This window comes from Rhodococcus sp. NPDC056960, from assembly GCF_042674125.1.
Taxonomy (GTDB): Bacteria; Actinomycetota; Actinomycetes; order Mycobacteriales; family Mycobacteriaceae; genus Rhodococcus_F.
The window spans coordinates 1-57671 of sequence record NZ_JBHURF010000006.1; the positions used below are offsets into that span (position 1 = coordinate 1).

Here is a 57671-nt window from a genome sequence, read left to right on the forward strand (position 1 = left end):
GCCTGGTGGCGGTCACGATCTCTATGTCGAGATCCGGATTCTGCGTGCGCAACTCTTCCAGGTTGGGAGCCAGGATGAACGCCCCGAATCCGTCCCGCCATGCGGGCACGGCTCGCCGAGCTATCCGACCGTTGCAGCGGCAGCGCTCTCGGCCGGCGCGCTCGTCCGGATGAGCCGATCGAACGCACTCAGGGCTGCCGTCGCTCCGGCGCCGGCGGCGATCACGATCTGCTTGTACGGGACGGTGGTGCAGTCACCGGCGGCGAACACGCCGGGTACCGACGTCTGACCGCGGTCGTCGATGACGATCTCGCCGCGAGCGGACAACTCGACCGTCCCGTCCAGCCACTCCGTGTTGGGGAGCAGACCGATCTGGACGAAGACACCCGCGAGGTCGAGCGTGTGCGCGGTGTCGGTCGAGCGGTCCTGGTAGGCCAGACCGGTGACCTTGTTGCCGTCTCCGAGGACCTCGGTCGTGAGGGTGTTCAGCAGGATGTCCGCGTTCGGGAGGCTGCGCAGCTTGCGCTGCAGCACCTCGTCGGCCCGGAGCACCGAGTCGAACTCGATGAGCGTGACGTGGTCGACGATTCCCGCGAGATCGATGGCCGCCTCGACGCCGGAGTTGCCGCCGCCGATCACGGCGACGCGCTTGCCCTTGAACAGCGGACCGTCACAGTGCGGGCAGTAGGTCACACCCTTGTTCCGGTACGCGTCCTCGCCGGGCACGTTCATCGAGCGCCACCGTGCACCCGTGGACAGGATCACGGTACGCGCGAGAAGGGAAGCGCCGCTGCCCAGTTCGATCTCGACGAGACCGTTCTCGGTGGCAGCCGGCACGAGCTTCGCGGCCCGCTGGGTGTTCATGATGTCGACGCCGTACTGGCGGACGTGATTCTCGAGCGCGGACCCGAACTGGGGGCCCTCGGTGTACGGGACGGAGATGAAGTTCTCGATCGCCATGGTATCGAGCACCTGCCCGCCGAAGCGTTCCGCGGCGATGCCGGTGCGAATTCCCTTGCGCGCGGCGTAGACCGCGGCCGCGGCACCGGACGGGCCGCCTCCGACCACGAGCACGTCGAAGGGATCCTTCTCGCCGATCGCGGCGGCCGCACGCTCGGCGGCGCCGACGTCGAGCTTGCCGATGATCTCCTCGAGGCTCATCCGGCCGGAACCGAAGAGCTCGCCGTTCAGGAAGACCGTCGGCACGGCCATGATCTGGCGGCCGTCGACCTCGTCCTGGAACAGGGCGCCGTCGATCGCGACGTGGCTGATGCGCGGATTGAGCACGCACATCAGATTCAGGGCCTGCACGACGTCCGGGCAGTTCTGGCACGACAGCGAGAAGTAGGTCTCGAAGTGGAAGTCACCGTCGAGGTCGCGGACCTGCTCGAGCAGCTCGGCGGACTCCTTCGACGGGTGACCGCCGACCTGGAGCAAAGCCAGTGCGAGCGACGTGAATTCGTGACCGAGCGGGATGCCGGCGAAGCGGACCGCGATGTCGGTGCCGCTGCGGCGGACGGCGAACGACGGGCGTCGCGCGTCGTCGTCTCGGCGTTCGTAGGTGACCTTGTCCGACATCGCCGCGATCTCGGTGAGCAGTTCGGCGAGTTCGGCCGACTTGGGTCCGTCATCGAGCGAGGACACGAGCTCGATCGGCAAGGTCAGCCTTTCGAGCAGGGACTTCAGTTGGCCGGCGAGCGAGGCTTCAAGCATGCGGATCTACTCCATCGATCGGGAGGACAGGGGATCGGGAACCGGAGTACCTGGGCAGGTCCGGAAAGTGTTGGTGCGACACCGATTGCCCCCACGGGAGCTGAGCACCGGGAACCGAGGGCACGGGCCCAGAAGACCTGGGCCCGTGCCGACGGAACGACTGGGCTGCGTCAGATCTTGCCGACGAGATCCAGCGACGGAGCGAGGGTCTCTTCGCCCTCTTCCCACTTGGCCGGGCAGACCTCGCCCGGGTGCGACCGGACGTACTGGGCGGCCTTGACCTTGCGCACCAGCTCGGCGGCGTTGCGCCCGATGCCTTCCGCGGTGACCTCGGTGAACTGGATGACACCGTCGGGGTCGACGAGGAAGGTGCCGCGGTCGGCCAATCCCTCGTTCTCGCGGAGGATCTCGAAGTTCCGGCTGATCTCCTGGGTCGGGTCACCGATCATCGCGTACTTGATCTTGCCGATGGTGTCGGACGATCCGTGCCACGCCTTGTGCGTGAAGTGGGTGTCGGTCGACACCGAGAAGACCTCGACGCCGAGACGCTGCAGCTCCTCGTAGTGGTCGGCGAGGTCGCCGAGTTCCGTCGGGCAGACGAAGGTGAAGTCGGCCGGGTAGAAGAAGAAGATCGCCCACTTGCCCGCAACGTCGTCCGCGGACACGGTGGTGAACGCGCCGTCCTTGAACGCATTCGCGGCGAAGGGCTTGATCTGCTGGTTGACCAGGGCCATTGAAAGAAAACCTCTATTCGGTGGAGACGGGAAGGCGATACCGACGAGGCTATCCAGCTGTCTGGAATAGGTCCAATCTATGAGACCTATTCCATAGATTGGATGGAGCTATCAATGTTCCCGGCCGATACGCCGCGGCGCAGGTCAGCGCCGTACTTTCCCTGCGCCGCCCGAGGCCGCCGCCCGGCGTGCGGTGTGACCACCGTGACACTCCCAGACCCGGGAGTTGACGCGGCCGTCAGCCCGCGGCCTCACCCCGGCCGCGGGGCTACCCGGAACCGGAATCACGCAGTCCTATCGTGGTGTGGTGAGCGATGACAGCTGGGCCGGTTTGGCCGACCTCTTCGCGGATGAGGCGTATGCCTCGGTGAAGGGCCGCGTGCGCACATACGTGTTGCACCGGCAATTGCTCGAGCACTTACCGGCACCACCCGCCACGGTGCTGGATATCGGCGGCGGTGCGGGCCATCAATCGTTTCCGCTGGCCCACGCCGGCTACGACGTGACCCTGCTGGACCCGTCGCCGGCGATGCTGGACAAGGCGCAACAGCGACTCCAGCGGCTACCCGAGGAGACCCGGCGCCGGGTGACGCTCGTCCGGGCCGACGGCGAGAACGCCGTCACGGCAGTCGACGGTCGACGGTTCGACGCCGTGTTGTGCCACGGGGTGCTCGGGTACCTCGAGCAGCCGGAACCGCTGGTCGACCAGATGTGCCGATGCGCCGCCCCGGGTGGCGTCGTCTCGATCATGACGGGCAACGCCAGGACGCTGGCGGTGCGCCCGGCGCTGGAACGGCGGTGGGAAGACGCCCTCGCGGCGTTCGACGCCACCGGCGAGATCGGGGTGCTGGGCGTAGCGACTCGCGCCGACACCGTCGAGCACCTGAGCGCTCTCCTGCAGAACGGGGGTGTGACGCCACTGCAGTGGTACGGGGTCTGGCTGTTCACCGACTGGCTCGACTTCAGCGGAACCGAACTCGACCCGGCCGATGAACAGCAGGTCGCGACGATCGCCGCCGTCGAACTCGAGGCCGGCAGACGAGACCCCTACCGCCAGCTCAGCCGCCCCTTCCATCTCGTGGGACGCAAAGAGGCGGCCCCACAACACATCTAGCCGAGGTGGGCCGACAGCAACCATGCGGGCAGCATCGTCCTGCCCTTGTCGTCCTGCTGCCAGTTCGCGGCCTGCTCCGGGCCGAGCAGGGCATGGATGAATGCCGGGCGAATGTCGTCGACGGACCAGAACTCGGCCACGGCCTCGCGTAGCTCGTCTTCGGTCACCGGATTCGGTCCCTCCCCCTCCGGGAAGGCGCCCTTCGCGAACACCAGGATGTAGTAGGACGCGCCGGGAGCGGCCGCCCGGGCGACGGCGCGCAGGTAGTCGCGCCGCCGGTCCACGGGAAGCGAATGGAACAGGGTGCTGTCGACGATGGTGGCGAATCGGCCGTCGAATCCCGTGAACGAACAGATGTCCGCCACCTGATACGTGGCCGTCGTCAACCCGCGATCGGCCGCGGCCGCCTCGGCCGCCGCGATGGCCGTCGGCGACAAGTCCAGACCGACCACCGTGTACCCCTGAGCCGCCAGGTGCAGCGACGTCTCGGCGTGCCCGCACCCCGCATCCAGCACGTCGCTGCGAAACTTGCCCTCCGCTATCAGCTCGGCAATCTCGGGCTGCGGCTCACCGATGTTCCACGGCACCTGTCCCGAAAAATCCTCCGCCTTGCCTCGGTAGATGTCATCCCACGGCGCAACCTGATCGTCATCGGTCATGACATCGACGGTACGCCCGCGCCGCCGCCTCGGCTGTGATGAGCCTCCGGATTCGACTCGCCGAGTTCGATTCGGACAGTCGAATCCGGATTCCGTCACCTCACGAGCGGCGGCCGGTGAGTATGGAACCTGGTGGCATTCTGGAAGGCGATGGCCGCATTCAACAAGACGGTGTCCATCCAGTATCCCGCTGTCATCTGCAGCCCGATCGGCATACCGTCCGAGCGGAATCCACACGGAATCGAAATCCCCGGAATCCCGGCGAACGGCTGGACGAAATTGGTGCGTGACACGTCCATCATTTCGGAGTGCTCGAGCTTGCCGAGACGAGGCGTTGCGATCGGCACGGTCGGGCTCACGAATACGTCGACTTCGTCGAAGAATTCCTCGAGGTTGCGAACGAACAGCTGCCGGTACATTGCAGCCTCGGCGAATTGGGTCGCGGTGACCGAACGGCCGTGTTCGAGTGACATCACAACTTCGGGGTCGAGATCCTCGACCGGTCGGTCGAGATAGTCGCCGTAGAGCGCGAAGAAGTTCGCCGTCACCATCGGATAGAAGTGAGTTCGGCATTGTTCGGCACCCGGCACGTGCACCTCTCGGATGTGTGCACCGAGGTCACTGAGGGTACCGATGGCCGTGTTGACTGCCGCCAGGATCTCACTGTCCACATCGTCCATGAAGTAGTTCTTCGGGACGCCGATCCGGAGACCCTCGAGTCCTACACGACCGTGACCGAGGGTGTGGTCACGACGTCGCCGGACCGACGTCACATCGGCCGGGTCGTACGCGTCCATGGCGTGGAACAACCGGGCAGCGTCGACGGCCGTCCGTGCGAGCGGCCCCCCGACGGTGAAGGTCGCCACGCGGGTCGATGCGGTACGTCGGTTGGAGAGGCGGCCCGCCGACGGTCGCAGGCCGACGAGCCCGTTCAGGCTCGCCGGGATCCGGATCGATCCGCCGGAATCGCTCCCGATCGATGCCGTTGCCATCCCCGCAGCAACGCCGGCGGCAGAACCCCCGCTCGATCCGCCCGCGATGCGGTCCAGACCCCACGGATTCCGGCACGAACCGTGGTGAATGTTCTGGTTCGTCACCGACTGGCAGTACTCCGACTGGTTCGCCTTCGCCACGACGACAGCGCCCGCCTCCTTCACTCGGTCGATGACGAAACAGTCTTCGGATGCGCTGTGGGCGTATGCAAACGATGTTCCGTTGGTCGTCGGCGTACCCGCCACATCGAAGTTGTCCTTGACCGTGAGAGTCATTCCGTACAGCGGACCGGGCCAGAAGCCGTTCTCGACCTGCTCGTCGAGTCGACGTGCCTCGGCAATCGACTCTTCCTGACGAATTGTGATCAGCGAGGTGATCTCCGGCTCGTACTTCTCCATGTGGTCGAGGTTGGACCGGACCGCGGCTTCTGCGGATGTGTTTGCTGTGGTGATCATTCCAGCTCCATCGTCGTGGGTCGTGGCCGCCCGGATCCGCGGCAGTATCTGCGGCCGGAAACGGTGGCGTGCTCGTACTCTGGCGGGAGTAGAAACTCGGTGGCGAATATGTCAGGAAAGCGTGCGGGCAGGCGCCGTCATGTCCGGAAACCGGCCGTAGCGGGTACCGATCCAGCCGTCAGCATGCGCAGGATAGTGACTCGTCAGGCCCTGGTCGGCGGCACCATGGGCACCACGGGGCCTGTCGCACGGCCTTGATCGTCGAGGATGTGACCGACGTGCTTGCTGATCTGCATGACCACGGACCGGTCCGCCACTCGCGCCCCTGGCAAGAGCTTTTCGAAGAGCAGCTCGAACCGGTGGACGTCATTCAGCGTGCGCAACCAGACGGACAGGATCAGGTTGTATTCGCTGGCTACGAGTACGGCTAACCGCACTTCCTCGATACGTCCCAGAGACGTCCTGAGCCGCTCCACGAGAGTGGCGGGAACCTGCATGAAGTACCAGGCGTAGACAGGCCACTCCGAGTAGGTGCGGGCGATATCGGTACGCAGCCCGAGGGAACCGTCACGCCGCATCGTCGCGATTGCGTCGACCACCCGCTGGTTGCTGACGCCCGCCAACTCCGCGATCGCGGTGGTCGATGCTCGGCCGTCGATGCTCAGTTCGTGGTGGATCACTCGTTTGAGCTCCGGAGCGACGGTTCTTGCAGCGCGTGGACGCGGAGGGCGCGACCTCGGCACCTGGTCGACCTGTGCGGGTGCCAAGGTCCGGAGCCTCCAGTTCCCCGCTTCGAAGAGAACTTCGGTGATGAGGTGCGTCCGGGCTCGTCGAATATCCGGGTACTCACCGAGCCGGTGGAGCAGGAATCGGGAGGCTTCGCCCGAGTTCTGGGCGATCACGGTCAGCAGAAGGTCGCGACCTCCCGCAGTGAGATCGATGCTGGACACCAACGGGTCTTCGGCGAGTATCTGTGCGGTGAGCGCTGCTCTTCCCGGTCGGCATTCCACTTCGACCAGCGCGATGTGACCCGAAAGTGCTGCCGCATAACCGGTGATCCAGATGAGGCCCGCCTCATGGAGCCGACGGAACCGTCGCGACAAGGCCACGGGATCGACTCCCAGAATTCCGGCGAGGGATTTCCACGTTGCCCGAGGCTCGATCTGCAGTGCGTGCATCAGGGCAAAATCGACGTCATCCGGCTCGTAATCCTGCATAGTGTGTCCTTCGATTCCGCAGACATGAACCTTACATGCCCGAAATGAGGGGCTCCGGCGACTGCGACGTCACAGTCCGACGGAGTCGCGCACATCCGTTTCAGAGGTGTCGACGTCGCGACGGCGGTGATCTGTATTCAGGAACAACGCCAGTACCGCGATGGCTACACAGATTGCGGCACACGTGGCCCAGACGGCGTGGTAGGAACCCAGCGACGAGACGGTCTTGTCGACGCCACCGACATCGACCGTGGTCAGCATCGACGACATCACCAAGGCGAAGATCGCCCCGGCGATCGAACCGGCTCCGGTGCGGGAGGTGTTGTAAATCCCTGATGCAATTCCGACGGAATCCGATGGAGCACGATCGACGATGACGGCCGGCACGAGTCCGACGAGGATTCCGATGCCGAAACCCTGAAGGAACAGGTACACGGCAAAGACTGGAGCGCTCGCGGGGACGACGATCATCAGTGTGTAGGCGCAGGCGGTCAAGACCGCGCCCAGCGCGATGGCATGATGCCGGGCGCTCGCACGTGCAGTCCGGTCGCTGAGCGTGGAACCGAGAAATGCGCCTGCGGCGTTGACGGCCAGCAGCGTGCCGGCAAAGGAAGCGCTGACACCGAGACCGAACCCGTAGACGTCCGGGTCGGATCGCATGAACAGCGCAGTCGGCGCCTGGGATCCGAAAATCTGTGCTCCGATCAGAGCGGCGATCACCACGGGCAGCACGAGGCGTCCCCGAGCCATGACCGCGAAGTCGACGAGCGGATCGGTGACGCGACGCTCGACCAGAACCCAGACGACGAGTACAACCGTTCCTCCCACGATCAGCATCACGATCAGGGGGTCGGACCAGCCGAGACTGTTGCCGTTCGACACGCCACTGAGGAGTGCCAGCAAACCGGACGCCAACAGAATCGCGCCCTTCCAGTCGACCGTCGCTCGACTCCGCGCAACGGTCTCGCGGACGAGGAAGCGTGCGGTCGGAACGCACACGAGCATCATGACGGCCGGAACGAGAAGAACGAGAGTGAGGTTCTCGAGGGTCGTCATCATCGCTCCGGATACCAGACCTCCGACAAGAACTCCCGCAGTGAGGGAGCCGACCAGGTAGGCAATATTCCGGCCGGCTGTCTCTTGATCGCGATCACGCACGATGGCGAATTCGAGAGGAAGGAACGCGATCAACGGCGCCTGGAGCACGCGGCCTGCCAGGAGCAATCCGAACGTCGGAGCCAACGCGACAAACAGCGAGCCGACAGCGACCAAGGCTGCTGCGACTACCAGCATCCGACGGTGCCCGTAGATGTCGCCGAGTTTGGCAATGATCGGGACAAAAGCTACCGACGTCAACAGGAATATCACATTGACCCAGTTCAGAGCGGCCGCCGAAACATCGTGCGCCTCTCCGATACTAGCGAGAAGAGGCGGATACCAGCCCTGGAGCAGCCCACTGCCGAACTCCATGACGATGAGAAAGCCGACGACGGCGAAGGCTCCAGAATCAGCCTTCTCCGGGTCGCGCGAAAGACCTGCGCGCATCTGGTACTCCTTCACAGAATGGACAACGGGGACCGAACGATGGTCACCGCCACTGCTGTCACTTGGGCGAGGCGTCCGGAAACGCGGCCAAATGACAGCGTTCGCGCGGGAACAGCTGCGCAAGCGTTCGAATTCGCCGACTATCCGCGCTGCAGCTGCCACCACGGGCTCCGGGGACGGATCACGGCCAAGCAACCGACCTTGCACCTACAGCTATTTTTGATTCATACTTTCTCATAACATGGTGGAATGACGTCAGGAGTATAGATCGTGACCATGAAGTTGCTCAGTCCACTGCGCGTCGGCAAAGTCGATGCAGCCAACCGAGTTTTCATGGCACCGTGCACCCGGCTCCGCGCCGACCTCGACCAAGTCCCGACGCCGATAATGGCGGAGTACTACGCGCAACGCGCGAGCGCGGGAGTCATCATCACCGAAGGCATCAATCCGTCCCCACTCGGACGGGGGGAACTCAACCAGCCGGCGATGTACTCGGACGCGCACGAACGTGGATGGGAACCCATAGCCGATGCCGTGCACCGGGCCGGCGGCCGAATCTTTGCCCAGCTCATGCACGTCGGGCGCATTTCGTTTCCGGAACTGCTTCCGGGAGCGGTCACCCCGGTGGCGCCTTCTGCCGTACAGCCCGATCCCGGGTTCCGGGGATACTCGATCAGGTGCCCACGCCACGACCGGCCCTTCCCGACTCCAGATGCGCTGGACGGCACCGGAGTAGCTCGAGAAATCGGATGCTTCGTGGACGCCACGACGCGAGCAATTCGAGCAGGATTCGACGGAGTCGAGATCCACGCCGCCGGCGGATACCTGCCCATGCAATTCCTCTCGTCGGGTACCAATCTGCGCACGGACTCCTACGGAGGCTCGATCGAAAACCGGTCGCGGTTCCTGCTGGAGTGCATCGAAGGAGCCGCCGAACGAGTGGGCGCCGAACGCATCGCGGTGAAACTATCACCCGGCTTCTACTTCAACGACGTCCACGACGAGGACAGCACCGCCCTCTACACCTATGTCTCCCAACGACTGAGTGCCATGGGGTTGGCCTTCATCGAGGTATCGGACTACCGGGGCCGGCACTCCGAGGACGGCATCGATCCGATCAACCTGATTCGCCGCAACTACGACGGCGTCGTCGTGGCCAACGGCGGCTTCGACCAGCACTCCGCCGAGGAACTACTCCAGTCGGGGGCCGCAGACGCGGTGAGCTTCGGAGGAACCTTCATCGCGAACCCCGACCTTCCGAAGCGCTTCGAGACCGGTGCGCCCCTGAACGCACCGGTCCGGTCCACCTACTACACCAGCCCCACCGGACATTTCGACGTGGGATACACCGACTACCCGGCCATGTCCGCCCAGCCGTCGACCCCGACCGTACTTGCCCCTACCGACCGGTGAACCGTGGAGCACGCCGCTCGACGAACGACCGCGGTCCCTCGAGCGCGTCCTCGGTACCGAAGACACGCCCGGCGAGCTCGGCCTCGATACCGAATGGCGATTCCATCGCGGCCCCCTTGACGACGATCTCCTTCGTCGCTCGTGTCGCCAACGGTCCGGCCGCGCAGATGAGCTCAGCGATCCGCAACGCCTCGTCCACCAGATCGGCGGCCGGAACGACACGATTCACCAGTCCCACCTCGCGCGCCCGGTGGGCGTCGAGGGGAGCCCCCGTGAGGAGCATCTCCATGGCGACGGCCCACGGCACCTGGCGCGCGAGCCGCGACACGGTGCCGCCCGCTCCGACCAGCGCGAGCCGTGTCTCGGGGGTCGCGAACGTCGCGTGCTCGGCGGCGAGGCGAATGTCCGTCCCCAGCAACAGTTCCATGCCGCCCGCGATGCAGGCACCGTTGACCGCGGCGATGATCGGCGTGTAGACGTCGGAGAATATTCGTTTGCTCGGATCGGGGATCACCGCGCCCAGATTGCCGCCGGTCAGCGTGGGAATGAACTCCTCGAGGTCGGCGCCCGCACAGAACGCGCGATCTCCGGTACCCGTCAGGACGGCGACGCGGATGCGGTCATCGGCGTCGATCTCCGAGAACACGTCTCCGAGCCGTTCGAACATCTCGGCGCTGATGGCATTACCCACCCGTGGCCGGTTGAGGCGTACGACGCAGATCCCGTCGGACTGCTCCACCACGATCGAGTCGGGGACACCGTCCACAACGCTCACACTCATCTCACTCCGATCCTTCCGGCGTCGTCCCGGACCTCGGGGGACGTCGGCCGCTGCCGGATCATCGCGGCCCCTTCCATGGACAGCACGCGTGTGTGGCCTCGATCGAGCAGTCCCTGCCAGGTGACGACGGCGCGTCCGTCGGCGCGCATGCGCACCGTGCGGATCACCATGCTGCCGGTCAGCGTGTCCCCCGCGTACGCGGGGGCGTGCAGTCTCATCTCGTCGAAGCCGAGGCCCGCGACCATCGCCGTGCGATGGAGCACGGCCTCGAATTCGAGGACCTGAAGGATGGCCAGCACGTGCAACCCGCTGGCCACCAGACCACCGAACTCGGACTTCGCCGCCGCATCGCGGTCCAGATGGAACGGGAACGGATCCCATTTGCGTGCGAACTCGACGATCTCCTCTTCGCTGACGAATCGGCATCCCAGCGGGATCCGCTGCCCGGCTTCGAAGTCGTCTGCATAGACCGTGGCGTGCTCCGCGACAGTCGGTCGCGCAATCTGTCGTCCTGACCCCTGCATCGACTCAGCGTTCTGCCGTCTCGTACATCTCGTCGATGATCGCGGCGTACTTGCTCACGATCGAGGCCCGTTTGAGCTTCATGGTCGGCGTGAGCTCGTCCCGGCCCGGCACCCAGTCGCCCTCGAGGACGCGGTAATTCTTGATCTGCTCGGGGCGGGACAATCCCGAATTCGCACGTGCCACCGCATCGTCCAGCTCGGCCTTGACGATCGGGTGGTCCAGGAGTTCGGACGCATCGTCCGCCTCGACGCCGTGTGCCCGGGCGAACCGAAGCACCTCGTTCGCGTCGAGCACCACGAGCGCGACGTTGTAGGGGCGACGGTCACCTATCACCACGACGTGGTTGACGAGACCGGTGGCCCGCGCGAGCGCACTCTGGATCAGCGTCGGCGACATGTTCTTGCCGGCGGCGTTGATGATGATGTCCTTCTTGCGGTCGACGATGCGCAGGTAACCGTCGCCGTCGACCCGTGCGACATCCCCCGTGTGCAGCCAACCGTCCCGGTCGATCGCCTCCGCGGTGCGTTCGGGCATGCCGCGGTAGCCACGCATCACGTTGGGACCCTTGAGAAAGAGCTCGCCGTCCTGCGCGAGGCGGACGGTCACCCCGTCCAGCGCCGGGCCGACCGTGCCGAACCGGACCCGCGACGGCGGGTTGGCCGCGCAGACCGCCGACGACTCGGTCATGCCGAAAGCCTCCCCCATCGGCACACCGAGGGCGTGGAAGTATTCGACCATCTCGGAGTCGACCGGCGCGCCGCCAACGATCGACGCCGAGATACGGTCGAGCCCGACCTGTCGTCGGAGATTCCGTAGTAGTTCCGCTTCGTCCGGCGTGAAGTCGAAGTCGGGGCGTTCGAGGCCGGCCTCGAACGCTTTCTGCTCCGCGCGGACCCGCGCGATCCCCAACTCGATGACGCGCCTGATCTCTCTCCTGCGCTCCTCCTCCGCCACACTTGCCACCGCATTGTCGATGTCGGTGCGCAGTTTCTCCCAGACTCGCGGCGTCGATGCGAAGAAACTAGGACGCACGTCCTTGAGGTCGGCGAAAATCCGGGCCGGGTCGGCGCAGATACTGACGCTGAATCCCAGCATCATCGCGACGTAGTGGTCCATCATTCTCGCCATCGCGTGCGCCATCGGCAGGAACGACAGCTGGTTGGCTCCCTGTGGGATCTCCATCCGTTCGACGAAGGTCCGCATGGCGAACGTGATATTCGCGTGGGTCAGCTCGACGCCCTTCGGGTCGCCCGTCGTGCCGGCCGTGTACACCAGGGTCGCGACGTCGTCGGGCGAGACGGCTGCCGCGGCCGCTTCCAGATCGAAATCGGCGTCGGCCTCGCCCGCCAGGGTGTCCCAGTCGGTCAGGTCGTGCGGCTCCGAGGACATGACGACGACCCTGTCGACGATGGCGCCCAGTTCGGCCGCACGCTCGGCGAACGCCGCCTCCGTGAACACCGCCCGGGTACCGGAGTTGTTCAGAACGAAGCGCATGGCCTCGAGCGAGGCACTGTTGTAGAGCGAGAAGCTGGTGATTCCCAGATGGAGGGCGGCCGAGTCGACGAAGTGGAATTCTCGCCTCGAAGTGAAGAGCAGCGCGATGGTGTCGCCGCGGCGCAACCCCAGACCCGCCAGCACCGCCGCAGCCGTTCGCACCTGTTCCGCATACTGCGCCCAGCTCATAGCGGGGATTTCGTCGGTCGCGTGGAACGCGACCTCGTCAGGGCGCTGTCGAAGCGTGAGCTGAAATGCCTCGGGCAGTGTACCCGCGTAGAGGGCCTTCTGCCTGTCCGCCGGCATGGTCATGGCTGGTCCTTTCGGCAATCCCCGAAATCGGTTGGCTCGACATGAGATAGGCGCGGATTGTCAGACCTCGGTAGCGCGCTCACCCAGGTGCTGCTCGAGTACCTCGGCCACGTCCTCGGCTGTCCACGTATCCCGGCCGACACCGCGCTCGGGGAAGCTGGGCAGGTTCATCACCTTGAGATCGCGCTTCTCGAGGCGCAGCACTCGACCGGTGAATGCGACGCGGTCGCTCATCAGGTAGACCGCCAGCGGTGCGATCTCGTCGGGCGACGGAAGTGTCGAGTAGTCGATACCCGCAATGGGATTGGCCTCCAGCATCGGGGTTCGTGCGCTCGGCGCGATCGCATTGACCTTGATCCCGTGGCCCTGCAGATCCACGGCCCATCCGTACGTGAGGGACGACACCGCGCCCTTCGTCGCCGCGTACGCGCTCGTGCCGGATCGGCCGAGATGCGCGGTCGAGGTGACGTTGACGATCCTGCCGCCGCCCGACCCGACCATGGCTCGCGCGGCGTGGAGCCCGACGAAAGCCGAGCCCAGTAGATTCGTCTCGACCAGCGCGCGGTAATCGGCTTCGGTGTCCGCGAGCACGTCGCCCATGTGCATGATGGCGGCGTTGTTGACCAGCGCGTCGATGGCGCCGAAGCACTCGACGCACTGCCCGACGATCGCCGCTGCCTCGTCCCAGTTCGCGATCGACCCGACGTACGGCTCGGCCCTGCCGCCCGACGCGCGGATCTCGGCGACGACGCCGTGCGCCCGGTCCCGGTCGATGTCGTTGACCACCACGGCCGCGCCCGCGGCAGCCGCCGCGAGGGCATAGCTCCGACCGAGCCCCCCTCCCGCACCGGTGATCACGACTGCCTGATTATTCAGTATTCCCACGTGTGAGAGCTCCTTCTGGTCAGATGGTGACAGGCTGCGCCGCGCGCTGGTCCGTGCTGCCGATCGGGGCACCCCACGACGCGGTCAGCTCTCGCCAGTCGCCGTACTCTGCTGGACTCGACGGCGTGCCGGGCGGTGTCTTACTGAACCGCGGCGCCGGCGCCGGTTGCGCCACACCGTCAACCGAGAGGATCGTCGACCGCGCCTTGATGTGCTCATGCTCCGCGGCCTCCGAGAGGCCCAGAACAGGTGTGCAGCAGGCGTTCGTGTCTTGAAACAGCTCCGTCCACTCTCGACGGGTCCGGGTCAGGAAGAGCGCCGACAGTTCACCGGCGAGGGCGTTCCAGTTCACCGGGTCGAGGCGCTCCGCCTCGCTCATGCTCTCGATACCGGCCACGGCGGCGAACTCGTCGTAGAAGGGCTGTTCGAGGGCCCCGAGCGCCATGTACTTGCCGTCGGCCGTCTGGTACGTGCGGTAGAACGGTGCTCCGCCGTCGAGTATGTTGCTTCCACGTTCGGCGCGCCATCGCCCGGCATTGCTCAGGCTGAAGTAGAGCGTGGACAGGACGGTCGCCCCGTCCACCATCGCCGCGTCGACGACCTGCCCCACGCCCGATCGGGATGCCTCCCACACGGCCGCGAGCAGTCCCATTGCCAGGAGCATGCCGCCACCGCCGTAGTCGCCCACGTAATTCAGCGGCGGGAGCGGGGCCGAACCCGACTCCCCGATCAGGTCGAGGGCTCCCGTCAACCCGATGTAGTTGATGTCGTGTCCCGCGGTCTGGGCGAGCGGTCCGTCCTGCCCCCATCCCGTCATCCGTCCGTACACGAGCTTCGGATTGCGCTCCCGCATCTCTTCCGGACCGAGGCCGAGTCGCTCCGCGGTTCCCGGGCGGAAGCCCTCGATCACGACGTCGGCCTGCTCGATGACCGCGATCAGGTCGGTTCGGGCCGCCGGGTCCTTGAGGTCGAGTTCCCACACGGTCCTGTTCCGCTCGATCAAGTCGAGCGGCGGCGGGTCGACGGGCCCCGCCTTCGCCTTCCGCGGGCGCTGCACCCGGAGGACCTCCGCGCCCAGGTCGGCCAAGAGCATCGCGCAGAAGGGCGCCGGGCCGATCCCTGCGAGCTCGACCACTCGCAGGCCCGCCAGTGGGCCTCGTGGGCGTACTCCGCTGTTGTCCATCTTCAAGTCACTCCAGTCTTCGACAGATAGGAATAGGGGGCGGCCTTGCGCGCCGAAAGCAGTTGGAAGCTCGAATTCTCCGCGTCTGCCCTTTCCGAGGGGCTCGCGAAATGTCGTTCGGCAGAATGGCCGAACCCCCTCGACGAAACGCGTAAGGGATTCGGGGTTAATTTTGAGAGTACGTTGCTCATATCCCTCGGTCAAGCAATTTCTGTGATCTGATTCACCGGAACCGCGCCTGGGCACGGACGTCACATTCGCCCGGAAACACCGTTGTCAGTAGGACTTCGGGAGCCCCAGCGAGTGTTCGGCGACGAAGTTCAGGACCATCTCCCGCGACACGGGAGCAACCTGGATCAGACGCGCCAGCCACCACATGTCGGTCAATCCGTACTCGAGCGCGAAGCCGTTTCCGCCGTGCACCTGAATGGCACTGTCGAGGCAGTGAACTCCGGCCTCGCCGGCGAGGTACTTCGCCATGTTCGCGGTCTCCCCCGCCGACAATCCGGCGTCGTAGAGCCTGGCAGCCTTCTCCATCATCAAGCGGGCCGACTCCAACTCGACCTTTGCCGCGGCGAGCGGGTGCGCGACGCCCTGATGTTTGCCGATCGGCACACCCCACACCTCACGCTCGTTGACGTACCGGGTTGCCTTGTCCAGCGCGTAGCGACCGATCCCCACACAGAACGCGGCACCGAGCACCCGCTCGGGATTGAGACCGTCGAACACGGCGCGGAAACCCCGGTGCAACTCACCGACCAGCCGGTCGGCCTCGAGCGTCACGTCGTCGAAGAACAACGTCCACTGCTTGTCCGGCGCCTCCAGTGCGGTCGGAACCAGCTGCCGGGTGAGCCCGGGCGCATCGCTGTCGACGATGAAGAGCGACAGTTGCCCCTTGCCGGTCTTCTCGTCGGTCCCGGTCCTGGCCACGACCAGAATGGCATCGGCACCCTCGACGCCGGAGATGAACGTCTTCGTGCCCGACAGCACGTATTTGCCGTCGACGACGCGGGCCGAGGTCGATACCCCCTGCGAGTTCGATCCCGCCTCCGACTCGGTGAGCGCAAACGAGAACTTGAGTTTCCCGGTGGCGAGGCCCCGCAGCCACCTTTCCTTCTGCTCGTCCGTGCCGTGCTTGGCGAGGATGCTGCCACCGATCGACTGCGAGTAGACGAGCAACTGGAGCGGGCATCCCGCCGCGGCCAACTCCTCGGCGACGATCGCCAGCTGCCAGAGCCCTCCGCCACCACCCCCGTACTCTTCCGGCAGGCTGACCCCCAGGAATCCGAGTGCGGCGAGCTCGTTCCAGAGTTCGTCGACCGGCAGTCCCTGGCGTGTCTTCTCCATGAAGTAGTCATGGTCGAATTTCTTGGCCAGATCGGCGACGACCTGACGGAGCGCGGTCTCATCCTCCGACGGGACCAGGCTCATTACGGGCATAGCGTTCGCCACTTGTTCTCCCTTCTTCGCACCAGTGCGAAACGGTCGCGGATTTCCGGCCCGGCCGGACCGAGCGCATTCCCGAGACCAAGAACGTTCGTTTACCGGCCGACGGTAGCACCGGTTCCGGACCGGCACCAGATCCACACGAATCCAGCCCAGTCGTGGCACCTTCATGCGGTAAGTTGCCGCCCGAAGAGAGTTGAGGTGCAGCTCCGCGAGACCATCGAAGGTTCCCAAACCTTTTGAGAACGTTCGTTTACTCGCAATCGTCGATCGTGTTACTTTGGTGATCCACCGCGGGACTCCGTGGTGCGAACTTTCACCACCGGGAGACGAGAGATATGGGCTACCCACTTCCCAAGGGCAATTCGTTGCGGGGGCCGTTTCAGCCGATGCGTTTCGAGGCGACGGTCGAGGAGTGCATTGTGACGTCGGGGGAGATTCCGCGGGAGTTGTCGGGTGGTTTCTATCGGTCGGGTCCGACGTGGCGTCGTCCGTCGAAGCAGGGTACGACCCCGTTGATCAGTATGGACGGGATGGTGCAGGGTCTGGTTTTGGACAATGGTCGGGCGGATTTTCGGAATCGGTGGATTCGGACGCCGAAGTTCGTGGCGGAGGAGCGGGCGGGGCGGGGGTTGTTCGAGTGGACCGACGGGGGGTTCGGGGATTGGCGTGATCACGCGTACGGCGATGTCGTGCGTGACGAGTTCACGGCGGGGGTTCCGCAGGGGACGAACAACATCAATATTTTCCCGTTCGCGGGGGAGGTGTTGGCGTCGGGTGAGCAGGGTGGGCCGCCGATCGCGTTGGATCCGATCACCCTGCAGACGCGGGGGGTGGTGCCGTGGTCGAGTAAGTTGTCGGCGGGTTTGCACGCGAAGTCGTCGTTCGGGGATGCCTCGTTCACGGCGCATCCGAAGTGGGATCACGACACCGGGACGTTGTATGGGTGGAATTGGCGGGACGAGGCGCCGTTCGTGACGATCCATATCGTGCATCCGGATGGGGTGGTGGAGTCGCGGGATCTCGAGGATGCCCCGTATAACACGGTGGCGCATGATATTTGGTTGACGCCGGAGTGGATTGTGATGCCGTTTCAGCCGTTCACGGCGGATCGGAAGCAGATCACCGAGCGCAAGTTGGGGATCTGGGGGTGGGATGCGTCGTTGCCGATCGTGATCGCGTTGATTCCGCGGCATGATCTGCAGGGGCAGGTGCGGTGGATCACCACGGATCTGCCGGCGGAGTATGTGATGCACACCTTGTCGGCGAATGTCGAGGGTGATCTGTTGATGTTGGATGCGCCGATCTTCAACCGGCCGCCGTTTCCGTTCGCGGAGGATTTCGCGGAGGGGGAGGATGTGGCGTTGTTCTTCTCGGTGTCGCGGAGTTTTCTGGGTCGGTGGACGATCGATCTGAAGACCGGGGCGGCGAAGACGGAGCAGCTCTCGGATCGGCCGTCGGAGTTGCCGAAGGTCGACGAGCGGTTCTACGGCAAGGGGTACACGTTCGGTTTCCAGGTCGGTGGGGTGGTCAAGCGTAACGGGATGTCGATGAACAGCCTGGTCGTGACGAATGTGAAGACGATGGCGGAGCAGGTGTATCAGATTCGGTCGACGGAGGCGGCGGCGGTGTTGGAGGCGACGTTCGCGCCGCGGACCCCGACCTCACCGGAGGGGGATGGGTTCATCATCGTGCCGGTGTCGTGGTGGGCGGAGCGGCGGGGTGAGTATCTGATCTTCGATACCTACGACATCACCGCCGGCCCGGTCGCGCGGATCGAGATTCCGTTCCTGATGGGCTGGACCCCGCACGGACACTGGATGGACTTCCGCTGACCGAAGCGGTTGACCCGTCCGTCCCGGCCGCCGGTGATGCACTCGTTGCATCCGGCGGCCGGACCTCTGCCTGCCACCACCGAGTTCCTCAAGCACCCTTCACAGCGTCGACAGCGCGATCGCCGGCCAACGCCGTCAGTGATGCTCTGGCCATGTGATGAAGCATGCCGGCGATATCCGACGGACGCTTGGCCCCTTCCCTGCGGGAGGTATCCGACGAGATCAGGCCGTGCACCGCACGCACCGCCGCCGCGAGTTCTTCCCTCGCATGGCCGGGATAGTTCGCGTCGAGAGCTCGAATCCAGCGGTCGATGTACATCTTCTGACGCCTCATGATGTTCGCTCGGTAGACCTGCGACAGCGTCGCCTGCTCACGGTTCCAGATCGTGGTGAGCTCCGGATTTCCGATCGAGAACTCGACATGCGCGGCGATCAGGCGTTCCAGTTCGTCTTCCGGAGAGTCGATCGGTTCCCCGATCCGGATCAGCAGCGCGTCGAGGAGACGGTCGAAGAGCGCGGCAAGCACCTCGTCCTTACTGGAGAAGTGGCGGTAGACGGCCGAACCGGTGATGCCGGCAGCCGCGGCGATGGCATCGACGCCCACTCCGTCGAAACTCCGCCCGGAGAACAGTCGGGTCGCCGCACTGAGGATCTGATCTTCTCTGGACATACCTGGATTCTAGGCGCCTTAGTGGTGGAAACGAATTCCCACTTGCAGACGACGCGCAACCCCTCTTCCTGCAAAATTGCTACCGAGGCGCGGCCGAATGATCAAAACGATCGTTTCCATTCAGCAGGTTACCGGGGACGACCCCCGACAGATATCCTGAGTGAACGCCGTCGAGAGGTGTGTGCACCGTGTATCTCCAGTGGTCGTGCCGTCGGAGCCCCGCACGCGAGAACTACCGCGTGACGAACCGAGTGTGACGTCCGATGGGCCAAAACGATCCGCTCGATACCCAGCGACACCGGGCCGGCTCCGTCACCGAAGAGCTGAACGCCACCGGATTTACCGGCGCAGAGGAAATCGGGCGCGGCGGCTTCGGTGTCGTCTACCGCTGCACCCAGGCGAACCTCGATCGCACGGTGGCGGTGAAGGTGCTCACCACCGAGATCGACGAGGAGAACAGAGCCCGATTCTTCCGGGAACAACGGGCGATGGGCAGGCTGACAGGGCACCCCAATATCGTCAACATTCTGCAGGTCGGGGCCACTGACAGCGGTCTCCCCTACATCGTGATGCCGTATCACCCGCAGGATTCCCTCGACGCACAGATCCGCCGTCGCGGGCCGTTGCCGTTGACCGAGGCACTGCACCTGGGGGTCAAGATCGCCGGCGCCGTGGAGACGGCGCACCGGCTCGGAATCCTGCACCGGGACATCAAACCCGCGAACATCCTGCTCACCGATTACGGCGAACCCGCGCTGACCGACTTCGGCATCGCGCACATCACCGGCGGCTTCCACACCGCCACCGGGACAGTGGCCGGGTCGCCGGCCTACACCGCGCCGGAGGTGCTCCGAGGCGATCCACCGAGCCCGGCCGCCGACGTCTACGGCCTCGGCGCCACCCTGTTCAGCGCCCTCACCGGTCACGCCGCGTTCGAACGTCGCACCGGAGAACAGGTGGTCGCGCAGTTCCTGCGGATCACCACGCAGCCGGTCCCCGACCTGCGCGAGCACGGGATCCCCGAGGACGTGTCCGCGGCGATCGGACGCGCGATGTCGGGCGCGCCGGACGAGCGGCCGGCCACCGCCGAAGACTTCGGAGAGGAACTGCGGCAGATTCAGCGTCGCCACGACTTCGCTGTCGACGAGATGGCGCTGCACGCGAACCCGGCGGCGAACGAAACCGGTCGGCAGGCGGTGCAGGGCAGTCGACACCGTGCCACGGCGCCCAGCCCACGAGGCGTGACCGGGAACCTACCCCTGGACCTGACGAGTTTCGTGGGCCGCCGGCACGAACTCACCGAGGCGAAAAACCTGCTCGCCGGGTCCCGGCTCGTGACATTGACCGGGATCGGCGGGGTCGGAAAGACGCGGCTGGCGATGCGGGTCGCGGCGACCGTGCAACGCGAATACGCCGACGGTGCGCGCCTGATCGAATTGGCCGAGCTGCGAGAAGAGTCGCTGCTGGTCGACGCGGTGGCCGCCGCCGTGGGCATGCGGGACCATTCGGCGCGGCCGCTGCGCGAGGTCCTCGTGGAACATCTGGCGGCGCGGGAACTGCTGCTGGTGCTCGACAACTGCGAGCACCTGGTGGACGCCGTAGCGGAGCTGACCGACACCCTGTTGCGAGTGTGCCCGGCACTGCGGATTCTGGCCACCAGCCGCGAACCCCTCGGCATCGGCGGGGAGACGGTGCTGCGGGTCCCACCGCTGGCCGTGCCGGATCCCGGCCGGCAGCCCTCGGTGCGGGGTCTACCCAAATACGATGCGGTGACCCTGTTCGCCGACCGCGCCGCCGCCGCCGTCCCCGGGTTCGCGCTCACCGAGGACAACGCGGCGGCGGTGGCGGGGATCTGCCACCGCCTCGACGGGCTGCCGCTGCCCATCGAACTGGCCGCCGCCCGGCTGCGAGCGATGTCGCCCGAGCAGATTTTGCAGCGACTGACCGTGCGCTACACACTCCTGACCCACGGCAGCCGCAACGCCCCGACGCGGCAACAGACCCTGCGGTTGTCCGTGGACTGGAGTTTCGAACTGTGCACCACCCGTGAGCAACTGGTGTGGGGACGGTTGGCGGTCTTCGCCGGTAGCTTCGAACTCGATGCCGCAGAGCAGGTCTGTGGCGCCGGACTCGGCCCGGACGAACTGCTCGACACGCTGACGTCGCTGGCCGACAAGTCGATCCTGACCCGGGAGGAACACGAGTCGGTGGTGCGGTTCCGGATGCTCGAGACCCTCCGTGAATACGGCTACGAGAAATTGGAGCAGACCGGCGAGGACCTCGCACTGCGTCGCCGCCACCGGGATTGGTACGAGGCGCTGGCACTCGACGCCGAGGCCGAATGGATCAGCGCCCGACAACTGGACTGGATCAGCCGCCTGAAGCGGGAACAACCGAATCTCCGGGAGGCCCTCGAATTCAGCGTGTCCGACAGCCCCAACGCGGGACTTCGCATTTCCGCTGCGCTCCTGTTGTTCTGGGCGTCGCAGGGTCTCTACAACGAGGGACGGCGCTGGCTCGATCGCCTGCTGACCCAGCAGGACGGTCACCCGACCCTCGAACGGATCAAGGCCCTGTATGCCGGCATCGTCCTCGCCGAAGTGCAGGGCGACCTCGAGTCCGCAGTCGCGTCGATGGAGGAGGGACGCGCGGTTGCCGCGCAGACCAGCGACCCCTTGATGCTCGCTCTCATCGCCTACTCCGACGGCACCCTCGCCCTGTATCGCGGTGATCTCGCCCACGCGTGCCCCCTCCTCGAGGACGCCCTCGCGGAGTTCGACAGGCAAGCGGACCGCACCCTGCGGACGAGTGCGCTGTACACGCTCGCACTCGCATACGGGCTGCGCGGTGAGGCGGAGCGCGCGACCGAGTGCAATGAGCGGTTGCTCGCGACCACCGAGGCGTGTGGCGAGTCGATGTTTCGATCGTATTCGCAGTGGTCCATGGCAGTCGTCAAGTGGCGCAAGGGTGATGCCGACGGTGCCGCGCGGCTGCTCGAGCACGCGCTGCAGATCACACGGCGGGTGCACAGCCCCCGCATCACCGCGTCCTGCCTCGAAGCTCTGGCGTGGATCGCCGGCGAACGCCGCGACTGGACGCGTGCGGCGGTTCTGATGGGCGCAGCCGACGAATTGGGGCGGTCGGTGGACAGCGTCGCCGTCATGTATCCGGACATGCTCGTCTACCACGACACGTGCGAGCAGCAAACGCGGCGGGCGCTCGGCGAAAGAGCATTCACCGCAGCCCGTGGGAGCGGACAGCACCTGGATTTCGATGCGGCGGTCGCATACGCCCTCGACGAGCAACCGCCGGCCTCCCCCACCCCCGCCGGTTCGCCGGTGAGACTCACCAAACGGGAACGACAGGTCGCCGGCCTCGTCGCCGAGGGCCTCACCAACCAGGCGATCGCCAACCGTCTCGTGATCTCGCCCCGCACCGCCCAGGGCCACGTCGAGCACATCCTGTCGAAACTGGGCTTCACGTCCCGCAGTCAGATCGCCGCGTGGGTGGTGGAATCGCACGACAAGGACGACCGCCCCGTCCCCCCACCGTGACCTCCTAGCGGCAGTCGTGGATCAGGACAGGTCGGTGATGACCAGGCGAGCTGCAGAAGAATCCGCGAGCGCCTCGTAGCCCTCGTTGATTTCGTGCAGTGAGATCTCCTTGGACACCAGATCGTCGAGATTCATCCGTCCCTGCAGGTACAGCGAGGCGTACAGCGGAATGTCTCGCTTCAGGTTCGACGACCCCATCCAGACACCGTGGACGTGGATCTGCCTGGTCAACATCGTCACGCTGTCGATCTCGCGGCGGGCGTCGTTGGCACCCAGGCCGACGAGGTACAAACCGCCACCTTTGGCCAGCATCTCCAGCGCCTGCCGGGTGACGGAACTCATTCCGACGAAGTCGAACACGTGGTCGGCGCCGTGCCCGGTGATCCTGAGAACTTCGGCCACCGGATCGGTAGTGGACGAGTTGACGGTGTGGGTCGCGCCGAACGCGCGTGCGCGTTCCAGCTTGGCGTCCTGCACGTCGACGACGATGATCGTTGCGGCCCCGGCGATCCTCGCGCCGCTCACCCCGTTCATGCCGACGCCACCGGCGCCGATGATGACAACCGTCTCTCCGATCTGCACGTCGGCGGTGTTGAGCACGGCGCCGGCTCCGGTCAAGACACCGCATCCCAGCAGGGCGGCTGGGGCGAACGGCATCTCCTCGGGCACGACCGCGAGCTGGTTTTCGTGAACCAGCGCCTGCTGCGCGAATCCGCCGAGGCCGTTCATCTGGCCGATCGGCTTCGCCTCGGTGCCGAGGCGCGGCGGTTCGCCTGCTCCCCGCAGCGTCGCGTCGGTACGCAGGCAGCGATAGGTCTTGCCAGACAGGCAGTTGACGCACGAGGCACAGAACTGCAGAAGGCTGGCGACCACGTGGTCGCCGACCCGGATGTCGGTGACGTCGGGGCCGACGGCGCTGACCACGCCGGCCAGTTCGTGTCCGAGCACGATGGGAAACTCGTAGCCGAGACCCATGGTCGCGATGCTGTGATCCGAATGGCACAGTCCGGACGCCTTGACCTCGACCAGTACTTCGCGGCCGATCGGCGCAGCGATCTCGATGTCGCGCACCGTGAACCCTCGGCCGAGTTCCTCGACGATGGATGCTTTCATGTCCTCTTCCTCAGTTCATCGGGTCGTGCAGATCTCGATCAAGGGCCGTGACGACAGGGCGGCTCGCAGCAAGCACGATCGTGATCGGCTCGAAGGGTTCGCCGGGTGGGTTACGGACGGCGTCGACCATCGTTCACCACTGCGATGTTTCTCGTTCTGCGGCTGGGAACTTCAGTTCGAACTTCGGGATGCGGCGCCGAAGTTCGGTGAACGCGATCTTCAGTTCCAGCCGGGCCAAGTTCACGCCGAGGCAGCGGTGCGGACCCATCCCGAAGGCAAGGTGAGGCCGTGCGTCGCGGTCGAATCGCACCTCGTCCGGGTCGGGATAGTACTTCGGGTCACGGTTCGCCGCAGCCACGGGAAAATGCACCCGCTCGCCCCTGCGGATCGTGATCCCGCCGACGTCGACCGAGTCGTCGATGATGGTCCGGGTCGGCACGGGAGGCGCCTTCCAGCGCAGCAACTCCTCGATGGCGGGCTCCGGATTTTCGGTATCTGCGGACATGTCGTCCCACTGCTCGGGGTGCCGCGCCAAGTAGGTCATCGACTGGGCCGACACGCTCGTGCAGGTCGTCGAGCGTCAGTTCTACGGTCATGAGAGGCTTCAGGTCGGGGACGACTTCGGATTCGGGTTGAAGAGGTTTCAGCCGAGAGCGCTTCACGCTACCCGAGAACGGGTTTCAGGATTGCGCGCGGACGAGCTCGCTCTCGCTTCCGCCCTCTTCCTCCGCACCGGGCGGTGTCGGTGATTGCTGAATCTGGCGCCACGGCACGAACACGGCGAGAGCCGCACCGAAGAATGCAGCCACGGTGGGCAGGAGGAACGCGAGTGTCACGCCCGTACTCGTCGAGAAGACTTCACCGTCGGCCACCAACGCCGCGTTCGAGTTCAGTACGGCGTACGCGACGGCGGGCAGTGCGGCGGCACCGGTCAGGGTGAAGACGTTCACGAGGCCGGCGATCGACGCTTGCTGCTCGGCGGGTACCGCGGCGACGATCAGATTCGGCACCGAGGCCAGAATGATGCCTTGACCGTAGCCCGCGATGAAGCTGAACAGGAGAAGCAGAGCGAATTGCTGGTGGGACAGCGTGATCAGAAGGGCACCGAGACCAGCGATCATCAGACCTGCTCCCATCAAACGGCGGGCAGGGATGCCGCTCACCAGCTTCGCGACGGTGATGCCACCGACCATGTTGGCGAAGCCGTAGACGGCGAGCACCGGGGCGAACCCGAACCCGTCGAGTCCCAGGCCGTACCCCAGGCCCAGCACCGCCGGGGTCATGCATACCATCGGCAGAAGCACGAAGAGGGCTTGTGCGCAGGCATACCCGCAGCTCGCGGTCACGGCGGTCAAGGTCACTGCGCGCTTGCGGAACAGTCGCAGATCGACGAGCGGATCCGCGAATCTGTTCGCCGACACCACCCAGGCGGTGAGCGCGACGATCCCGATGACGAACCCCGCGAGCGTTCCCTTCGCAGTCCAGCCCCACGTCGGACCGAACGTCACCCCGATGAGGATGCCGGCCAGCCCGATTCCGAGCAGTGCCGCTCCGACGAAGTCCAGCCGCGATCGCACCCGCACCCCCGTCTCAGCGGTACTCGCCGTGATGAAGCCGGCCAGGACTACGAGGGCGCACGCGGTCATCCAGTAGATCGCGCGCAGGCCCCAGAGCTCGAGGATCCACGCGGTCAGATAGGGCGACGCGGTGGTGAAGATGCTCAGCCCGGCCATCGACAAGCTCATCGCGACAGCAACCTTGTTGCGCGGAAACACGTCCCGGATCAGGGAATAGACGAGGAAGAGGGTGGTCCCGATCAACCCTTGCAGGACGCGTCCCAGCACGAACAGAAAGTAGGATGGCGCGAGCGCGGAGACTACGGAACCCACGGTCGCCACGAGCATGACCAGCAGAAGCAGCCTGCGCTTGCCGTACATGTCCGCCAGCTTGCCGACGAGCGGCGACAGGACAGCACCACTGAGCAGGGTCGCTGCCACGGCCCAGGCGCCCTGTGCCGTGTGGAAGTGCTGCGAAATGGCGGGGATGGCGAACGCAGTCATGGCGCTGGACGACGCGGTGACTTCGAGGAGCAGGCACAGCGAGATCAGCGAAATGATCAGACGCGGAGTCCAACTCGCAGCAGGTACCCCGTCAGCGGCATGCGGCGCCGGTACCCTCTCGTCGGCAGGGGTGTCCATGATTGTTCAGGTTCCCTTCTCAGCAAGAAACAGTGCCCTATGGATGGCGGGCTCAGGAGTCCTGCGACTCGAATGTCACTTTCAGCTGCGTGTACTCGTGAAGACCCTCGAGGCCGTTCTCCATCCCCAGACCGCTCCATTTGGTGCCCCCGACAGGAATGTTCGGCGCTGCGATCGAATGCGCATTGACGAATACCGTGCCGGATTCGAGGCGGCGGCCGATCGCGCGTGCTCGGTCGACATCGCGGCCCCAGACCGATGCACCGAGACCGAACTTCGACGAGTTCACGTCATCGATGACGGCATCCAGGTCGGTGTAGCGGACGAGCGGAAGCACGGGTCCGAACTGTTCCACCTGCACGATCCGGCTGTCCGGGGCTACGTCGACCAGAACCGTGGGCGGCAGGAAGTAGCCCGGTCCGGCGGGCGGCTCGCCACCGGCGATCGCTTTCGCTCCGTGGGAAATCGCGTCTTCGAGCAGACCCAGCACACGCTCGTACTGGGGGCGATTGTTGATCGGCCCGAGATCCGTACCTTCGACCATGCCGGGCCCGACCCGCACGCCACGAGCGAGTTCCGACAGCAGTTCTGCCACGCGGTCGAAATGCGCAGCGGGAACATAGATTCGCTTGATACAACCGCAGAGCTGACCGTTGTTGGCGAAGCTCAACGTGAACAGCTTCTCGGCTATGGCTTCGGGGTCGACATCGTCGAGCAGGATCGCCGGATCGTTGCCGCCGAGTTCGAGCGTGATGCGCTTCAGATCGTCCGCGGCCGATCGGGCCACCGCCTTGCCCGTCGCCACCGAACCGGTGAAGCTCACCTTCGCAGGTATCCGATGCGTGGTCATGCGGGCGCCGAGCGAATCACCGCCCGAGACCACGTTGACGACGCCAGGCGGGAGCACGTCGGCAATCAGGGCACCGAATCTCAACGTGGAGACGGGCGTGTACGGCGACGGCTTCAGCACCACCGTGTTGCCGGCCCTGAACGCCGGGCCGAGCTTCCAGCATGCAAGTGTCACAGGGAAGTTCCACGGAGTGATCGCCGCAACCACGCCCAGGGGCCGGCGCTCGGCGCTCACCGCGAAGCCCGCGCAGTCGTCCGGCACCGAGCTCTCGGGCACCGGCATCTCGGCGAACTTGTCCAGCCACGTCGCCGACAGCTGGATCTCCATCCGTGAATCTGCGCGGGACTTACCCTGTTCCCTGGTGAGGAGTTCGGACAGTTCGTCTTCGTTGCGGCGCAGGACATCCGCGGCCGAACGCAGTCCCTTCCTTCGCGCCTCCTCGTCCCGCGACCAGGCGGGCTGAGCTTCCGCGGCAGCGGCGAAGGCCTCGTCGAGCTGAGCATCGGAGCACTCGGGTACGACGGCCCACACTTCCTCGGTCGCGGGATCGAGCACACCCACGGTGGAGTCACTGATCACGCGCCTACCGTTGATGACCATTTCAGCGGCGAAGTGCTCAGCCATTACCCGGCTCCTCTCTCGGCAGGCGATCTTGCGCTCCCCTGCGGCTGCTACGTCATGTCGGTGGAGAACAGGACTTACGCATCGTCGTCCGCTTCACCTGTCAGTCCGTGAGGCTGCCGAGACCGGCCGCCGCATCGTGATGTCCCTCACTCTAATCCGGATCACCAGATTATTACAAGACGTCTTGTCGCAAATTAATTTCAGCGGAAGGCGACCGGAAGCGCCGTCCGGCCACGCAGCTCGAAGCTGGTGTTCCACTCGGCCTCGCCCGCTCGCCGAAGGTTCGGAAAGCGTGAAAGCAGCTTGGTGAACGCGATCTCGGTTTCCAGTCGCGCGAGTGCTGCACCGATGCATACATGGATGCCGATCCCGACTCCCAGGTGCCGGTTGGGCTTGCGATCGATCCGGAACTCCTCCGGATCCGCGAACTGCAACGGATCTCGGTTCGCCGCCGGCATCAGCGGGATGACGGACTCGCCGGCCTTGATGAGCTGGCCACCGAGCACCGTGTCCTTGATTGCCGTGCGCCCGGTGAACTGCACCGGGCCGACGTAGCGCAGGCACTCTTGCACGGCCGAAGTCGCGAGGTCGGGGTCGTTGCGGAGCCACTCCATGTCCTCGGGACGGTCAAGCAGTACATCGAGGCCGTTACCTATGAGGTTCACGGTCGTGATGTGACCCGCCTCCATCATGAGGTGGATGGTGTCGATCATCTCGGCATGCGTCAGGTTGTCCTCCTGCTGTGACACCAACAGGGAGCTGATGAGGTCGTCGCCTGGCTGCTTCCTCTTCTTCTCGATCACGTCCTCGACGAAATCACGCAGGCGGCGCCCGTGGGCAGCGGTGCGCTCCAGCGTCTCTTTGGTCGCATTGGGATCGTGCGCGGGGCTTCCCTTGTCCGCCAGAGCCAGCGCCAAGAACTCGTCCTGGTCCTCATGGGGCACCCCCAGGAGTTCACCGATCGCGTAGACCGGCAGCGGGTAGGCGTAGTCGGCGATGGCGTCCATGCCCTCGTTGCCTTCGACCTGGTTCAGCAGTCGGTCGGCGATGTCCTCCACACGATCCTTGAGCCGCTTGAGACCGCGCGTCGAGAAGGCCGGCGCCGAGCCCTTGCGTAGACGTGTATGTTCGGGCGGCTCGGTCGTCACCATCGTCGGGCCCTTGAACGCCTGGTACCGCTCGCCATCCACCGGCCGCTCGGTCATGTGCGGCTTGTCGATGTTGTACTGGGCGGAGGAGAAGTTCTCGTGATCCCGCAGCACCAGGGCAACGTCGTCATACCGCGTCGCGAACCACAACCCGCGCTTCGTGTTCCAGTGCATCGGTTCGGTCTCGCGCATCATCGTGTAGACGGCGATCGGATCGTCGACATACGCAGGATCCCAGGGGTCGAAGCCGGACAGCAGGCCGCCGACCTTGGACGACAGAATGTCGGTCATTGATGTTCCTCTCGGTTGGAAAGATCCGCGCGGTACGGGTTCCGGCCCGGTGCGCCGAGACCGCCGAGCAGTGATCAACGTAATGGAGCCAGATTTCTCAGTGAGTGTGCGCCCGCATCGAACTGCTGCGCTCAGCCGTGATCATATTCGAGTCGTTCGAGACGAGGAAGACAACCAGAGGGCGATGTCCTCGACGTCGTACGACGGTCAGATGGGACCTCGGTGGCTATGGAAAGGCTCCCGCGTGAAGTTCTGGTTGACGGTCTGCGTTCTCACCCGCTCCATATCACTTGATACCGGAGGTCTTGTAGGTAAATACGAGATCCACACCGGTGAGGTCGTATACGTCACACTCTAACGAGTCGGGCCTCATAATTGCAAGACTGGCAGTCGCAAATCTTCTGGATGAGCTTTCTTTCAAATGATCGCGACATAAACTCCCATCACCGTCTTTACGGCCCTTCAAGGAAGGGCGGAGCCGGACCCGAGATGACTTCATGCGCCCGTCGTACGCACGATCCGGGCGTGGTGTCGGCGGGCGGGGAGGCGTCGACGGATCGCTGATGGAACACGGCCGGCGCGAGACTCCGACCGGACCGGAGCCGACCCCGAACAATATATAGACAATGAGGATCAAAATACGGCACAATCGCGGCAATCGAAGAGCGCGATACCGCAGTCGGCAGTCCAACCACGACGCGGTACCGCTCCCACCGTTCCAGAGAGGTCCCGCCGTGGCTTTCGTGATCACCCAATCGTGTTGCAACGATGCGTCTTGCGTGTCGGTCTGCCCCGTCAATTGCATCCACCCGACACCGGACGAGGCACCCTTCGCGACGACCGAGATGCTATACGTCGACGCCGACACGTGTATCGACTGCGGTGCGTGCGCCGACGAGTGCCCCACCGACGCCATCTACGCCGACCACGAACTCACCGAGGACCAGGAGCCGTACCAGCAGCTCGCCACCGAGTACTACGAGCGGTACCCCATCGGGCCGGAGTGGCCGACTGGCCGGGACCACGTCAACGCCCCCGTAGATCTGGGTACTCTGCGAGTCGCCATCGTCGGCTCGGGCCCGTCTGCCTGCTACGCGGCCCTCGACCTGACGTCCCGCGCCCGTGTGGAGGTGAGCATGTTCGACCGCCTCCCCACCCCGTACGGGCTGGTCCGCAGCGGCGTCGCCCCGGACCACACCAGCACCAAGGCTGTGGGCGACCTGTTTCGCCGCGCGCTCGGCCACAAGAATACGGAGTGCCACTTCGGGGTCGAGATCGGCACCGATCTCACCCATGCCGAGTTGCTGGCCCACCACCACGCCGTCATCTACGCCGTCGGCGCCGCAGGTGACAGGCGCGCGGGTATCGAGGGCGAGGACCTGCCGGGTTCCCACGCAGCCACCGAGTTCGTCGCCTGGTACAACGGTCATCCCGACTATGCGGACCGGGTGTTCGACCTGTCCGGTGAGCGTGCCGTGATCATCGGCAACGGCAATGTCGCCCTCGATATCGCGCGGATCCTCGTAACCGACCCCAAGCACCTGGCCCGGAGTGAGATTGCGGAACACGCCGTGGCCGCGCTACGCGGCTCCGCGATCCGTGAGGTTGTCATCGTTGGGCGACGAGGTGCGGTGCAGGCCGCTTTCACGACACCCGAACTCATGGCCCTCGGCAACCTCGAGGGCGTCGACATCGTCGTCGAAGACAACGAACTCGCCCTCGATCCATCCACGCAGGCGTCGCACGACGACCCGGACACCGAACCCCGGATCCGCTGGAAAGTAGGCCAACTCGAGAAGTACGCGCAGCAGCCGGTCACACCGGGCAACAAACGTATCGTGCTCCGCTTTCTCTCGTCCCCGATCGAGCTCACGGGGAACGGGAAGGTGGAGGCGATCACCCTGGAACGCACCGCACTCACGACAGTGGACGGTCGGGCAGTGGCGTCGGGCACCGGCGTGCTGGAGACTCTCGAAACCGGTCTCGTCCTGCGTTCTATCGGGTACCGGGGGAAACCGATCCCCGACCTGCCGTTCGACGACCGCCGCGGCACGATCCCCAACGATGGTGGCCGTGTAGTCGACCCCGCCACCGGCAATCCCGTAACCGGGGTGTACACCGCCGGCTGGATCAAGCGCGGTCCGAGCGGCGTGATCGGCACGAACCGACTGTGTTCGGAACAGACAGTGGACGGCCTGATCGAGGACTTCGTCGCGGGCCGTCTCATGCCGCCGGTCGGCGGGCGGGAGAAACTTGCCGCACTCGTCGCGGAACGCGCTCCGCAGTACGTCGACTACGAGGGCTGGCAGCGGATCGACGAGCGCGAACGCGCCGCGGGCCGGACCGACGGCCGGCCGCGCACCAAGTTCGTCACCACTGCCGACCTGCTGCGGGCCTCGATACCCCCAGCCTGACGGCACCGATGGTCGATGTGTTCCGGTCGTCCACTCACCGGTGTCGACGCGTGTTCGAACACGATTTTCGCCCTCACCAGCAGCTGCGCCCGGCGGCCTCTGCCGCCGTCGACCGGTGGGCTACCGCCGCATTGGGGCCGCGTGGCGAACCGCATACTCCGCGGCTGAGCGATCTCCCACAATGCAACCGGCACCAAACTGCGAAGAAAGGTCATGCATCACGAGTCATATCAATCACAAGAGCCCCGCGCTGATGGAGACGGCCTCACCCGCGCGCGCTATAGGTGAGGACTGAAACGCCAGCCGTGTCGTAGATCGATCCACCATGCACCCCGGATTCGAGCAGGCGATGCGGTTGCGGCGCAGCTGGTTTCGGTCTATTGATGCGGGTGAGTCATGTTCGCCAGCTGTCGGTCCCATCGCACCGGCGCACCCTGAGGTCTACAGGTCTGGATCGTCGCCGTCCCGGCTCCGCGAACGGTCGCGGGCGCGGCGCGAGCGCGGGGTTCGCTCGCAATCGCGTATGCCGTCTCAGCCCTGTACGCCGTGCGCCGCGTGGGCGCTGGCCGCGGGCTGGTGCACAAAGCACCGGTTGAGCCGGCTTGCTGCCAGCGCGGGCCAGGCAGTCCGCACCGAAGACGTGTTGACTACGAAGTTATTCACATTCGTCCGCGCGATTCCAAACCCGACAATGCCCCCTTGGCCATGCGCTGGAGCACGCCCGAGATGCCCGAAGGACGCGTGGTTCCCTCGGGACGGGAGTGTCCGACGAGATCAGGCCATGCACTGCGCGAACTGCCGCCGCGAGTTCTTCTCGCGCATGGCCGGGATAGTTGGCATCAAGCGCGCGGATCCAACGATCGATGTACCTGCGCTAACGCCTCGTGATGTTGGCGCGGTACACCTGCGACAACGTCGCCTGCTCACGGTTCCAGTTGGTTGCGTGCTCGGGATTGTCGATCGAAAATTCCACATGTGCGGCGATCAGGCCTTCGAAATCCGCCTCCGGGGGGGAATCAATCGGTTCGCCGATCCGAATCAGCAGAGCATCGAGGAGGCGATCGACGAGCGCGGCGAGGACCTCGTCCTTACTGGAGAAATGGCGGTAGACAGCAGAACCGGTGATCGGAAAACGTGGGGGCAACGTCGGGTCGACCCGTCTGTACCGCACGCGGGCTGGGACTCCTCTAGCCGGTGACGAGACCCCACAGGCCATCACGCCCGGCGGCGAGCGCAGCGTCGGTCAACTTGCCGTCCCAGTACTGGACGGAACCGAATTCCGACCGCCAGGCCAGTGCCGGCTTCGTGAACTCGTGCAGTCGGTGCTCGCGGGTCGTGCCGATCGCTCCGTGCACCTGATGGGCGTTGCGCACCACGACCGACGCCGCGTGCCCGGCGCACGACCGGGCGACCGCGACGGCGAACTCGAGACCTGTTGCCGCCCACTGCGTGCGCACCGCTGCAGCGAGCGCGGCCTCGGTGGCAGCCCGGGCCAGCGCAGCCTCCGCCGCGATGTCGGCCACCAGGTTCTGCACCGCCTGGAACTTGGCGAGTGGACGACCGAATTGCGACCGTTCACTCGCATGCGACACCGACAGGTCGACGATGCGGTCGAGCGCGGCACACGTCTGCAAAGCCCGGACCAGCGCCCCGCGCAGGAAGAACTGCCGAACGATCGACTCGTCGACGGCGGCGCCCGACAGCGCCGCCAGGTCGATGCGCACGGTGTCACGGGGCTCCTCGGCCAGGTTGACACCATCGGTGATCTCGAAGGCGCTCGTCGCGAGATCGGCTACGCGGCAGGTGTTTCCGTCGTGCCACACGGTGACGATCCGCTCGGCCTCGCGTGCCCACGGCACACCCGACGCAGCGCCGTAGGCGCCCAGCACGGCCACTGTGCGCCGTGCCGTGCCGACCGGCATACCGGCCGTCTCGAGGAGCCACCCGGCGAGGAGGTCGTGTTCGGCGACGGGCACCCGGACACCGTTGCAGACCGCGGCCTGGATCAGTTCGGCCGCCTCGAGCCAGCTTCCGCCACTCCCGCCCGTGGCCTCGGAGCCGGTGAGGCGGACCAGGCCCAGTTCGTCGAGCTGCGCCCAGAGCGTGGTGTCCCAGCGGGCCGCGCCGATCGCCGGTTCGTGTTGCTGCCGGTGCCGCGCGAAGACCGCGGACATCATGTCGACGAGATCGGTGTCGATCGTCGTTGCGGTGGTCATCAGCGCATCCCCAATCCTCGTGCGATCACGCCGCGCAGAACTTCGTTGGTGCCGCCACGGAGCGTGAATCCCGGACGTTGGACGACGGCGCTCTCGAGCATCGCCGCGTAATCCGCCTGCTCGGCGGACGGGTCGCCGGTGAGCAGATCGGCGAAATCGGCGATATCACCCTCGGTCGAGGTTCCCAGGACCTTGACGACCGCCGCCGCGGTATCCGCCGGTTCGTGTTGTCCGAGTGCTCCGGCCACGGCTGTCGACATCTGGTGCAACCCGGCGATCCGCGCCACATACCGGCCCACGTCGGTGTGCCGGGGCAACGCCTCACGGCGCATCTGTTCGGCGGACTCCGCGAGCAGAGGAAACGTCGACAGGAAGCGCTCCGGTCCGCTGCGTTCGAAACTCAGCTCGGAGGTGACCTGCTGCCATCCGTTGCCGATGGTACCGAACACCATCTCGTCCGGAACGAATACGTCGTCGAGGATGACCTCGTTGAAGTGGTGCCCGCCGTTCATCGAGACGATCGGGCGGACGTCGACGCCCGGAGAATGCAGGTCGACGATGAACTGGCTGAGACCGTCGTGCCGGTGCGCAGGATCGACCGGGGCGGTTCGTGCCAGGCAGATGAACATGTGCGCGCGGTGCGCACCCGAGGTCCACACCTTCGTTCCGGTGACGGACCATCCCCCGTCGACGCGGGTGGCCTTGGTGCGGACGCTGGCGAGGTCGGAGCCGGAGTCCGGTTCGCTCATGCCGATTCCGAAGTAGCAGTCGCCGCTCGCAATGGCAGGCAGGAATCTGTGTTTCTGGACCTCGGTGCCGTATTTCAGCAACGAGGGGACGATCTGCCGATCGGCGATCCAGTGCGCGGACACCGGCATTCCGGCCGCGAGGAGTTCCTCGGTGACGACGAATCGCTCCAGGTGGCTGCGGCTGTGCCCGCCGTATTCGCTCGGCACGGTCATGCCGAGCCAGCCGCGGGCAGCGAGCGCCCGGGTGAAGTCCTCGTCCCACCCGGTCAGCCAGCAGTCGACCTGCCGGTGGACGCGACCGTCGGCGATGTACTCGGCCACGAAGTCGCGGACTTCGCGGCGTAACTCGTCCATGGCGTGCGGATCGTCCGACACCGGGGGAACCAATCGAGAAGTGTTCATGTGCAGGCTTTCGGGATCGGGAAGCGTGGGCGCGGGCGGTGACCCGCGGGAATCGGGGTACTCAGGAGCCGACTTCGACAATCACCGCCGAGGCCATCCCACCACCGGCGCACATCGCAGCCACTCCGGTGCCACCACCGCGGCGCCCGAGTTCGTGGACGATGGTCGTCAGCATGCGCGCACCGGTCGCCGCCACGGGGTGCCCGAGCGAACACCCGCTGCCGAACGGGTTGACGCGGTCCTCGTCGAGATTCAGCGCACGGCAGGCCGCGATCGGAACCGACGCGAACGCCTCGTTGATCTCCCACAGGTCGATATCGGTGACCGACATGCCTGTGCGGGACAGAGCCTTCCGGATTGCGTCGACCACGGCGAGTCCGGTGCGCACAGGGTCGACACCCACCGAGGCGCCGCCCCGGATCGTCGCGAGCGCCGGTAGTCCGTCGGCGTCGACGACATCCGAGGAGGTGATCATGAGCGCGGCGGCGGCGTCGTTGATTCCGCTGGCGTTGCCTGCGGTGACACTGAATCCGGGGATCTCGGGGTGCAGGACCCGCAGGGACGCGAGTTTCGCGGCGTCGGTCGTGGCGCGCGGATGCTCATCGGTGTCGAACGCGCGCACCGTGCCGTCCGCAGCGGCTACCGACAGGGGCACGATCTCGTCGGTGAACACGCCCTTCTCGATCGCCGCCAGGGCGCGTCGATGTGAGCGCAACGCCCACGCGTCCTGGTCCTCGCGCGAAATTCCGCTGAGGCGCGCTGCATTCCAGCCCACGGTGACGGACATGTCGTCGGCGGGCGCGTCGGGGGTCGGCCGATGCGACTGGAACAGCCACGCGGTGTCCGGGTCCTCACGGAGCCGCAGAATGGGTGCGGTGGAGGAGGATTGGACGCCGCCGGCGATGATCGACCGCTCGCCACCTCCGCGTACCCCGGCCGCGGCGAGGAGTACGCTGCTGAGCCCGCCGGCACAGTGCCGGTTCACGGCCAGGCCCGGCACGTGCGTCAGGCCGGCCTCGATCGCGGAGAATCGTGCGATATCGCCGCCACCGTGAAGTGATTCGGCGAGGATGACGTCGTCGACCAGATCGGGTGCGACGCCCGATTCCTTCAGCGCCGCCGTGATGACCGGGACGGCCAGCACGTCAGGCTGCGTGTGTGCCAAGCTGCCTTTGAACGCCGTCCCGATTGGGGTGCGGACGGCGGAGGTGACGATGGCCTCGACCATGAGGGCTCCTTCGTGTCGGTGATGTCTGATCCCGGCGCGACGGGCAGAACGATCGTTCCTCGATCGGCGCCGGGAATTGCAGGATCTAGAGGTCCAGGATCAACCGGGGGGTGCACGAACGCCCGACGCAGATCATCATCGTCTCGTTCGCCTCGCGCTCCTCATCCGACAGCACCGAGTCGCGGTGCTCGGGAACGCCTCCGAGAACGCGTGTTTCACATGTTCCACAGAATCCTTCCTCACACGACGCGGGCGCGTCAGGAACCACCCCTCGGACCGCTTCGAGGATCGTGATGTCCTCCGTGACCTGCACGGTCGTACCGGTTCGCTCGAGCACGACCTCGAAGGAGGTGTTGTCCCCCGTCTCGGCCGGTTCGCTCGACGCCCCGAACCGTTCGAAGTGCAGCGACGAACCGCGCCCAGCCTCCGTGCACACGTCCTCGAGCGCCCGGAGCAGGCCCTCCGGCCCGCACGCGTAGATCAGGGCGTCGGGATTCGTCGCCGCAACCTCGGCTGCCAGGTCCGGCAGCCCGCGCTCGTCGTGCGCGACGATGTCGACCGACTCCGCACCGAATCCCGTGGCCCGCTCCACGAACGCCATCGACGAGCGACTGCGTCCGCCGTACACGAGCCGCCACGTCGCGCCCTGTTCGGCTGCGGCGCGAATCATCGGGAGGATCGGCGTGATACCCACTCCCCCGGCGACGAACAGGTACGAAGGCGCGGGACGCAACTCGAAGTGGTTACGCCGGTCGCGCGCCACGAGCACATCGCCGACCTGGACAGACGCGTGCAGTTCGATCGAGCCGCCACGGGATTCGGGTTCCCGCAGCACCGCGATCTCGTACGCGGATCCGTCGGCAGGATCGCCGCACAGCGAGTACTGCCGGATCAGGCCCGACGGCAGGACCAGGTCCAGATGGGAACCCGGCTCCCAGTCCGGCAGTGCGGTGCCGTCCTCGGCGGCGAGCCGGAATCCGCGGACGCAATCCGACACGTCGACCGCCTCCACGACCCGCAGTCGCAGCGATTCTTCGTTCACGTCGTCCCCGCTTTCGCCCGCGGTGCTCTCGAATCGAGTCTGTGGCTCGTCGATGGTCATTGCTCACCTGCCCAGGAAATGATCTCGTCGGCGGTCTGCCGCCGGGTGCGGAAACCGTTCACCGGATCGGAGGTGTCGGCGTACCCGAACGAGATGCCGAGCAGAATCATCCGCTCCTCCGGAATGTCGAAGAAGTCCCGGATGAACGGGGCCTGGCTGGCCATGGCGGCCTGGGGTACGGCCCCGATCCCGCGGGCCTGTGCAGCGAGGAGGAAGCTCTGCACGAACAGTCCGCAGTCCACCGCGCCGTAGATGCCGAGGTTGCGCTCGGTGGTCACGATCGCGACGTGCGGAGCCCCGAACAGCGAGAAGTTCTCGAACATCTGCCGGTGGGACGCGGCGCGGTCCCCCTTGGCGATGCCGACGCTCTCGTAGAGCTGGAACCCGCACTCGCGGCGGCGGGCCAGGTACTCCCCCTCGTAGGCCGCCGGAAACGCAAAATCGGGGTCGTCCTCGAACTTCTCACCGACGTGCTCACTGAGCCCCTTGCGGAACCGTTCGGTCTCCTCGCCCTCGGTGACGATCACGTTCCACGGTTGCGTGTTGCACCAGGACGGGGCGTGGCCCGCGTCCGCGACGAGCGACCGGATGACGTCGCGGTCGACGGGTTCAGGTCGGTAGCTGCGGCAGCTACGACGCTCCGCGAGCAGGGTGGAGAGGACGTCGGCAGGCGTCGAGTCGATCAGGTCCATGGAGGGGTTCCCACATTCGGTCGGACTCTCGGGAGAGTCGGTATCGTGTTCGGCGGTTCAGCCGGCGGAGCCGGCGAGGGCACGACGGTCGTACAGTGCCCGGATCTCTTCCTGGTAGCGGTCGGCGACACCCTTACGGCGGATCTTGAGCGTCGAGGTGACCTCGTTTCCGCCCGGTGCCCACGTGTCGGTGACGATGTGGAATGTCTTGATCTGCTCGACTCGTGAGAGCCCCTGGTTCGCCGTCTCGACGTCCTCCGCGACGACGGCGAGAATTCGCGCGTCGGTGGCCAACTCCTCCAGCGGAGCGGGTTCGATGCCGTTGTCGGCACAGTATGTGGCGAGCGCGTCAGGGTCCAGTGTCAGCAACGCCACGATGTAGGGCCTGCCCTCGCCGATCGCGACCGCGGTCGACAGCAACCGGCCGTGCTTGCGGAGTTCACCCTCGATCAGAACCGGAGACATGTTCTTGCCTGCGGCGTTGATGATGAGTTCCTTCTTGCGGTCGACGATCGTCAGATAGCCGTCGGTGTCCCGCGTGGCGATGTCACCGGTGTGCAGCCAGCCGTCGCTGTCGATTGCCTCGGCGGTGGCCTCCGGCATGTCGCGGTAGCCGACCATGACACCGGGCCCCTTGACGAGGATCTCGCCGTCGTCGGCGAGGCGGACCTCCTGCCCGTCGAGGGGGACGCCGATCGTTCCGAAGCGCACACCGTCCGGTGGGTTGGTGGTGCACACACCACCGTTCTCCGACATGCCGTACGACTCACCCAGCGGAACCCCGACGGCGTGGAAGAACTCCATCAGTTCCCGTGCCACGGGAGCGCCACCGATGATCGCGGCCGCGATCCGGTCGAGGCCGACCAGCGCTCGGATGTCGCGCATGACGGCGATGTCCGCCTCGTTCGGCTTCCCGCCCCGCCGGACACGTTCTAGACCCTGCTCGAGGGCGGAAGTCAGCTCCGCACGGCGGGCCGGATCACTCTGCGCGGCAATCTCGGCCTGGATGCGCGACCTCAGCTTCTCCCACATGCGCGGCGGGGAGAAGAACAGACCCGGGCGGACTTTCAGCATGCCGTCGAGGACCTCGGAATGGTCGGTGAGCAGCGTCATCTGGAAGCCGCGCAGAATCTGTCCGTAGTGGTCCATGTTCCGCGCGGCGATGTGTGCCATCGGCAGGTACGACATCTGCGCGGAGCCGAACGGCAGACCCATCCGCTCCATGTAGGTGCCCACCGCCCACAAGATGTTGCCGTGCGTGAGCTGGACGCCCTTCGACACACCGGTCGTCCCGGACGTGTAGATCATCGTCGCGAGGTCGGACGAGGACACCTGCCGCCAGTGCGCCTCGAAGTCGAAGTCGGCGGGCGTCGCGGCGACGTGGTCGGCCCACGAGTGCCGATCACCCGGGACCGCGTCGATGACCGTGACGTGTTCGATCAGGCCGGCGGCCTGCTCCGCCTGCTCGCCGTACGCGCGCTCGGTGACCAGGACCCGGGCACCGGAGTTGGTGAGCAGGTATTCGATGAACTGCGGCGGCGCGGTGTTGTAGACCGAGACCGTGCGGGCACCCAGGTGCAGGGCCGCGAGGTCGAACCAGTGGAACTCGGGGCGGGTGGAGAACAGGAGTGCCACGCAGTCACCCGGGCCCACTCCCATGGCCGCGAGTGCCCCCGCGGTTTCCTCGACCTTGCGGGCGTACTCACCCCAGGTGATGTCTGCGAACGACCCGTCGAACGACGTGAACGCAATCCGGTCCCGGTAGCGCGCGGCGCTGTCCTGGAAACGGTCGCACAGACTCGCCGGAGCGGAGTCCGGGGCGAGGACGGAACCTTCTCGACCACTATCAGCGTGCACGTCGGTCTCTCCTGTTCATTTCCGAAAGCTCTATTCGAGAAAGAGTGCGGCGGATCGTCACGCGTACACGTCCGCGACGGCGCCGTGGTCCATCACGGCGGTCACGTAACGGTCGCTCATGATCCGGCTGCGCTCGAAGGGCTGCATCACCTTGGGTGTCATCGTCCACATCAACCCGTGGACGAGGTGCCGGACGTAGTCGGCCCACGCCTCGTCGAATGTAATCCGCGGTCCGCCGGCCGCCGCGAGCTGGTCCAGGTAGCCCCTGAGGAGATCCCGTTCGCTGCTCCGGCGGTCCTCGACGGACAACGCACCCGACAGGAAGAGGGCGACGTCGTAGGACCACGGCCCGAAGCAGTAGCACTGCCAGTCGATGAAGCCGAGGTCGCCATCCGGGCGCAGGAATGTGTTGCCGAGGTGCGCGTCGCCGTGCTGCAGGGAGTGCACGGCGACGTCGTCCGATTCCCACACCTTCTTGAACGCCCGGTACAGCAGGTCGGGGTTCTGAAGCTCCGCGGGGTACTGGGGTGCACCCTCCTGCGCGAAGTGCGAGTTCCAGTACTTCTCTCGGTAGAAGAGCTTCGCGGCCTTCCGGGTGATGCTGCCGACGCCGACGCCCGGAAGGTCGGCTGCGGTCTTCCCCCAGGTGGCGGCGTGCCACTTCGCCTGATGACTCAGTCCGCTCGCGACCTGATCGACGGTGAGGACGTCGCCCGGCTCGACGAACGTCGATCCCGCCGCGGCGATGTCTTCGAGGACGATCAGTCCCTTGCCGCCGGTCCGGTCGACGCCGGCGTAGTAGCACTCGGGCGCCGACGACTCGAACAGGTGCCGCAGTTCCCCGTAGAACCGGGCCTCCATCGTGTGGATCGCGTCGTCGGAGACGTTGTCGAGACGGCGATCCAGGCCGCCCTTGACGCACAGATTGCGGGACAGCGGGACGTCCGGCTGTCCGGAGTAGGTGGCCTCGAGGAGCACTTTCGTGGCTGTGCCCCAGATGATCTTGGTGACCTCGAGGTGCTCGACCGTCAGCGTCGGGTTCTGCAGGCGCAGGACCCCGGTGAGCCACGCGGCCGTGATCTCGTCCGGCGCGCTCGGCTGGAAATCGGAAGTATCAAGCATGAAACCGGAGTCTCCTCGACTGTCGGCGCGAATATAATTGAGACTGCTAGGATCAATATAGGAACCGTGCGCAGCGCCGTCAAGCCACTCGCGTTACCCGACTCACATACTGCACCGCACGGTGAGTCGGTCCACATACCGCCCGGAATCCGCCGGGACCACCCGTTCCACACCGCCGGGAGACATCGTGCCGAGCATCGAAGAACGCCTGATCAGGCTCGAGGACATCGAGCGAATCCGTCGCCTGAAGGCCGAGTACTGCAACGCCTGCGACGATCACCACGACCCGGACGCGATCGTCCGGCTCTTCGCCGCCGACGGCATCTGGGAGGCCGACGGGCTCGGCGCATACCGGGGTCACGACGAGATTCGCCGGGCATTCGAGCGTTTCGGGCGGTCCATACGCTTCTCTCAGCACAACACGACGAATCTCGACATCACCGTGACCGGGAACACCGCGTGCGGAACGTGGCATTTCGTAGGCGTCGTCGACTTCCACGACGGCCCCGCCAGGCTCACGCTCGCGCGATACGACGAGCGGTACGTCAAGATCGACGGCGATTGGAAGTTCGCGCACCTGAACGCCGTGCGGCTCGCCCACCACGAGCTGCCCGGCCTGCAGAGATGACGGAACCGCCCGTGCGTGACGCACGGGCGGTCCGGTGATCCCGAAACGGGCGAAAGCCTCGGGAGTCAGGCGTCGCCGTGGACCAACCCGAACGGGCGGCCGTCCTCCATTCGGTCCGTGACCTCGATCCAGCCGGCGCCGGACTTGCCGTTGATCTGCACGTTCGCGAGATGCTCGACGATGCGCAGCACCTCGTCACCCTTCGTGTGCCGGAGCGGGAGACGGCACGTCGGCTGGTAGGTCGCCTCGAACACGTCGCCGTCCGGCAACGGGATCGTGACGTCCGCACCGGCCAGCCAGTAGTCCGGGGCGCCGTCGTACCGGCATTTCACGCTCATCTCCGTGACGACGTGTGGCGTACCGTCCTTCAGGACGATGCCCGCGACCGCGGGTTCGGGTGTGCCGACCTGCATCGCGACGACGGAGAAGAGGTTGTCGGCATCGAGCTGGCCGTACACCCAGCGCCAGCAGTCGATCGACTGCCAGTTGCGCACGCCCCATGAGTGGTCGCGGAAGCCGAATCCGCGAATTCGCTTCTCCTGACCGTCGATTCGGACGGTCCCGGTCATCTGCCCGACGCCGGCATAGTGATCCTTGGCGACCGATTCGCCGCCGTGGTACGTGCCGTCCGTCGACGTGCGGTAGGGCGGGGCCAGGTCGACCCACGACAGGTCGAACGCGACCTTCTCCTTCGGCGAGTTGCGGAACGCCGTGCCCGGATCTGCGAATTCCGTTCCGTCGGCGAGGTGGCTCAGTTCACCGTCGAACGAGATCGACCAGCCCCCGGCCGTCCCTTCCGAGGCGAAGTCGAGGTCCCCGGCCTGCCACCGGAGGTTGTCGGTGATCTTCGCTTTCCGGAAACCGACCAGCGCGTCACCGGTGCTTCGCAACTGGAGCGCCGTCACCTCGGCGAAACCCTCGTTGACCCGTCGGCCGATGCGGAACAGCGCTCCGGCCGAACCGTCCTCTTCGACGACGTGGAAGAAGGCCGACTCGTTCCAGTTCGACTCCGGGCCGGGATCGTGCATCGCCTCGTCGGCCGCGACGACGTTGAAGAATGCGGACTGTGCATCCATGTTCTGTTCCTCTCGACAGAGGCGACCGGCCGTGGCAGCGGGCGCCCGTGATCGGACGGGCGGCAGGAACACCTCTCCCCTGCCGCCCGCACCCGACCCGATTCAGTTGACGGCGGAGTCCTTCGCGACTCCGCGCGAACCCACCTGACCCTTCCAAGAGGTTCCCGGCTCGATCATCTTCTCCGCGGCACGGATCTCCTCGTACGAGAAGTTCCGGCCCAGGCCGATCGGGGTCTCGCCCTTCGCATACTTGCGCGCGGCGTCGAGTATCAGGCGCCGCATGCGGATGATGGCCAGGTCCGACGTGCCCAGGTGCTCACGGCTGCGGTCCTCGATGGGCCCCATGCTCTCCTGGATGCCGAGGTCCTCGACCTGGTTACCGGTCATGCCGCTGAAGCTGAATTTGTCACCGTGCTTCTTGCGGTCCATCGAGTCCCGATCCTGCTGCCACATGTTCCCCGAGTGGAAGTCCATGTGGAAGTTTTCGTCGAGTTCGCCGACGCCGGACCATTCCAGAATCTTGGCGCGGTACTCGGGCTCGATGTTCTCGTCGTCGAGCCGGGCGTGAATGAAGTAGAAGATGGTGTTCTCGTCATCGACCGGCACGAACACCTGCGAGAACACCCAGTTCTCCGGCGCCGAGAAGAGCGCCCAGGACGGGGCGACGAACTGGGTCGTGCGCACGTACTTCTTGTGCTCACCGTCGACGAGCGCGTCGCGGATGCCTGCGTAGTGGAACCCGTAGGGCAGGTTCTCGACCTCGAGGCGCGGCGCCCCGTCGGTCAGCTGGAAGTTGAGCAGGCCGCCGCCGCCGGTGTAGTCGCCGCCTTCGGCCAGACGCCGGTTGAGGTCGTTGTGCAGGAAGTTGGAGTGGGCCGAGTCGATGGCACCTTCGAGGGCCTGGGCCCAGTTGCATCGCTGCGCCACCCGAATCGTGTAGATCTGCTCGGGCTTGCGAGCGGTCCAGTCGAACGCCGGGAACTCCGGCTCCGCCTTCGGGTCACCGAAATACGCCCAGATCAGGCCGCCGGCCTCACGCACCGGATACCCGATGTGACGGATCTTGTCCTTGAACGTGCTGTCCGCCGGCTCCGACGGCGTCTCCACCACCTTGCCGTTCCGATCCACCCGCCACCCGTGATAGAGGCATTGCAGAGCGCAATTCTCGTTGCGCGCCAACGCCAACGACGCACCCCGGTGCGGGCACGCCTCGTCGAGCACCCCGACCTTGCCCTCGGTGTCCCGGAACGCCACGTACTTGCCGCCGAGGATCTTGATCCGCCGCGGGGCGCCGTCCGAGACGACGTCCTCCGACATCAGCACCGGCGTCCAGTACTGACGCATCAAGACACCCATCGGTGCGTCACCCTCGACGCGGGTGAGCAGGTCGTTGTCTTGCTTGTTCAGCATGAGTTCTCTCCAAGTTCGAGGTCTGACGACCGGGCTGCGGTTCCAAGTTCTTCGAGGGTGGAGGATCGGCACCTACCCGACGTGCGACTCGGCCGGTGACGCTGGTGATCCATCCCGCACTATTTTGAATATTATCGTCTCATAATAGACGTGGCAAGGAAACGTCGGACACGACTTGTGCGATCGCTCCTACGCGGGCCGCTCACAACCTACGGCCTGCGCGAATGCGAGCAACTCCCGCTCGAGCGCGTCCGGCTCTTCCAGCATCGGATAGTGGCCGCACCCCTCGATCGTGACCAGTCGCGACCGCGTCAGCTGCTCCGACAGCCAGGCCGCACCCCGCGCGGAGTGCACGGGGTCGGCACGCCCCACCACCTGCAGAACGGGTACCCGGACGTTCGCGAGCTCGTCGATCTGGTCGAATTCGAGCATCGAGCGGTAACACTCGATCGCCGCCCACGACGGCATCTGCAACGACACCCGCATGAGCCACTCGATCGTCGACTCCGTCGGCGGCTGTGCGAACGCACTCGCGAGGTTGGTTCGCCGAGACCCCAGCCGATCGGAGTTCTCGGCGTCGAGGAGACGCGGCAGCACCTCACTCGCGGGCGCACCGAACGGGAAGTCCGCGCTCCGGCTGGCACGGACCGCATTCGATCCCACCAGCACGAGCCCGGCGATCCGGCCGGAATCCAGGACCGCGGCCTTGAACCCCACCTGCCCGGCGAACGAGTGCCCGACCAGCGTCACTCCGGCGAGGTCGAGCGTCTCGACCACGTCGAGCAGGTCGCGGGCCAGCTGCGGGACGTCGTACCCGTGGCGGGGCTTGTCCGAGAGGCCGTGCCCCCGCTGGTCCACACAGATCGCCCGGAAACCCGCGTCGGCCAGCACCCGCATCTGCCGGTCCCACACCGAGTGGTCGAGACCGAAGCCCGCCACCAGCACCACCGGCGGTCCCTCGCCGAGCTCGTGCACGGCGAGGCGGACACCGCTGCCGACCTTGATCAGTTCCATCAGGCGCCGTCCGCCGCAGTGGCCGAGGTTGCGAGAAGCTCGGCCGTGTCGCGGTAGTACGCGCGGATCGCGGTCGCCTTGCCGTTCTCGAACGTCCATTCCTCGACGGCGCCGGACGCGATCGGCGCACCGCCGCCCGGCGGGTACCAGTCGAACGACAGCCGCGCCGCGACGCGGTTGCCGCCGTCGACGAGCGCATCGAGGGTCAGTCCGCGCGGACCGACGTCCACCACACCGCGGGCCATGGCCTGGAACATTGCGCGAAGTCGCCGTGCACCCTCGACCCGGCCCCCGTAGGGAAGGGACGACGGCATCTCCACGAAGATCGCGTCGTCGAAGCCTGCGTCGGCCAGCTCCCCCAGTCGCTCGGGATCCTGGTCGATGAGCGCGCCGTAGAACGCACCGACCACCTCGGCCGGTGTAAGTGTGACGTGAGTGCCGTCAGGCATGTCGAATCCTTTCCCGATTTCCACGAATCATCGGCCGAACTCGGCCACGTACTTCTGGAACGCCGGCTGCGTGACCGACGACGCCTGCGCCCACGACTCGAATTCGAGTACCGACGCCAGGTCGCCGTCCTGGGCGAGCTGAACCGCGCGCTTCATGTCCGCGAGCATCCCGCGATCCCGCGTCGAATACCGCTCTGCGAGTTCGAGTGCCGTGGCGATGGGGTCGTCGGCAAGTTCGGTCGCCAAGCCGACGCGGTACGCCTCGTCCGCTCCGATGGTCTTGGCGCCGAGAATCGTCGCCATCGCACGGTCGGCGCCCATCCGGCGTGTGAGGAACCAGCTGCAGCCGCCGCCGGGGTGCAGGCCGATGTCGGCGAACGACACGACGAAGCGAGCCCGTGGACCGGCGACCACTACGTCGCAGGCCAGCGCGATGTTGACGCCCGCGCCGACGGCCGCGCCCTGTACCGCCGCGATCGTCGGGATCTTCAGGTCGTGGATCCCGAGGAAACTCGCATAGACCGTCTTGAGTTCGTCGCGGATCTCCGCGGGCGGCCGGGTCGTGTCGCCGAACAGGCTGCCGACGTCGGCGCCCGCGCAGAACGCCCGGCCGGAGCCGGACACGACCAGTGCGCTCGCCTCGGGGTCCGCGGCGACGGCGGCGATCGCAGCGGCAAGCTCGTCGAGCATGTCCCGATCGAGGGCGTTGAGCCGCTCGGGCGCATTGAGTTGGATATGACGAACCGGTCCCCGGTTCGTCAGCTCGATCGTCGAGCCCATTACACGATCACACTCCCGGATTCGTCTGCCGGTTCGACCGGCAGCGGTGTCTTGTTTGATTCACAGTTGTTGGCGCCCTTGCCGATTCCGCGGAGGAGCGGCGCCATCCGACGCGCGATCAGGTCGACCGTGCGCTCGACCGTCTTCTCGGGCATGCCTCCGACGGAGGCCCAGAGGAAGACGGTGTCGACCGGGCAGTCGCCGATCCAGGCGGCGAACCGGGCGGTGAGATCCTCGGGTGTCCCGAACCAGAACGCTCCCGGACCGGACAGCGGCCTGTTGCGTCCGGCGGCGGGGTCGTACTCCCGGGGAGCCGGTCCCTCGATTCCGCGGGCCATATGACGCCGATACGAGTTCTGCTGATATGCGATGTACCCGGACATCTCGGACCACTCGCGGTCCGGGTCCTCGCTCGGAAGCGCGAAGAACGGCCCACCCATACGCCCCGCGGACGGGTCGAGCCCCGCGTCGGCACGGCCCCGTCGATACGCCGGCATCAGGTCGGGATTGACGAACAGCAGGTTGGCACCGAGTCGCCCGGCACGACGCGCGCCGTACTCACCGCCGCTGCCCAGCCAGATCGGGATCGGGGACTGGACCGGAGCCGGTGTCACCCGCTGCCCCGCCCACATCTCTCGCAGTTCGGACACCTGCCTGGTCATGGTGGTGAAGCGGGCGTCGCGGTCGGCGCCGAACAGATCGAACTCGGCCTGCTGGTATCCCGCGCCGAGCCCCAGGTCGAGACGGCCGTCGGAGATCAGATCGACGACGGCCGCCTGCTCCGCCAGTTCGACGGTGGCGTGCAACGGTGCGACGACGAGCGCGGTTCCCACCCGGACGGTGCGGGTGCGCGCCGCGACCGCCGCCGCGAACGTGAGCGCCTGCGGGAGGTACCCGTCGTCGAACCCATGGTGTTCGCTGACCCAGATCGAGTCGAGGCCCGAGGCCTCGGCGAACTCGCACATCTCGAGGGTGTGCGCGTAGACGCGGGCCGGGTCGAGTCCCGATCCGGGCGGCACCCGTAGATCGAAATAGACCCCGACCTTCACGAGGATCCACCCTTCGACAGCGCGACACGCTGCCAAGTCGGGAGCGCGGAGGTAATCGTCAAGTCCGACATGGTCATCTGCTCCGTTCGGGGCCTGCCGGTCAGCGGAAGTCCATCCAGTGTCCGTGCGGGGTCCAGCCCATCAGGAACGGAATCTCGATCCGCGCGACCGGGCCGGTGGTGATGTCGTAGGTATCGAAGATCAGATACTCACCCCGCCGCTCCGCCCACCACGACACCGGCACGATGATGAACCCATCCCCCTCCGGTGAGGTCGGGGTCCGCGGCGCGAACGTCGCCTCCAACACCGCCGCCGCCTCCGTCGACCGAATCTGATACACCTGCTCCGCCATCGTCTTCACATTCGTCACGACCAGGCTGTTCATCGACATCCCGTTACGCTTGACCACCCCACCGACCTGGAAACCGAACGTGTACCCCTTGCCGTAGAACCGCTCGTCGACCTTCGGCAACTCCGACGGCCGATCCGAGAGCTGCTCCGTCTTCGCCGCCCCGGTCTTCAGATCGATCGTCCACCGACCCAGAAAACTCCGCGACACCGAGAAGAACAACGCCACATCCTCCCCCTCCGCGAAATCCTCCGCGAACGGGAACGGCGGCCGGTTGAAGATCGGCGCATCCAACATCAACAGATCACCCTCGACATTCGCCGACAAGGTGTGCATCACATACTCCGCCGGCAGATCCGTGGTGATCCACCGCACCTGCCCCTGCAGATCATGCCGCGGAATCAACGCGATCACGATCGGCAACGACGCATCCCACCCCCAGATCCCCAACTTGCGCTCGGTGATCTGCTTCCGATCCGCCGTGAACGGCTGAAACGGCATCACAATCCACTCCGGCGTCAACCAAATATCATGCGCCACCGTGTTATACGGGGCATCCTCGAGATCCCGCGACTCCACCACCCCATCCGGATGCACGATATGGATCGTCACGAACGGCGCCTCATCCCGCCAATTCCACCCATACAACGTCCCGGTGTCGTGATCCCACTTCGGATGCGCCGTGAACGAGGCATCCCCGAACGACGACTTCGCGTGCAAACCCGCCGACAACTTACTCGACCACGGCACCACCCCCCGCGTCTGCAGGGTGATCGGATCCAACGCGATCGGCGGCCCACCCTGCTCACCCGACGCCAACACCTCCCCCGCGAACGGGAAAATATTGATGTTGTTCGTCCCCTGCGGAACCCCCGCCGTGAACTCGTCACGCACGACATCGCCGTACGCGTGATCACGCCAATCCCCGAACCCCCCGTCGGTCCACTCGAACAACCCCCGCCCCGCCCGCTCCTCCGCCACGAACTTCGGCGTCCGAATCCACCGATTCCGGAAATCCGCCCGACCATTGTCCAAAACCAGACCCTGCACCATCCCGTCCATACTGATCAACGGGGTCGTACCCTGCTTCGACGGACGACGCCACGTCGGACCCGACCGATAGAAACCACCCGACAACTCCCGCGGAATCTCCCCCGACGTCACAATGCACTCCTCGACCGTCGCCTCGAAACGCATCGGCTGAAACGGCCCCCGCAACGAATTGCCCTTGGGTAACGGATATCCCATTTTCCTCATACCTCCGATAGCGACGGCTCGGTGAAATCCGGCAGCCCGTCGCACATTAGCACCGCCCGGACACGAATGGAAACGCTCGTTCACATTGCCCGATTCGGGCGCTTGACCTGCGTCGACGCACTCGCGCCGGACCCAGGGCGGCGTGACGCTTGCAGGCCGCGTAATACTTATGATACTTCAAATATCATAATACCGTGGGTCGGGTCGGCAGGCAGGCGGAACAAGACCGTCACTTCACGCCCGCCCGGAGCATCTCGCTTGCCTCCGGTTCTTCTCGAACACGGATCACAGACCGGAGGCACTGCAGTGATATTCCCCCGCCGAATGCCTCCCACCTGGCTGATCGTCACGTTGATGGCGTTGTGCGGCACGATCGTCTCGCTCCAGCACACGATTGCGATCCCGATGCTTCCATCGGTGCCGGAGACCTACGGGGTGAGTACGGACGACGCCTCCTGGCTCGTCACCTCGACCCTGCTCGTCGCCGCCATCGCCACCCCGGTGGTCACCCGGCTCGCCGACATGGTGGGACGGCGCCGGATGCTCGTCATCGCGATGTCGGTGATGACCGCAGGCTCGTTCATCGCCCTCCTCGGCACATTCCCGGCACTCATCGCCGGGCGGTCGCTCCAGGGCTTCGCGACGGCGCTCGTGCCCGTCGCGATCAGCATCCTCAGGGACACGCTGCCCCCGGCGAAGATCGGCACCGCGATCGGCGGCCTCAGCGCGACCCTCGGCATCGGAACCACGCTCGGCATCCCGCTCGCAGGCTTCCTGCAGGACATGGCGGGACCACTCACCGTGTTCTGGGTCGCGGGAGCCTGCGGTGCGCTGCTGACCGTCGGCGCACTCCTCATCGTCCCCGACATCGGATCACGGTCACCCGGGCGGTTCGACTTCGTCGGCGCACTGCTGCTGTCGATGGGACTCGCCGCGATGCTGCTGGCGCTGTCCAAGGGCGGGTCCTGGGGCTGGGCCAGTCCGCGCACACTCTGCTGCGTCGCCGCAGCGGTCGCCGTCTTCGCGGTATGGGCGCCGCTGCAATGGCGGGCGCCCAATCCGCTGGTGAACCTGCGGACCGCCGTCTATCGCCCAGTTCTGCTGACCAATCTGGCCGGCATGCTCATCACGTTCGCGATGTTCATCAACACGCTCGCCACGACGCAGCAACTACAACTCCCGACCTGGACCGGTCACGGTTTCGGTCTCACCGCCACCTCCGCCGGACTCGCAGTCGCGACGACCGCATTCGCACAGGTGATGGTCTCGCCGTTCGCCGGCATGCTCATCGACCGCTGGAACGGTCGTGTCGTGCTGCTGATCGGGAGTGTCGTCACCACCGTCGCGTGTGCTGTCCGGCTCGTGGCGCCCGGCACCGTCGTCACTGTCACGGCCATCGCGTTCGTGATCGCCGGGGGCACCGCCATCTCGTTCGCCACACTTCCCGGGCTGGTCATGGCGGCCGCACCGGCATCCGAATCTTCGGCCGCCAACGGCATCAACACCCTCCTCCGTTCCGTCGGCGCGTCGCTGGCGAGTGCCACCCTTGCGATGATCCTCGTCTCGCTCAGTGTCGACTCCGGTTCTGTCCCCATCCCCACGGCGCGAGCGTTCGACGTCGTGTGGGTGGTGGCCGGGATGTGCGCCCTCGTGACCACGGTCCTGGGCGTGTTCCTGCCCCGACGGTCTCCCGTACACACCGAGGTCACAACGATCAATCCTCGCCGGAATGCGCTCGCAGGCAATGAAACGACCCCGCCCGCCCAGAGTAATTCACCGGTTCCCATTGCGGCGCGACGCGCACGTAACCTATTCTGATATTCAGAGTTTCAAAATCCGCCGAGTCGCGGAGCCCTTTCCCGTCGCCAGAAGTCAGGAATCCTGTGACCCAAACAACTCCCGCGCCGCTGTCCGTCTCGGACCCCGCAGAGGCCGAGTTCCAGCAGTCCCTCGCCGCCGCGCTCGACGACGCCAATCTGCCGACACTGCTGGCGGCGGTCGTGCAGCTCACCGGCGATCTGTCACTTCTCGAAGGCAAGTTCCGGCCCACCGCCATGCGCGGACCGGGCGACCACGACGACGGCGGCATGCCCGAAGGCGTTCGAGCCGAGCTGCGCACGCTTGCGTTCGACGTCGTCCTGGCGCATCGCCGCGGCGAACTGCCGGATGCTCCCACCCTGGCACCCGAGCAGGTACTGCACGTCCTCGGCCGATGCCTGGACGAAGAAGTGCCGAGCGCGCAGGGCGGCATGCTCGCCGAAGAACTCGGCGCTCTGTCCCGTGCAACGCCGGTCATCGACACCGCGTCCGGTGAACGGGCACCGCACGTCCTGGTGGTCGGCACCGGCTTCTCGGGACTGTGCGCGGCCATCCGGCTCGACGAGGCCGGTGTGCCGTACACGATCATCGACAAGAACCCGGACGCCGGCGGCACGTGGCACGAGAACATCTACCCGGGCTGCGGCGTCGACACCCCCGTCCACCTCTACTCGTACTCGTTCGCCCAGCGAGCGGATTGGCCCCGGTACTTCGCCAAGCAGTCGGAGGTCGAGGATTATCTGCTCGACATCGCGACGTCGTACGGCATCCGTAAGCAGGTGCAATTCGGCACCGAACTGGAAACCGCCGAGTGGGTCGAGGACCGGCAGCACTGGCGAGTCACGCTCCGCCGCGCCGACAACTCCACGTACACCGCGGAGTACCCGGTCGTCATCACCGCGGTGGGTCTGCTCAACCGTCCCGCCTACCCGAAACTCGACGGTCTGGACTCCTTCACCGGACCGGTCGTCCACACCGGTGCCTGGGATCCCGGGATCGACCTGGAGAACAAGCGGGTCGCCGTGATCGGAACCGGCGCCTCCGCGATGCAACTGGTGCCGGCCATCGCAGGCACCGCCCGTGAGGTAACCGTCTTCCAGCGTTCGGCGCAGTGGATCATGCCCAATCCCAACACCACTCGCGGCGTGGAGCCGGCCAAGCAGTTCCTGATGGCCGAGTTCCCCGGCTACCTCGCCTGGTACCGGCTGCAGCAGGCTTGGAAGTTCGGTGACCGGCTGCACCCGATGCTGCGCATCGATCCGGAATGGCCGCATCAGGAGCGGTCGATCAACTCCGAGAACGAGCGCCATCGCAAGTTCCTGACCCGGTACATCGAGCAGAAGCTCGAGGGCCGCCCCGATCTGATCGAAAAGTGCGTGCCCGACTACCCGCCTTACGGCAAGCGTCCACTGCTCGACCACGGCTGGTTCGACGCACTTCTCCGTGACGACGTCGCCCTGGTCGGCGAGGGCGTGTCCCGCATCGACGGTCAGCGTGTGGTCACCTCGTCCGGTGCCGAGTACGAGGTCGACGTGATCGTGCTGGCCACCGGATTCCAAACGCTCAACATGCTCGCCCCCATGGAGATTCACGGCCGCGACGGAACAACGTTGCGGGAGAGTTGGGGCGCCGACGACGCGCGGGCCTACCTGGGCATGACCGTGCCCAACTTCCCCAACATGTTCATCCTGTACGGCCCCAACACGAATGCAGGCCACGGTGGCAGCCACGTCCTGAGCGTCGAGATGCAGGTCCGCTTCGTGCTGCAGGCTCTCGCGCGGATGGCGAAGCGGAACCTGTCTAGCATCGAATGCCGGCAGGAGGTCTTCGACGCCTACAACGGCGAGATCGACGCTGCGCTGGACGGTTCGATCTGGACCCACACCGGCATGACGACCTATTACCGCAACAGCAAGGGCCGCATCGTCACCAACACGCCGTGGACGAACGCCGACTACTGGCATCGCACTCGCAGTCTTGTCGCGGAGGAGTTCATCGAGCGCACGTGCGAACTGTGAGCCGCATCCCCCTCATACCTACGAAGACGGAAGGTATCTCGATATGACCGACACCGAACGCACCCGGGTTCTGGTCCTGCAATTCAATGAGGCACGCGCTCGCAACGACGCCGACGCGATCGCGGCGCTGCTGGCCGAGGACGTCGAATGGCACCCACCCGTCGGCATCCGTCCCCGGCCCTTCCGCGGCCGAGAGCGGGTGGCCGCCGCCCTCACCGGGGCGAATACGAGTCGGGTACTGCGGGTCGACACGATCGAGCGCGAAGTCGTCGCGGTCGTGGTCGACGGCGAGACCGCAGTCGTCCGGCAGCTCATGCGCGCCGAGCGAATCGACGGCGAGACCTACACCAATGACTACTGCTGGGTCTACACGTTCCGCGAGGGATTGATCCAGCGGATGGACGAGTACGGCGACACCCTGCTCACCGCACGCGCCGGGTTCGTCCCGCTGCTGCCACCCGAAGATTCGGTGCCCGAACCGCCGAGGGCCACGAACCTCGTTGCCACCACCCACACCCCCGAAAGGAACTAGGGAATCATGACGACACCCTCCCGTTCCGCCGTGCCCGACTGGTTCGACGCGAGCGAGACCCGGCTCCTGGGCAAGGCGTGCACGCGCTGCCGTTCCGTCTTCTTCCCCCCGACCATCGACCGCTGCCGCAATCCGCGGTGCGGCGGCGATGTGCTCGAAACCCACCCTCTGAGCACCCGCGGCCGGATCTGGTCGTGGACACGCAACCACTACAAGCCTCCGGCCCCCTACGTCTCGGGCGATCCGTTCGAGCCCTACACCGTGCTCGCGGTCGAGCTCGAGGAGGACGGCCTGGTCGTACTGGGGCAGCTCAGCCCGGACAGCCCGCCCGCGAACGTCGGCGACATGGTGTCGCTGCGCACGGAGAAGCTGCTGGAAGACGAAGACGGCGTCCAGTTGGTGTGGCGCTGGACCCTCGACAATTCCGAGACCGTGGAGGTCGCATCATGAGTGGAGTAGCCGTTCTCGGGGTGGGTATGCACCCGTGGGGCAAGTTCGGGAAGTCGTTCGTCGAGTACGGCCGGGTGGCCGCTCGCGCGGCCCTCGAGGATGCCGGCATCGACTGGACCGACGTGCAGATGGTCGCCGGCGCGAACACCTGGCGCGGCGGCTACCCCGGCCTGGTCAGCGGCGCGGCCTTCGCACAGGAGCTCGGCTGGAACGGCACCCGTCTGAGTAGCTCGTTCGCCGCGTGTGCGTCGGGGGCTCAGGCGATCGGGGCCGCCCGGGCCCACATCCTCGCCGGTCTGTGTGACGTCGCCCTCGTCATCGGCGCCGACGTCGCCCCCAAGGGGTTCTTCGGCCCGTTCGGCGGCGGTGATCAGACCGATCCCGACTGGCTGCGGTTCCGACTCCTCGGTGCCACCAACCCCACCTACTTCGGTCTCTACGCCCAGCGCCGCATCGCGGCGTACGGCGCGAGCGAACGCGATTTTGCGATGGTGAAGGCGAAGAACAGCCGTGCGGGCGCACTCAACCCGAACGCACGGTTCACCAAGGTGGTCACCGAAGACGAGGTGCTGGCGAGCGCGTATGTCGCCGAACCGCTGCATCTGCTGGACGTGTGCGCCACGAGTGACGGTGCCGCGGCACTGGTCATCACCAGCGAGGACTATGCGCGTCGTAAGCAGCTCGATCGGGGTGGCCGCACCGTTCGCATATCAGCGTTGTCCACGAACTCGCCGACCTACCCGAACAACGTCATCGAGATGCCCAACTTCGCCACCGACTCGACACTCGCGGTGCCCGCGCCGGACGAGGGTTTCAAGACCTCGCTCGCCAGTTCGGCGTACGCCGAGGCCGGTCTCGGGCCCGACGACCTGAATCTTGCAGAAGTCTATGATCTTTCGACTGCTCTCGAACTCGACTGGTACGAGCACATCGGGCTGTGCGCCGAGGGCGAGGCCGAGAAGATTCTGCACGACGGCGTCACCTCGCTGGGCGGACGGGTGCCGGTGAACCCGAGCGGCGGACTCGCAAGCTTCGGCGAGGCCGTACCGGCACAGGCCATCGCCCAGGTCGTTGAGCTGACGGTCCAGTTGCGCGGCGACGCGGGTGAGCGTCAGGTGCCGAATGCCAACGTCGGCATGTCGATCAACCAGGGTCTCTTCGGTCACGGTTCAGCAGTGATCGTCACGGCCTGACCTCAACTCCGAACGCCTCGACCCCGTTGCACCGATATGGAATCGGTGCAACGGGGTCGAGGCGTTCGTACTCAGCTCACGTACGGGTCATGCGTCGGTCGACTGCGCGGCCTTGGCCGACGAGGGAACACCGACGACGTCCTGCCAGCGCACACCCGGATCGATCAGTTCCTCCGCCGAACGGATTTCGTCGTAGCGGAAATCCCCCGCCAGGCCCAGTGGCGTCTCGCCGCGCTGGTTCCGACGTGCGGCATCGAGCATCAGGCGACGCATGCGGATCACGGCGAGGTCGGACGTGCCCAGGTGCTCCCGGGTGCGATCCTCGATCGGACCCATGCTCTCCTGCACCCCGAGATCCTCGGTCTGATTTCCGGTCATGCCGCTGAAACTGAACTTGTCGCCGTGCTGCTTGCGGTCCATCGAGTCCCGATCCTGCCGCCACATGTTCCCCGAGTGGAAGTCCATGTGGAAGTTTTCGTCGAGGTCACCCACACCGGACCATTCCAGAATCTTGGCCCGATACTCGGGCTCGATGATCTCGTCACCCTCCCGGGCGTGGATGAAGTAGAAGATGGTGTTCTCGTCGTCGACCGGCACGAACACCTGCGAAAAGATCCAACCCTGCGGCGCCGAGAACATCGCCCAGTACGGCGCAATGAATTTCGTTGTCCGTACGTACTGCTTGGGCGTTCCGTCCTTCAGCGTCGCGTCCCGGATACCGGCGTACTGGAACCCGTAGGGCAGGTTGTCGATCTCGAGACGCGGAGCGCCTCCGACGAGGACCTTGTCGAACAGCCCACCGCCGCCGGTGTACTCGCCGCCGCCTGCCAACTTGCGCATCAGATCGTTGTGCAGAAAATTCGCGTGCGCCGCATCGATGGCACCCTCGATCGCCTGCGCCCAGTTGCATCGCTGCGCCACCCGAATCGTGTAGATCTGCTCGGGCTTGCGAGCGGTCCAGTCGAACGCCGGGAACTCCGGCTCGGCCTTCGGGTCACCGAAATACGCCCAGATCAGGCCGCCGGCCTCACGCACCGGATACCCGATATGACGAATCTTGTCCTTGAACGTGCTGTCCGCCGGCTCCGACGGCGTCTCCACCACCTTGCCGTTCCGATCCACCCGCCACCCGTGATACAGGCATTGTAGAGCACAATTCTCGTTGCGCGCCAACGCCAACGACGCACCCCGGTGCGGGCACGCCTCGTCGAGCACCCCGACCTTGCCCTCGGTGTCCCGGAACGCCACGTACTTGCCGCCGAGGATCTTGATCCGCCGCGGGGCCCCGTCCGAGACGACGTCCTCCGACATCAGCACCGGCGTCCAGTACTGACGCATCAAGACACCCATCGGTGCGTCACCCTCGACGCGGGTGAGCAGATCATTGTCTTGCTTGTTCAGCATGAGTTCTCTCCAAATCGAGTCCGTGGTGCGAGGTAACTGTCAGATACAGGTGAAGTGGACACCGGCCACATCGAACTGCTCTTTCACGACGATTTCGCTCGGGAGCTTCAGTTCGACGGCGCAGATTCCCTCGCGCAGTGTGTCCTTCGTCGTGGTGAAGCGCACGACCTGACCGGCCTCGAGCAGGTGGACGTGTGCCTCGTCGTCCGAGACCGTTTCCACCCTGGCATCGAGGGCCAATGCCCATTTCTCGGCGGCGTGGTGTGCATCCAGCATCCGCACTTCCATGGAGACGATCCCCCCTTCGGGATGCTCGGGAACCTTTCCGGACCAGGCCGGACCTCCCCACCTCCACGATTCGTACGGCGTCGCCCAGTCGACCGACACCATCGCTCCCGGCACATCCTTCGGGTGCAGCACGTTCGCACCCTGGTCGAATAACTTGAGCTCCGCGACAATCCGCACCCCCAGCTCATCCAATCTGGCTCGGGCACGGTCGTTGTCGGGAACCTGGAACACCGCCATGTATCCGGCATCGCCGCCGCGTTCCTCAGCGTATCTCCGAACGGGGCCGTCCTCGTACGGGGAGCAGATCTCCAGGAACGAGTTGCCCAGACTGAAAACGGCGTTGTGCGTCGAGAACTGGTTCGCCAGATCGTCGTTGAACGGCTCCGACAATCGTAATGCTTGCTGCACCGTATCGGCCGTGCCCGCCAAGTCAGCGGTCACCACCGCGACATGTCTGAGACGAATGTGAGTCATGGAAATCCTACCGATCTTGGTCGTTGTCGTCGCGCGATGAAATCCGGACCACGCCTGTGTCTCGGGCTCCATTCCGCGGTGCCAGATTCTTCGGCGTTTCTCCGTACGGTTCGCGTTCGTCGCGGGCGGCCCAGCACATTCACCTCGCTGACATCTCGGGAACACGATCGACGGGAATGAGTTGGAGACGAACCGTGCTCGGTCGAAATCCAATTACGAGAATTGCCGACTCAGAACTGTGATGTGACTCACTACACACGACCGAAGGTGAAGATGTCAATATGTGGAGCAGTGGAATTCACAGCCCGATCGACTCCGGTGGTTGCGCAGCAGAGGATTACGGAAGGACTGCCGGATCAGCAGCACGTGCGTTGTGTCAGATCGTGGTGGCGACGAATAACGACTCTGCTCGCGCGCACACGGTGTCCCCGTTCCACAACGTGCCTCGGAGGAAGCGCTTACGCCCCTCTTCCCGCTCGAACGCGGCCTCGAGCATCAGGGGCGTGTCGAGCGGTGTGACCGAGACGTACGACACGTTGAGATAGGCCGTGCGCGAACGTGAGCGTTCCCACGACGCGAGTGAGCCGAGCACGTCGTCGAAGATCAGCGGGATCGCGCCGCCGTGTGCCACACCGCCCACACCGTTGAAGAACCGTCCGAACCGCACGTGGGCGACCACGCTGTCATGATCCCGTTCCACCACCTCGAACCACGGTGTCATCGATTGGCCGCGGCTCGGCACGTCGCGGCGGTTCGAGAAGTCTCGCCGGAAGTCGGGCACCTGATGCTCCGCGAGCGAAGACGCACCCGTGGCGAGCAGGGTCGTCAGCTGTTCCGCTTCGGCGACCGGGAGGGCCGCGCCGGCAAGCAGGTCCTGGAAGCGTCGCATCTCGGTGATGAGCCGGTCGAAGACCGGTGCCGGGAGGATCGGCGATTCGGTCCTCCCGG

General features: G+C 65.8%; 47 protein-coding genes (1 of these 47 running past the window's edge). 11 read left to right on the plus strand and 36 right to left on the minus strand.

The genetic code is table 11. The features are described from left to right. Positions 1-120 precede the first annotated feature (120 nt). Both ahpF and ahpC read right to left on the minus strand, forming a co-directional pair. A complete protein-coding gene (gene ahpF, locus ACFTWF_RS10730; RefSeq protein ID WP_378461178.1) occupies positions 121-1713 on the minus strand; it encodes an alkyl hydroperoxide reductase subunit F in 1593 nt (530 codons plus the stop codon). A 170-nt stretch (positions 1714-1883) separates the two neighbouring features. After that, a complete protein-coding gene (gene ahpC, locus ACFTWF_RS10735) occupies positions 1884-2447 on the minus strand; it encodes an alkyl hydroperoxide reductase subunit C (protein ID WP_185726099.1) in 564 nt (187 codons plus the stop codon). A gap of 307 nt (positions 2448-2754) precedes the next feature. On the opposite strand from ahpC, the gene ACFTWF_RS10740 reads away from it, so the two are divergent. Then, positions 2755-3561: a class I SAM-dependent methyltransferase gene (locus ACFTWF_RS10740; RefSeq protein ID WP_378461179.1), complete on the plus strand. Its 807-nt coding sequence runs from the start codon at positions 2755-2757 to the stop codon at positions 3559-3561. On the opposite strand, the gene ACFTWF_RS10745 is transcribed toward ACFTWF_RS10740, so the two are convergent. From ACFTWF_RS10745 to ACFTWF_RS10760, 4 genes are all read right to left on the minus strand, one after another. Continuing rightward, positions 3558-4220, minus strand: a complete 663-nt coding sequence (locus ACFTWF_RS10745; protein ID WP_378461180.1) for a class I SAM-dependent methyltransferase — start codon at positions 4218-4220, stop codon at positions 3558-3560. The genes ACFTWF_RS10740 and ACFTWF_RS10745 overlap by 4 nt on opposite strands. A 95-nt stretch (positions 4221-4315) precedes the next feature. Then, positions 4316-5668: an amidase gene (locus tag ACFTWF_RS10750; protein ID WP_378461181.1), complete on the minus strand. Its 1353-nt coding sequence runs from the start codon at positions 5666-5668 to the stop codon at positions 4316-4318. A 203-nt stretch (positions 5669-5871) separates the two neighbouring features. Beyond that, the gene (locus tag ACFTWF_RS10755; protein WP_378461182.1) at positions 5872-6885 is read right to left on the minus strand and encodes an Lrp/AsnC family transcriptional regulator; all 1014 of its coding nucleotides are present in this window, start codon (positions 6883-6885) and stop codon (positions 5872-5874) included. A 69-nt stretch (positions 6886-6954) separates the two neighbouring features. Then, positions 6955-8430, minus strand: coding sequence for an MFS transporter (locus ACFTWF_RS10760; protein ID WP_378461183.1), 1476 nt, complete (start codon positions 8428-8430; stop codon positions 6955-6957). 276 nt (positions 8431-8706) lie between these two features. Between ACFTWF_RS10760 and ACFTWF_RS10765 the strand changes: the two genes are divergently transcribed. Continuing rightward, positions 8707-9843 (plus strand): alkene reductase, encoded by a 1137-nt coding sequence (locus ACFTWF_RS10765; protein WP_378461488.1) that lies wholly within the window; start codon positions 8707-8709, stop codon positions 9841-9843. Here the strand turns inward: ACFTWF_RS10765 and ACFTWF_RS10770 are convergent. The 6 genes from ACFTWF_RS10770 to ACFTWF_RS10795 all read right to left on the minus strand — a co-directional run bounded on the left by ACFTWF_RS10770 (position 9830) and on the right by ACFTWF_RS10795 (position 16454). Beyond that, the gene (locus ACFTWF_RS10770) at positions 9830-10624 is read right to left on the minus strand and encodes an enoyl-CoA hydratase/isomerase family protein (protein ID WP_378461184.1); all 795 of its coding nucleotides are present in this window, start codon (positions 10622-10624) and stop codon (positions 9830-9832) included. The genes ACFTWF_RS10765 and ACFTWF_RS10770 overlap by 14 nt on opposite strands. Next, on the minus strand, positions 10621-11148 hold the full coding sequence (locus ACFTWF_RS10775; RefSeq protein WP_378461185.1) for a MaoC/PaaZ C-terminal domain-containing protein: 528 nt from the start codon (positions 11146-11148) through the stop codon (positions 10621-10623). The genes ACFTWF_RS10770 and ACFTWF_RS10775 overlap by 4 nt, the downstream gene beginning before the upstream one ends. Before the next feature lie 4 nt (positions 11149-11152). Next, positions 11153-12955 (minus strand): AMP-dependent synthetase/ligase, encoded by a 1803-nt coding sequence (locus tag ACFTWF_RS10780; protein WP_378461186.1) that lies wholly within the window; start codon positions 12953-12955, stop codon positions 11153-11155. 60 nt (positions 12956-13015) lie between these two features. After that, positions 13016-13840, minus strand: coding sequence for an SDR family NAD(P)-dependent oxidoreductase (locus ACFTWF_RS10785; protein WP_378461187.1), 825 nt, complete (start codon positions 13838-13840; stop codon positions 13016-13018). Positions 13841-13859: 19 nt separating this feature from the next. Next, on the minus strand, positions 13860-15023 hold the full coding sequence (locus ACFTWF_RS10790; protein WP_378461188.1) for a CaiB/BaiF CoA transferase family protein: 1164 nt from the start codon (positions 15021-15023) through the stop codon (positions 13860-13862). A 276-nt stretch (positions 15024-15299) separates the two neighbouring features. Further along, positions 15300-16454, minus strand: a complete 1155-nt coding sequence (locus ACFTWF_RS10795; protein WP_378461489.1) for an acyl-CoA dehydrogenase family protein — start codon at positions 16452-16454, stop codon at positions 15300-15302. A 353-nt stretch (positions 16455-16807) separates the two neighbouring features. Here ACFTWF_RS10795 and ACFTWF_RS10800 point away from each other — a divergent pair, with 353 nt between their 5' ends. Further along, on the plus strand, positions 16808-18304 hold the full coding sequence (locus ACFTWF_RS10800; RefSeq protein ID WP_378461189.1) for a carotenoid oxygenase family protein: 1497 nt from the start codon (positions 16808-16810) through the stop codon (positions 18302-18304). An 88-nt stretch (positions 18305-18392) separates the two neighbouring features. Here ACFTWF_RS10800 and ACFTWF_RS10805 read toward each other — a convergent pair whose 3' ends face one another. Next, positions 18393-18974, minus strand: a complete 582-nt coding sequence (locus ACFTWF_RS10805; protein WP_378461190.1) for a TetR/AcrR family transcriptional regulator — start codon at positions 18972-18974, stop codon at positions 18393-18395. A gap of 263 nt (positions 18975-19237) precedes the next feature. Between ACFTWF_RS10805 and ACFTWF_RS10810 the strand changes: the two genes are divergently transcribed. Then, positions 19238-22528, plus strand: coding sequence for a protein kinase (locus ACFTWF_RS10810; RefSeq protein ID WP_378461191.1), 3291 nt, complete (start codon positions 19238-19240; stop codon positions 22526-22528). 21 nt (positions 22529-22549) lie between these two features. On the opposite strand, the gene ACFTWF_RS10815 is transcribed toward ACFTWF_RS10810, so the two are convergent. The 5 genes from ACFTWF_RS10815 to ACFTWF_RS10835 all read right to left on the minus strand — a co-directional run bounded on the left by ACFTWF_RS10815 (position 22550) and on the right by ACFTWF_RS10835 (position 28656). After that, positions 22550-23641, minus strand: a complete 1092-nt coding sequence (locus ACFTWF_RS10815; RefSeq protein WP_378461192.1) for a zinc-binding dehydrogenase — start codon at positions 23639-23641, stop codon at positions 22550-22552. Positions 23642-23774: 133 nt separating this feature from the next. Then, entirely contained in the window at positions 23775-24185 is a 411-nt protein-coding gene (locus ACFTWF_RS10820; protein ID WP_378461193.1) for a cytochrome P450, read from the minus strand. Positions 24186-24321: 136 nt separating this feature from the next. Beyond that, entirely contained in the window at positions 24322-25839 is a 1518-nt protein-coding gene (locus ACFTWF_RS10825) for an MFS transporter (protein WP_378461194.1), read from the minus strand. A 52-nt stretch (positions 25840-25891) separates the two neighbouring features. Then, the gene (locus ACFTWF_RS10830) at positions 25892-27313 is read right to left on the minus strand and encodes an aldehyde dehydrogenase family protein (protein ID WP_378461195.1); all 1422 of its coding nucleotides are present in this window, start codon (positions 27311-27313) and stop codon (positions 25892-25894) included. A 200-nt stretch (positions 27314-27513) separates the two neighbouring features. Beyond that, positions 27514-28656, minus strand: a complete 1143-nt coding sequence (locus ACFTWF_RS10835) for a cytochrome P450 (RefSeq protein ID WP_378461196.1) — start codon at positions 28654-28656, stop codon at positions 27514-27516. Positions 28657-29486: 830 nt separating this feature from the next. On the opposite strand from ACFTWF_RS10835, the gene ACFTWF_RS10840 reads away from it, so the two are divergent. Next, positions 29487-31166, plus strand: a complete 1680-nt coding sequence (locus ACFTWF_RS10840; protein WP_378461197.1) for a 4Fe-4S binding protein — start codon at positions 29487-29489, stop codon at positions 31164-31166. A gap of 874 nt (positions 31167-32040) precedes the next feature. On the opposite strand, the gene ACFTWF_RS10845 is transcribed toward ACFTWF_RS10840, so the two are convergent. From ACFTWF_RS10845 to ACFTWF_RS10880, 8 genes are all read right to left on the minus strand, one after another. Continuing rightward, positions 32041-32337, minus strand: coding sequence for a TetR/AcrR family transcriptional regulator (locus ACFTWF_RS10845; protein WP_378461198.1), 297 nt, complete (start codon positions 32335-32337; stop codon positions 32041-32043). Positions 32338-32353: 16 nt separating this feature from the next. Beyond that, complete coding sequence (locus ACFTWF_RS10850; RefSeq protein ID WP_378461199.1) at positions 32354-33382, minus strand: acyl-CoA dehydrogenase family protein; 1029 nt, start codon at positions 33380-33382, stop codon at positions 32354-32356. After that, positions 33382-34533 (minus strand): acyl-CoA dehydrogenase family protein, encoded by a 1152-nt coding sequence (locus tag ACFTWF_RS10855; protein ID WP_378461200.1) that lies wholly within the window; start codon positions 34531-34533, stop codon positions 33382-33384. Before ACFTWF_RS10855 ends, ACFTWF_RS10850 begins: the two co-directional genes overlap by 1 nt. A gap of 61 nt (positions 34534-34594) precedes the next feature. Further along, the gene (locus tag ACFTWF_RS10860; protein ID WP_378461201.1) at positions 34595-35761 is read right to left on the minus strand and encodes a thiolase family protein; all 1167 of its coding nucleotides are present in this window, start codon (positions 35759-35761) and stop codon (positions 34595-34597) included. An 85-nt stretch (positions 35762-35846) separates the two neighbouring features. After that, the gene (locus ACFTWF_RS10865) at positions 35847-36863 is read right to left on the minus strand and encodes a PDR/VanB family oxidoreductase (RefSeq protein WP_378461202.1); all 1017 of its coding nucleotides are present in this window, start codon (positions 36861-36863) and stop codon (positions 35847-35849) included. Beyond that, positions 36860-37555, minus strand: coding sequence for a nitroreductase (locus ACFTWF_RS10870; RefSeq protein WP_378461203.1), 696 nt, complete (start codon positions 37553-37555; stop codon positions 36860-36862). The genes ACFTWF_RS10865 and ACFTWF_RS10870 overlap by 4 nt, the downstream gene beginning before the upstream one ends. A gap of 57 nt (positions 37556-37612) precedes the next feature. Then, the gene (locus ACFTWF_RS10875; RefSeq protein ID WP_378461204.1) at positions 37613-39412 is read right to left on the minus strand and encodes an AMP-dependent synthetase/ligase; all 1800 of its coding nucleotides are present in this window, start codon (positions 39410-39412) and stop codon (positions 37613-37615) included. 57 nt (positions 39413-39469) lie between these two features. After that, positions 39470-40534 (minus strand): phosphotransferase, encoded by a 1065-nt coding sequence (locus ACFTWF_RS10880; RefSeq protein ID WP_378461205.1) that lies wholly within the window; start codon positions 40532-40534, stop codon positions 39470-39472. A gap of 187 nt (positions 40535-40721) precedes the next feature. On the opposite strand from ACFTWF_RS10880, the gene ACFTWF_RS10885 reads away from it, so the two are divergent. After that, complete coding sequence (locus ACFTWF_RS10885; protein ID WP_378461206.1) at positions 40722-41162, plus strand: nuclear transport factor 2 family protein; 441 nt, start codon at positions 40722-40724, stop codon at positions 41160-41162. A gap of 65 nt (positions 41163-41227) precedes the next feature. On the opposite strand, the gene ACFTWF_RS10890 is transcribed toward ACFTWF_RS10885, so the two are convergent. The 7 genes from ACFTWF_RS10890 to ACFTWF_RS10920 form a co-directional block, all read right to left on the minus strand. Beyond that, on the minus strand, positions 41228-42238 hold the full coding sequence (locus ACFTWF_RS10890; protein WP_378461207.1) for a hypothetical protein: 1011 nt from the start codon (positions 42236-42238) through the stop codon (positions 41228-41230). Between the two features lie 102 nt (positions 42239-42340). After that, positions 42341-43648, minus strand: coding sequence for a Rieske 2Fe-2S domain-containing protein (locus tag ACFTWF_RS10895; RefSeq protein ID WP_378461208.1), 1308 nt, complete (start codon positions 43646-43648; stop codon positions 42341-42343). A 189-nt stretch (positions 43649-43837) separates the two neighbouring features. After that, entirely contained in the window at positions 43838-44662 is an 825-nt protein-coding gene (locus tag ACFTWF_RS10900) for an alpha/beta fold hydrolase (RefSeq protein WP_378461209.1), read from the minus strand. Beyond that, a complete protein-coding gene (locus ACFTWF_RS10905; RefSeq protein ID WP_378461210.1) occupies positions 44662-45111 on the minus strand; it encodes a nuclear transport factor 2 family protein in 450 nt (149 codons plus the stop codon). The genes ACFTWF_RS10900 and ACFTWF_RS10905 overlap by 1 nt, the downstream gene beginning before the upstream one ends. A 27-nt stretch (positions 45112-45138) precedes the next feature. Then, complete coding sequence (locus ACFTWF_RS10910) at positions 45139-45891, minus strand: enoyl-CoA hydratase (protein ID WP_378461211.1); 753 nt, start codon at positions 45889-45891, stop codon at positions 45139-45141. Continuing rightward, positions 45891-46940 carry an LLM class flavin-dependent oxidoreductase gene (locus ACFTWF_RS10915; protein ID WP_378461212.1) on the minus strand — a complete coding sequence of 350 codons (1050 nt, stop codon included), beginning with the start codon at positions 46938-46940 and terminating at the stop codon, positions 45891-45893. The genes ACFTWF_RS10910 and ACFTWF_RS10915 overlap by 1 nt, the downstream gene beginning before the upstream one ends. Before the next feature lie 100 nt (positions 46941-47040). Then, complete coding sequence (locus ACFTWF_RS10920; protein WP_378461213.1) at positions 47041-48537, minus strand: carotenoid oxygenase family protein; 1497 nt, start codon at positions 48535-48537, stop codon at positions 47041-47043. A gap of 333 nt (positions 48538-48870) precedes the next feature. On the opposite strand from ACFTWF_RS10920, the gene ACFTWF_RS10925 reads away from it, so the two are divergent. The 5 genes from ACFTWF_RS10925 (at position 48871) to ACFTWF_RS10945 (ending at position 54557) form a co-directional block, all read left to right on the plus strand. Further along, positions 48871-50364 carry an MFS transporter gene (locus tag ACFTWF_RS10925; protein WP_378461214.1) on the plus strand — a complete coding sequence of 498 codons (1494 nt, stop codon included), beginning with the start codon at positions 48871-48873 and terminating at the stop codon, positions 50362-50364. A gap of 65 nt (positions 50365-50429) precedes the next feature. Next, positions 50430-52382, plus strand: a complete 1953-nt coding sequence (locus ACFTWF_RS10930; protein ID WP_378461215.1) for a flavin-containing monooxygenase — start codon at positions 50430-50432, stop codon at positions 52380-52382. Positions 52383-52425: 43 nt separating this feature from the next. Continuing rightward, on the plus strand, positions 52426-52914 hold the full coding sequence (locus ACFTWF_RS10935) for a nuclear transport factor 2 family protein (RefSeq protein WP_378461216.1): 489 nt from the start codon (positions 52426-52428) through the stop codon (positions 52912-52914). Between the two features lie 6 nt (positions 52915-52920). After that, on the plus strand, positions 52921-53364 hold the full coding sequence (locus ACFTWF_RS10940; RefSeq protein ID WP_185726136.1) for a Zn-ribbon domain-containing OB-fold protein: 444 nt from the start codon (positions 52921-52923) through the stop codon (positions 53362-53364). Next, positions 53361-54557: a lipid-transfer protein gene (locus ACFTWF_RS10945; protein WP_378461217.1), complete on the plus strand. Its 1197-nt coding sequence runs from the start codon at positions 53361-53363 to the stop codon at positions 54555-54557. Before ACFTWF_RS10940 ends, ACFTWF_RS10945 begins: the two co-directional genes overlap by 4 nt. A gap of 87 nt (positions 54558-54644) precedes the next feature. Here ACFTWF_RS10945 and ACFTWF_RS10950 read toward each other — a convergent pair whose 3' ends face one another. The 3 genes from ACFTWF_RS10950 to ACFTWF_RS10960 form a co-directional block, all read right to left on the minus strand. Next, positions 54645-55961 carry a Rieske 2Fe-2S domain-containing protein gene (locus ACFTWF_RS10950; RefSeq protein WP_378461218.1) on the minus strand — a complete coding sequence of 439 codons (1317 nt, stop codon included), beginning with the start codon at positions 55959-55961 and terminating at the stop codon, positions 54645-54647. 39 nt (positions 55962-56000) lie between these two features. After that, positions 56001-56723: a hypothetical protein gene (locus tag ACFTWF_RS10955; protein WP_378461219.1), complete on the minus strand. Its 723-nt coding sequence runs from the start codon at positions 56721-56723 to the stop codon at positions 56001-56003. A 376-nt stretch (positions 56724-57099) separates the two neighbouring features. Continuing rightward, positions 57100-57671 carry the 3' portion of a PaaI family thioesterase gene (locus tag ACFTWF_RS10960; RefSeq protein WP_378461220.1) on the minus strand. 37 nt of this gene lie beyond the right edge of the window, so 572 of the gene's 609 nt are visible here — the last part of the coding sequence; the start codon falls outside the window, past its right edge; its stop codon occupies positions 57100-57102.

Bases quoted from the DNA above. Each gene is read 5' to 3' on its own strand.
- ACFTWF_RS10860 (WP_378461201.1), bottom strand. From the start codon at position 35,761: ATGGTCGAGGCCATCGTCACCTCCGCCGTCCGCACCCCAATCGGGACG.
- ACFTWF_RS10910 (WP_378461211.1), bottom strand. From the start codon at position 45,891: ATGGGCTCGACGATCGAGCTGACGAACCGGGGACCGGTTCGTCATATC.
- ACFTWF_RS10745 (WP_378461180.1), bottom strand. From the start codon at position 4,220: ATGACCGATGACGATCAGGTTGCGCCGTGGGATGACATCTACCGAGGC.
- ACFTWF_RS10945 (WP_378461217.1), top strand. From the start codon at position 53,361: ATGAGTGGAGTAGCCGTTCTCGGGGTGGGTATGCACCCGTGGGGCAAG.
- ACFTWF_RS10820 (WP_378461193.1), bottom strand. From the start codon at position 24,185: ATGACCTACTTGGCGCGGCACCCCGAGCAGTGGGACGACATGTCCGCA.
- ACFTWF_RS10825 (WP_378461194.1), bottom strand. From the start codon at position 25,839: ATGGACACCCCTGCCGACGAGAGGGTACCGGCGCCGCATGCCGCTGAC.
- ACFTWF_RS10920 (WP_378461213.1), bottom strand. From the start codon at position 48,537: ATGGGATATCCGTTACCCAAGGGCAATTCGTTGCGGGGGCCGTTTCAG.
- ACFTWF_RS10815 (WP_378461192.1), bottom strand. From the start codon at position 23,641: ATGAAAGCATCCATCGTCGAGGAACTCGGCCGAGGGTTCACGGTGCGC.
- ACFTWF_RS10955 (WP_378461219.1), bottom strand. From the start codon at position 56,723: ATGACTCACATTCGTCTCAGACATGTCGCGGTGGTGACCGCTGACTTG.
- ACFTWF_RS10775 (WP_378461185.1), bottom strand. From the start codon at position 11,148: ATGCAGGGGTCAGGACGACAGATTGCGCGACCGACTGTCGCGGAGCAC.
- ACFTWF_RS10750 (WP_378461181.1), bottom strand. From the start codon at position 5,668: ATGATCACCACAGCAAACACATCCGCAGAAGCCGCGGTCCGGTCCAAC.
- ACFTWF_RS10895 (WP_378461208.1), bottom strand. From the start codon at position 43,648: ATGCTGAACAAGCAAGACAACGACCTGCTCACCCGCGTCGAGGGTGAC.
- ACFTWF_RS10935 (WP_378461216.1), top strand. From the start codon at position 52,426: ATGACCGACACCGAACGCACCCGGGTTCTGGTCCTGCAATTCAATGAG.
- ahpF (WP_378461178.1), bottom strand. From the start codon at position 1,713: ATGCTTGAAGCCTCGCTCGCCGGCCAACTGAAGTCCCTGCTCGAAAGG.
- ahpC (WP_185726099.1), bottom strand. From the start codon at position 2,447: ATGGCCCTGGTCAACCAGCAGATCAAGCCCTTCGCCGCGAATGCGTTC.
- ACFTWF_RS10890 (WP_378461207.1), bottom strand. From the start codon at position 42,238: ATGGATGCACAGTCCGCATTCTTCAACGTCGTCGCGGCCGACGAGGCG.
- ACFTWF_RS10780 (WP_378461186.1), bottom strand. From the start codon at position 12,955: ATGACCATGCCGGCGGACAGGCAGAAGGCCCTCTACGCGGGTACACTG.
- ACFTWF_RS10870 (WP_378461203.1), bottom strand. From the start codon at position 37,555: ATGGACCTGATCGACTCGACGCCTGCCGACGTCCTCTCCACCCTGCTC.
- ACFTWF_RS10850 (WP_378461199.1), bottom strand. From the start codon at position 33,382: ATGACCACCGCAACGACGATCGACACCGATCTCGTCGACATGATGTCC.
- ACFTWF_RS10770 (WP_378461184.1), bottom strand. From the start codon at position 10,624: ATGAGTGTGAGCGTTGTGGACGGTGTCCCCGACTCGATCGTGGTGGAG.
- ACFTWF_RS10905 (WP_378461210.1), bottom strand. From the start codon at position 45,111: ATGCCTGACGGCACTCACGTCACACTTACACCGGCCGAGGTGGTCGGT.
- ACFTWF_RS10795 (WP_378461489.1), bottom strand. From the start codon at position 16,454: ATGAGCCTGGTCCCGTCGGAGGATGAGACCGCGCTCCGTCAGGTCGTC.
- ACFTWF_RS10880 (WP_378461205.1), bottom strand. From the start codon at position 40,534: ATGCTTGATACTTCCGATTTCCAGCCGAGCGCGCCGGACGAGATCACG.
- ACFTWF_RS10800 (WP_378461189.1), top strand. From the start codon at position 16,808: ATGGGCTACCCACTTCCCAAGGGCAATTCGTTGCGGGGGCCGTTTCAG.
- ACFTWF_RS10810 (WP_378461191.1), top strand. From the start codon at position 19,238: ATGGGCCAAAACGATCCGCTCGATACCCAGCGACACCGGGCCGGCTCC.
- ACFTWF_RS10830 (WP_378461195.1), bottom strand. From the start codon at position 27,313: ATGGCTGAGCACTTCGCCGCTGAAATGGTCATCAACGGTAGGCGCGTG.
- ACFTWF_RS10900 (WP_378461209.1), bottom strand. From the start codon at position 44,662: ATGGAACTGATCAAGGTCGGCAGCGGTGTCCGCCTCGCCGTGCACGAG.
- ACFTWF_RS10855 (WP_378461200.1), bottom strand. From the start codon at position 34,533: ATGAACACTTCTCGATTGGTTCCCCCGGTGTCGGACGATCCGCACGCC.
- ACFTWF_RS10760 (WP_378461183.1), bottom strand. From the start codon at position 8,430: ATGCGCGCAGGTCTTTCGCGCGACCCGGAGAAGGCTGATTCTGGAGCC.
- ACFTWF_RS10835 (WP_378461196.1), bottom strand. From the start codon at position 28,656: ATGATGCGCGAGACCGAACCGATGCACTGGAACACGAAGCGCGGGTTG.
- ACFTWF_RS10950 (WP_378461218.1), bottom strand. From the start codon at position 55,961: ATGCTGAACAAGCAAGACAATGATCTGCTCACCCGCGTCGAGGGTGAC.
- ACFTWF_RS10925 (WP_378461214.1), top strand. From the start codon at position 48,871: ATGCCTCCCACCTGGCTGATCGTCACGTTGATGGCGTTGTGCGGCACG.
- ACFTWF_RS10755 (WP_378461182.1), bottom strand. From the start codon at position 6,885: ATGCAGGATTACGAGCCGGATGACGTCGATTTTGCCCTGATGCACGCA.
- ACFTWF_RS10865 (WP_378461202.1), bottom strand. From the start codon at position 36,863: ATGACCATCGACGAGCCACAGACTCGATTCGAGAGCACCGCGGGCGAA.
- ACFTWF_RS10940 (WP_185726136.1), top strand. From the start codon at position 52,921: ATGACGACACCCTCCCGTTCCGCCGTGCCCGACTGGTTCGACGCGAGC.
- ACFTWF_RS10765 (WP_378461488.1), top strand. From the start codon at position 8,707: ATGAAGTTGCTCAGTCCACTGCGCGTCGGCAAAGTCGATGCAGCCAAC.
- ACFTWF_RS10790 (WP_378461188.1), bottom strand. From the start codon at position 15,023: ATGGACAACAGCGGAGTACGCCCACGAGGCCCACTGGCGGGCCTGCGA.
- ACFTWF_RS10805 (WP_378461190.1), bottom strand. From the start codon at position 18,974: ATGTCCAGAGAAGATCAGATCCTCAGTGCGGCGACCCGACTGTTCTCC.